Origin of the sequence: Roseixanthobacter liquoris (assembly GCF_043195135.2) — a bacterium.
Classification (GTDB): Bacteria; Pseudomonadota; Alphaproteobacteria; order Rhizobiales; family Xanthobacteraceae; genus NCEH01.
Map to the genome: position 1 here is coordinate 255001 of NZ_CM195537.1, position 57671 is coordinate 312671.

The following is a 57671-nucleotide window of genomic DNA, read 5'->3' on the forward strand; positions in this document are numbered from 1 at the left end:
TGGAGGTGGAGCGCGTGCTTGCGGAGGCGCGCAAGGCCAAGGAAGGCGGCGCCACGCGCTATTGCATGGGCGCGGCCTGGCGCAGCCCCAAGGAGCGCGACATGGACATGGTGATCGCCATGGTGGAGGGCGTGAAGGCTCTCGGCATGGAAACCTGCATGACGCTCGGCATGCTCTCCCCGCCCCAGGCGGCCCAGCTGGCCGAGGCCGGGCTCGATTATTACAACCACAATATCGATACGTCCGAGCGCTTCTATAAGGAGATCATCACCACCCGCACCTTCGCCGACCGGCTGGAGACCCTCTCCAACGTGCGCGACGCGGGCATCAAGGTGTGCGCCGGCGGTATTCTCGGCATGGGCGAGACCAATGACGACCGCATCGACATGCTGCTGACCCTCGCCAACATGGACGTGCCGCCCGAGAGCGTGCCGATCAACATGCTGATCCCCATTCCCGGCTCCAAGCTGGAGAATGCCGCGCCCGTGGACCCCATCGATTTCGTGCGCACCATCGCGCTCGCCCGCATCATGATGCCCACCTCCCATGTGCGCCTGTCGGCAGGCCGCACGGAGATGAGCGACGAATTGCAGGCCATGTGCTTCTTCGCGGGCGCCAATTCCATCTTCGTGGGCGAATGCCTCCTCACCGCCGATAATCCCGGCGAGGATCACGACACGGCCCTGTTCCGCCGATTGGGGATTTCGCCCGAGGAGGCGGACTTCGCCCAATGAGCGGACGGCTCGCGCGGTTCGAGACCACCCTCGCCGGCCTCAAGGCCAAGAGCCGGCGGCGGGCCTTGGAAGGCCGGGCGGGACATGATTTCGCCTCCAACGATTATCTCGGCCTTGCCGCCTCCCCCCGCCTCGCGGCGGCGGTCGAAGCGGCCATCGCCCGCGGCGTGCCCGTGGGCGCCGCCGGCTCGCGCCTGCTGCGGGGCAATCATCCCGAGCATGAGGCGCTGGAGGCGGAGGCGGCCGCCTTCTTCGGCGCCGGCCGCGCCCTGTTCTTCGGCGGCGGCTACAATGCCAATGTCGCCCTGCTCTCCGCTTTGCCCCAGCGCGGCGATCTCGTGGTCTATGACGCGCTCATCCACGCCAGCGTCCACGAGGGCATGAAGACCGGCAAGGCCGAGAGCGTCGCCGCGCGCCATAACGATGCCCAATCGGTGGAGGATGCTATCACCGCCTGGCGCGCGCGCGGCGGGCGCGGCACGCCCTGGATCGTGGTGGAGACCATCTATTCCATGGATGGGGACGCCGCCCCGCTGGACGATCTCATGGCCATCGCCGAGCGGCACGCCGGCTTCCTGATTGCCGACGAAGCCCATGCCACCGGCGTGTTCGGACCCGACGGGCGGGGGCGCGCGGCGCATCTGGAAGGGCGCGACGCGCTCATCACCCTGCACACCTGCGGCAAGGCGCTCGGCGCCTCGGGCGCGCTCGTGACAGGGCATGCCACGCTCATCGACTTCCTGGTGAATCGCGCCCGTCCCTTCATCTATGCCACCGCGCCTTCGCCCCTGATGGCGGCGGCGGTGCGTGAGGGCCTGCGCATCCTGAAGGACGAGCCGGAGCGGCGCGCCCGCCTGTCCGCCGTGGTGGCACACGCGGGCGAAAAGCTCGGCGCGATGGGCTGGCCGGCCAGCGGCTCGCAGATCGTTCCGGTCATCCTCGGTTCCAATGCGCGCGCGGCGGCGGTGGCAGCCCATGTGCGCGCGGCGGGCTTCGATTGCCGCGCCATCCGCCCACCCACCGTGCCGGAAGGAACCGCGCGCCTGCGCATTTCGCTGACCCTGAACGTGGACGAGGCCGTGATCGGCGGTCTCATGGGCGCCATCGCCGAGGCGCTGGAGCAGGTTGCGGCATGAGTCTCCCCCTGGTCGTGACGGGCACCGATACGGGTATCGGCAAGACCGTCTTTTCCGCCGCCCTCGCGGGCGCGCTCGGCGCGCATTATTGGAAGCCCGTGCAATCGGGGCTGGAGGAAGAGACCGACAGCGCGCTGGTGCAGCGGCTCGCCCGCCTGCCCACCGCGCGTATCCTGCCCGAGGCCTATCGCCTGAACACGCCGGCCTCGCCCCATCTGGCGGCGGATCTGGACGGCGTCGCCATCGATCCCGCCAAGCTCGTGCCGCCGGCCGTCGAAGGCCCGCTGGTGATCGAGGGCGCGGGCGGGCTCATGGTGCCGCTGACGCGCACGCTGCTCACCATCGACCAGTTCGCCCACTGGGGTTTTCCGGTGGTGCTGTGCGCGCGCACGCAGCTCGGCACCATCAACCACACGCTGCTTTCGGTGGAAGCCCTGAAGCGCCGCGGCATTCCCGTGCTGGGCATCGCCTTCGTCGGCGAGGAAATGCGTGACAGCCAGGACGTCATCGCGGCTTTTTCCGGCGTGAGGATCCTCGGCCGCCTGCCGCGCCTCGATCCCTTGACCCCCGATGCGCTGGCCGCCGCCTTCTCCGCCGGCTTCGACCTGGCCGATTTTGCGCCCGCGGGCGCGGGACCCTTCTGATGCGCACTTCTCCCGTCTGGCATCCCTTCACCCAGCATGCGACCGAGCCGGCCCCGCCGCTGATCGCGCGCACCCAAGGCGCCTATCTGGAAACGGCGGAGGGCAAGCGCATCCTCGACGCCATTTCATCCTGGTGGGTGATCACCCACGGCCATCGCCACCCGCCCATCATGGAGGCGATCCGCGCGGCGGCGCTGGAGCTGGACCAGATCATCTTTGCCGGATTCACCCACGCACCGGCCGAGGCGCTCGCGCGCGAGCTGGTGGCTCTCACCCCGGCCGGGCTCGATCACGTCTTCTATTCGGATTCCGGCTCCACCGCCGTGGAAGTGGCGCTGAAGATGGCACTCGGCACCTTCCGCAATCGCGGCGAGGCGCGCAGCCGCATCGTGGTGATGGAGGACAGCTATCACGGCGATACCATCGGCACCATGAGCGTGGGTGCGCGCGGGGTATTCAATGCCGCCTATGAGCCGCTGCTGTTCGAGGTGGATACCATCCCCTTCCCCGCCCCGGGCCGCGAACAGGAGACGCTCGACGCGTTCCAAGGCTTCGCCCGCACCGGAAAGGCCGCCGCGCTCATCGTCGAGCCGCTGATCCTCGGGTCCGGCGGCATGCGCATGTATGCGCCGCATGTGCTCGCGGAGCTGAAGCGGATCGCGCAAGAGACCGGCACCTTGTTCATCGCCGACGAGGTGATGACCGGCTGGGGGCGCACCGGCACGTTGTTCGCCTGCGAACAGGCCGGCATCGCGCCCGACATATTGTGCACCTCCAAGGGCCTGACCGGCGGCGCGATCCCGCTCGCCGCGACACTCGCCACGGCGGAGGTCTTCGAGGCCCATTATTCCACCGACCGGGCGAAGACCTTCTTTCACTCCTCTTCCTATACGGCGAACCCCATCGCCTGCGCCGCCGGCCTCGCCAATGTGCGGGTGTGGCGCGACGAGCCGGTGCGGGAACGGGTCGCGGCGCTGTGCGCGCTCCAGGCGAAACGCATCGCGCGGTTCGCGGGGGATCCGCGGTTCGAAAATCCCCGGCGCTGCGGCACCATCACGGCCCTGGACCTGAAGGTGCCGCAAGGCGGCTATCTCGCGGAAGTCGGGCCGAAGCTGCGGGCCTTCTTCCTGGAGCGCGGCTTCCTGGTGCGCCCGCTCGGCAATGTGCTTTATCTGATGCCGCCTTATTGCATCACGCCCGCGGAGCTGGACGCGCTGTACGACGCGATCGGCGCCGCGGCGGACCTGTTCGGAACCGCGTCATGAGCGCCTTTTCCACCAGCCGCATCGTCGGCTTCGGCCACGCGACGCCGGTGCGCGAGGTGCTGAACGCCGAGCTCGAAGCGCAATTGGGGCTCGAGGCCGGCTGGATCGCCCGGCGCACCGGCATCGAGGCGCGCCGCTGGGCGGAGCCTGGCGACACACTCTCCGGCCTTGCCCAAGGCGCGGCGGAAATGGCCCTTGCCGAGGCGGATCTTCCGCGCGCGGAGATCGGCCTGACCCTGCTCGCCACATCGACGCCGGACCAATTGCTGCCGCCGACGGCGCCTCTGCTGGCGCATCGGCTGGGGCTCACCCGCTCCGGCGCGGCGGATCTGGCGGGCGCGTGCGCCGGCTTTCTCTATGCGCTGGTCCTCGCGGAAGGCTTCGTGCGGCTGCATCGCAAGGCGGCCCTGGTGGTGGCGGCGAACATTCTCAGCCGCCGGATCAATCCCGCCGAGCGCGGCAGTTCGGTGCTGTTCGCCGACGCGGCGGGGGCGGTGGTGCTGGCCCCTTCGCGCGAACCGGACAGCGGCATCCTCGGCGTCTCGCTCGCCTCCGATGGCGCGGGCTACGACCTCGTCAGCATTCCCGGCGGTGGCAGCAGCCGGCCGTTCGGGCCGGACCTGCCGTTTGAAGAAACCCGCATGACCATCACCGACGGACGCGAGCTTTACGTCCAGGCGGTGCGGATGATGACCGAGTCCGCGAAGGCCGCGCTCCAGACCGCGGCCCTGCATGCGGGCGCGGTGGATTGGCTGGCGCCGCACCAGGCCAATGCGCGCATGCTGGATATGGTGGCCCACCAACTCGGCATCGCGCCGGAAAAAGTGGTGCGCAGCATTGCCCGCTACGGCAATTCCTCCGCCGCGACTATTCCTCTATCCCTGTCGCTCGCGCATCGGGATCGCCCGTTCCGGCGCGAGGAAACGCTGGTGCTCACGGCGGCGGGCGCAGGCCTGACCGGCGGCGCCTGCGTGCTGCGGCTCTAATGGAGGACCACATGCATCTGCACAAACTCGCGTGCGACGAACAATCCGCCGATCCGACCCCGGTCGCGGCGGAGGTGCTGATTTCCGGCGCGCCGCAAACCCGGGTCTGGATCACCTATGATGCGCCCGCCGAACGCCTGTGCACGGGCGAATGGGAGGCGACCCCGGGAAAATGGCGGGTCACTTATGAGGAATGGGAATATTGCCTCATTCTCTCCGGCCGCTGCATCGTGACCGGCGACGACGGCAGCCGCATCGAGGCGGGACCGGGCGATGCCTTCGTGCTGGAGCCGGGATTTTCGGGCACCTGGGAGGTGCTGGAAACCATGCGCAAGCACTGGGTCATCCGCACTCCCTGATCAGCGCAACGTGGAGCGGCGCTGGATGAGATCGTGTGCGGCGAACAGCTCGGCCACCCAGTCCACGAACACCCGCAGCCGCGCGCTCAGGTGACGGTTGGGCGGATAGACCACATGGAGCGGAAACGGCTCCGTGCCCCATGCGGTCAGCACCGGCACCAGCTCGCCGCGCCCCAGGGCCGCATGGGCGAGAAAGCTCGGCGGCTGGATGATGCCGAGGCCGGCGACGCCGGCGGCGAGATAGGAATTGCCCTCGTTCACCGACAGCGCATAGCGGCCGTCGATTTCCATCATCTGGCCGTCGCGCCCGAATTCGAGCGGGAAGAAGCGCCCCGTGCGGGCGCTGAAATAGCGCACCACCGGAAAATCGCTCTCCAGCTGGCTCGGATGGGTGGGCGTGCCGTAGCGCGCCAGATAGGCCGGCGACGCGCAGGTGATCATGCCGAGTTCGCCGATGCGCCGCGCCACCAGCGAGGGGTCGGTGATCTCCCCGCCGCGGATCACGCAATCCACATTCTCGCTCAGCAGGTCCACCGGCCGGTCAGTCACGCCGAGGTCGATCTGGATATCGGGATGGCGGGCGTGGAAGCCGGGCAAGGAGGGAATGAGAACCAGCAAGGCAAGGCTGGGGCTGATATCGACCCGTAGCCGCCCTTGCGGCGTGCCTTGCTGCTGGGTCATCGACCCGTCCAGTTCGTCGAGGTCGGCCAGCAGCGTGACGGCCCGCTCATAATAGGCCGCGCCGTCCGGCGTCACGGTCACACGGCGCGTGGTGCGGTTGAGCAGGCGCGTGCGCAGATGGGCTTCGAGCTGCTGAATCTGCTTCGTGAGCGTGGGCTTCGGCACGCGCAGAAGATCGGCGGCGCGGGTGAACGTCCCCGCCTCCACCACGCCAACGAACGCCCGCATTGCAGCAAATTGATCCAAATCAACAGAGCCTAGCTGCGAAATATCGATCATTATTCACGTATGGAAACAATGTAGTCAAAGATTGCATCTTTATTCAAGCGACATAGGGGCATATCCATGACGCATCGCAAAACGCCGATGAGCGATCGGCGGATTTCGCGGCAATCCGGACCCCTGACATGCCCCTGCCCTGGAGCGAAGATCGAATCGTGATGTCGTGCGGCGATGCCGTGCCGGTGCGCGTGCTGCGCCGGCCGGGTGCCTCGCGCGCCGCGCCGCTGATCCTTCACCTGCACGGCGGCACGTTCATCACCGGCACGCTGGATGCCGGCCGCACCGTCGCGGGCCTTCTGGCGCAGGCGGGCGCAACCGTGGTGTCGCTGGATTATCCGCTGGCCTGCGAAAAACCCTTTCCCTATCCGCTGGATATCGCGTTCGCCGCTCTGGACGGCCTCAACCGCCAGCGCGCCAAATGGAGCACCAAGCGCGCGCCGCTGCTGATCGCCGGTGAGGAAGCCGGAGGCAATCTCGCGGCCGGCGTCGCCTTGATGGCGCGCGACCAGAAGGCCCCGCCGCTCGCCGGGCAGATCCTGATCTCGCCCATGCTCGACCCCTCGCTCGCCACCTGCTCGATCCGCGAGGCCGAAGCCGGCCCGGTCGGCTGCAAATGGGCGGACGGCTGGCAGAAATATCTCGGCTCCGCCGACAAGGCCGCCCATCCCTATGCCGCGCCCGCCTCCGCCTCGCGCCTTTCCGGCCTTGCGCCGGCCCTGGTGGTGACGGCCGAGGACGACCCCATGCGGGACGAAAGCGTCCGTTACGCCGACAAGATGCGCAAGGCGCAGGTGTGCGTGCAGACCCATGTCTTCGACAGCCCCACCGGCTGGCCCGGCAGCCTTTCCGAAGCCGCCTCGCGCGAGGCCGACTGGGCCGAGCGCCTGCGTGGCCTCTTCTCCGCATTCTTCGCCGAGCTTCGGGCCGCCGTGCGGCCCGGCCTTCCGGCCCATCCCGCCCTTATCTGAACGCCAGGATCGCCCCCATGACCCGGATCATCACCAAGCGCCGCCTCGTGATCGCCGCCCTCGCCGCGACCGCCTTGTCCGCCGGCCTCGTCATTCCCTATGCCCTTCCCCACGGCGCCGCCCAGGCCAGCGATCCCGCGAAGGCGCCGGCAGGCGTGCCGGTTTCCGTCGCGGTGATCGAAAAGCGCGATGCCCCGGTGTGGGATGAATTCTCCGGCCGGCTCGAAGCCATCGAGCGCGTGGAGCTGCGCTCGCGCGTCGCCGGCGCCATTCAGTCCGTGCATTTCCGCGAAGGCGCGCTGGTGAAGGAAGGCGCGCTGCTCATCACCATCGATCCCGCCCCCTACCAGGCGGAGGTGGATCGCACCCAGGCCCAGGTGACCGCTGCGGAAGCGCGCGTCGCTCTGACCAAGGCGGACCTGGAGCGCGGCCAGCGCCTGTTCGAATCGCGCACGGTCGCCCAGCGCGATCTCGACGAGCGGCTGAACGCCCATCGCGAAGCCCAGGCCAATCTGCGCGCCGCCCAGGCGACGCTCCACTCGGCCGAGCTGAACCTCAGCTACACCGAGATTCGCGCCCCGGTCTCCGGCCGCGTCGGCAAGCTGGAAGTCACGGCCGGCAACCTGATCTCGGCCGGCCCCGGCTCCGTGGTGCTCACCACCCTGGTGTCGACCGATCCGATCTACGCCAGCTTCCATGCGGACGAGGAAGTGGTGCTGCGGGCGCTCGCCGGCCTCGCGGCGGAAAACGGCACCGACAAGCTGCCCCTGGAACGCATTCCGGTGGAGATGCTCACCGTGACCAGCAATGGCACGCCGGTGCGCGGGCATCTCCAGCTCATCGACAATCAGGTGGATGCGAAGACCGGCACGGTGCGCGTGCGCGCCGTGTTCGACAATCCCGACGGCCGCCTCATTCCCGGCCAGTTCGCCCGCCTGCGCATGGGCCGCACCACCAATGGCGATGCCCTGCTGGTCAGCGAGCGCGCCGTCGGCACCGACCAGAACAAGAAGTTCGTCCTGGTGGTGGATGGTGAGGGCAAGGCCAATTACCGCGAAATCACCCTGGGCGAGCCGGTCGGCGGCCTGCGTATCGTCACCAGCGGCCTGTCGGCCGGCGAGCGCGTGGTGGTGAACGGCCTCCAGCGCGTGCGCCCCGGCGCGCTCGTGGCGCCGCAGACCGTGCCCATGGAAACCTCCAAGACCGCCGAGGCCTCCGCCGCGGGCGAAGTCGCCCAACGCTGATTTCTCCGACCCGCCCCGAGGGATGACCCTCGGGCGGGCCGCGACACCTGTAGCCGCGTCATCTCCGCTCCCGGGCCATCCGCCCGCGGGGCACGGACCTTTTATGCCCCCGCGGGGGAGGATGTCATGAATCTCTCCAAATTCTTCATCGACCGCCCGATCTTCGCGGGCGTGCTCTCGGTCCTGATCTTCCTCGGTGGTTTGCTGGCGCTGCGGGTGATGCCGATTTCCGAATATCCCGAGGTGGTGCCGCCGCAGATCGTGGTGCGGGCAAACTACCCCGGCGCGAACCCGAAGGTGATCGCGGAGACCGTGTCCACCCCCATCGAGGAACAGATCAACGGCGTGGAAGGCATGCTCTACATGAGCAGCCAGACCACCACCGACGGCCTGATGACGCTGACCGTCACCTTCAAGCTCGGCACCGATCCGGATAAGGCCCAGCAATTGGTGCAGAACCGGGTCTCCCAGGCCGAGCCGCGCCTGCCGGAAGACGTGCGCCGCCTCGGCATCACCACCATCAAGAGTTCACCCGACCTGATGCTGGTGGTCCATCTGCTGTCGCCCAACGGGCGCTACGACATGACGTACCTGCGCAATTACGCGGTGCTGAACGTGAAGGACCGTCTCGCCCGCATCGCCGGCGTCGGCGACGTGCAATTGTTCGGCTCGGGCGATTATTCCATGCGCGTGTGGCTGGACCCCCAGAAGGTGGCCGAGCACGGGCTTTCCGCCAGCGACGTGGTGGCTGAGATCCAGGCCCAGAACGTGCAGGCCGCGGCCGGCACGGTGGGCGCCTCCCCCGGCGTGGACGGGCTCGACCTGCAGCTCTCCGTCAACGCCCAGGGCCGCCTGCAAACGGAGGAGGAGTTCGGCGACATCGTCGTGAAGAGCGGCGACAATGGCGAAGTGGTGCGCCTGCGCGACATCGCCCGCATTGAGCTCGGGGCCGCCGATTATGCGCTGCGCTCGCTGCTGAACAACAAGTCGGCCGTCGCGGTGCCGGTGTTCCAGGCCCCCGGCTCGAACGCCATCCGCATCGCCGACGAAGTTCGCCGAGTCATGGCCGAAATCAAGGAGAACATGCCCGACGGGGTGGATTATTCCATCGTTTACGACACCACCCAATTCGTGCGCGCCTCCATCGACGCCGTCATCCACACCCTGCTTGAAGCGGTGCTGCTGGTGGTGCTGGTGGTGATCCTGTTCCTCCAGACCTGGCGCGCCTCCATCATCCCGCTTCTGGCGGTGCCGGTCTCGATCGTCGGCACGTTCGGCGTGATGTATGTTTTCGGCTTCTCCATCAATGCCTTGACCCTGTTCGGCCTGGTGCTGGCCATCGGCATCGTGGTCGACGACGCCATCGTCGTGGTGGAAAATGTGGAGCGCAACATCGAGCAGGGCCTCGCCCCGCGCGAAGCCACCTACCGCGCCATGAAGGAAGTGTCGGGACCCATCATCGCGATCGCCCTCGTGCTGATCGCGGTGTTCGTGCCGCTCGCCTTCATCACCGGCTTGTCGGGTCAATTCTACAAGCAGTTCGCCCTGACGATCGCGATTTCCACCGTGATTTCGGCGGTGAATTCGCTGACTCTTTCGCCCGCCCTGGCGGCCCTGCTTCTGCGCGGCCACGATGCGCCGAAGGATCGCCTGACCCGCATCATGGACCGCTCGCTCGGCTGGCTGTTCCGCGGCTTCAACGCGGTCTTTGCCCGCGGCTCCCTGGCCTATGGCAATGGGGTGAAGGGCGCGATCTCCCGCAAGGGCATCATGGTCGGCTTCTATCTGGTGCTGGTCGCCTGCACCGTCGTGCTGTTCCGCGCGGTGCCGGGCGGCTTCGTGCCGGCGCAGGACAAGCAGTATCTGGTCGGCTTCGCCCAATTGCCGGACGGCGCCACGCTCGACCGCACGGAGGAGGTGATCCGCCGCATGAGCGACATCGCGCTCCAGCAGCCGGGCGTCGAATCGGCCATCGCCTTCCCCGGCCTGTCGATCAACGGCTTCACCAATTCCTCCAATTCCGGCATCGTGTTCGTCGGGCTGAAGGCGTTCGAGGAGCGCAAGACGCCGGAGTTGAATGGCGGGGCCATCGCCATGCAGCTGAACCAGAAGTTCGCCTCCATCAGCGAAGCCATCATCGCCATGTTCCCGCCCCCGCCGGTGCAGGGGCTTGGCACCATCGGCGGCTTCAAGCTGCAATTGGAGGATCGCGCCGGCTTCGGCTATGAGGCGCTGGACGAAGCCACCAAGGCGTTCATGGCCAAGGCCATGCAGCAGCCGGAGCTGGCGGGCCTGTTCTCCTCCTATCAGGTGAATGTGCCCCAGCTCTATGCCGACATCGACCGCACCAAGGCGCGCCAGCTCGGCGTCGCGGTGACGGACGTGTTCAACACCATGCAGATCTATCTCGGCTCGTCCTATGTGAACGATTTCAACAAGTTCGGCCGCACCTACACGGTGCGCGTCCAGGCCGATGCGCCGTTCCGCGCCCGGCCGGAGGATGTGGGCCAGCTCAAGGTGCGCTCCAAGACCGGCGAGATGGTGCCGCTCTCAGCCTTGCTGAAGGTGCGCTCGGCGGCGGGACCGGAGCGGGCCATGCGCTATAACGGCTTCCTTTCGGCGGATGTGAACGGCGGCCCGGCGCCCGGCTTCTCCTCCGGCGAGGCGCAGGCGGCCATCGAGCGGGTGGCGGCCGAAACCCTGCCCAAGGGCTTCGGCTTCGAATGGACCGAATTGACCTATCAGGACATCCTGGCGGGGAATTCGGCGATCTGGGTGTTCCCGCTCTCGATCTTCCTCGTGTTCCTGGTGCTCGCGGCGCAATATGAGAGCCTCACCTTGCCGCTGGCGATCATCATGATCGTGCCCATGGGCCTGCTCGCGGCCATGGCCGGGGTGTGGCTAAGCGCCGGCGACAACAATGTGTTCACCCAGATCGGCCTGATCGTGCTGGTGGGCCTGTCGGCGAAAAACGCGATCCTGATCGTGGAATTCGCCCGCGAGCTGGAGTTCCAGGGGCGAAAGCCGATCGAGGCCGCCATCGAGGCAAGCCGGCTGCGGCTGCGGCCGATCCTCATGACCTCGCTGGCCTTCATCATGGGCGTGGTGCCGCTGGTCACCTCCACCGGGGCGGGTGCGGAAATGCGCCACGCCATGGGCGTCGCGGTGTTCGCCGGCATGATCGGGGTGACCGTGTTCGGCATCTTCCTCACCCCGGTGTTCTATGTGCTGCTGCGTCTGCTGGCGGGCAACCGCCCGCTGGTGCAGCACGGCGAGGCCCTGCCGGATCTTCACCCCGCGGCCGGTGGCCACGGCCCCGGCGGGCACGGCACGGACGGGCACGGCGCCCCCGCGCCCTCGCACGCGTCCTGAAGCGGCGCCCGCCACGACGCAAAAAGAAGCCGCCCCGTCCGGGCGGCTTCTTCATTTGCAGGGTCAGGATCGAAGATCGCTCAGACCGGGGCCGGAACCTCAAGCGCCGCCGCGACCGGCCCGGCGACGGCCTGCGCATCGGCCGCGATCGCCAGGAACGGCTGGCAGACCGCCATCGGCTCCGGCTGGAATCGGGCCCGCGCGCAGAAGGTGTTGAACGGCGCCGCGAACGCCGCAATCCCGTCCGTCACCTCGCCCGAGACCGCGGCCAGCCGTTGCGGCGACGGGCCAAGCTCGCTCTCGATGGGCATGACGGCGCCCGGCAGATCATCGAGGCCGATGATGTCTCGATGCGGCGGCGTGAACAGCAGCTCGATCGCCGCGCGATTGGCGCCGATGGCCGCGAGCCGTTCCGCAGGCAGCGTCGCCCGGGAGAAAAGCCCCTTCAGGTTGAAGCGGCCCTGGCGCCGGCGACTCTCCGGGGTGTCGAGCAGGCACAGGGAATAGCCGAAGATCTCCACGTCGAACATATGTTCCAGGGCCTGGACGAAGGATTCGAGGAGGGAGCCGTCCCACCCAATATCCACCAGCGCGACGCGCATCTTGGGCGCGAGCCCGTAATCCAGCAGGTTCCGGAACAAGCCGCGGCGATTGCGGCGCGCCACCTTGAGGATCTCCCAGCGGTAGGCCCCGAGGAAGCGCCGGACCAGCGGTTCGGTCGTCGAATCGATGATCACATCGTCTCCGAGCCCGATGTCGGCCAGCACGAAGCTGGCGGGCGCGGGAACATCCAGGTGTTGCAGGACTTCGAAGGTCCGCAGGCCGTGCGCGCCGGCCAGAAGCATGTCGATCCGCGTATCGAAATTGCGGTCGTGGGTGCCGGCCAGCATGATGACGGTGGGGCCGATGCCGAAATAAGCGTGACGCGGCAATTGCGGCGCATCGGGATGCTGCGCGAGCCGCTCAAGGGCCGTGCCCATCCCCGGGCAGAACAGCAGCAGGTCGATGTCGTCGCGCCGGGCCTGCTGATCCAGCCAATGCTGGAATCCCGTCAAGACCGGGCCGGCGACGCGGAAGCCGAGCGTCTCGCAGGACCCTTCGGGCAAACGGCCGACCAGGCGCTTCAGCCCAAACGCCACCGAAGCGACCCCCTCGGTGTGGGGGGGCAGAGGCTCCGGATCCGGCGGGATGTCCTGTGCGAGCTCGTCGGCGAGGGGAAGAATCCGGTCTGGCGCCACATCGAGCTCATGCGCCATGCGCATCACCAGCGCCGCCGCGTCGGGCGAGCCGGTTCGGTCATGCGACAGGAAGAGCGGCACCCGGGGCAAGGCATGCTGCGCGAGCAATTCCTCGAAAAACGCGGCGGGCAGGTGGGTGGAGCCCGCAAGGGCCGCGCGCCCGCCCTCGGCGACCTCCCGGAACGTGGCTTCCATGCGCGGATTGGGAAGCCACAAGGCCAGCTCGAACCGGTATTCGGTGCGCTTGGCCAGATTGCGTTCGGTCGGGCTCGCCTCCAGGTTCGCGTAGATCAGGTCCAGGGTGAAAGGCTGGTCGCCCTCGGCCTGCTGGCGCGCCAGGGCTTCCGCCGCAATGCGCCGGGACCGGAAATCGGGCATGCCGACGCTCGCGCCGACAAGGTCGAAAAGATGTTCCGGCTCCACCAATGGGCGGATGAATAAGGTCTTGCAGACATCGAACCAGACGATATCTGCCGCCTCTGAAGCCGCGTTCAGTGTCAAAACCGGACCCCTTTCGCCCTTCCTCCCGCACGGTGGCGCAAGGCCGCTTCCGCCAGCACACGCTTCCATAGCGACGATGCAACCCGATCAAGCACGGATGGATGCCATCGCTTGCGTGCAAACGACATTACGCATCCCGCCCTCAGGAAGGAACGCGGAATGTCAGGTCGTTCGGGTGCAAATTAGGGGAGAAGAAGGGATCGCGCATGAAGAAAAGTGGATGGGCCACATCCAGCCGGCGCTTGTCGGCGCGCAGGCGCGCCATTTTTTCCGCGCTAACGTGATCGATGCCCCGGCTCATGGATTCGTAATGCAGCAGTTCCGCCGCCGGGCACACCACATTGAACAGGCCCGCCTCCACGAGGCGGAAGCACAGGTCCACGTCATTATAGGCAACCGGGAAGGATTCATCGAAGCCGCCGACGGTTTCGAACTTGCTGCGCTCCACCATGAGGCACGCTCCGGTGACCGCCAGCCAGTTCGAATCGAGCATGTTGCGCGCGTAATAGCAGGGGTCCTTGGCATTGGCGCCGAGGAAGGCGTGGCTCGGACCATCGGCGATATACACCACGCCCGCATGCTGAACCCGGTGCGACTTGGGATATAGCAGCTTGGCGCCCACGGCGCCGATATGGCTCTGCTGGGCATAGCCGATCATGCGATCGAGCCAGTCGGGCGTGATCACCTCGGTATCGTCGTTGAGGAACAGCAGGACCTCGCCCGAGGCGGCACGCACTCCGACATTGCACAGCGCGGAGAAATTGAATGGAAAATCGTGGCGCACCACGTGCACGCCCTCTTCCCCGGCCAGGCTGTCCAGATAGGCGAGGGTTTCCGTTTCGCTCGAGCCGTTATCAACGACGATGAGCTCGAAATTGCGATAGGTGCTCTTTTCCTGGATCGACCGCAGGCATTGGCGGAGCACCGCCCAATTGTTCTTGGACGGGATGATGATCGAGACGCGCGGCGCCTCGATCACGTCGTACCGCACCCGCATATAGGCCTTCAGGCCTTCCACCGGCTCGCACGTTCCGGTCACCCCGCGACGCTGCATGGCTTCCAGGCGCAGCCGCACGGCGGCGGTGAGCGCCTCCGGCTTGGCGTCGAACTCCGCCGCCGCCGAGCCGGGCATGATGCGCCAATGGTACAGGACCTTCGGGATATGGGAGATCTTGCGGGTGGCCTCGGTGAGGCGGAGCACGAAATCCCAATCCTGCGAGCCGTCATATTCCGACCGCAGCGGCCCGACCTTCTGGGCCAGGCTGCGGCGCACGCAACTCACATGGCACGTATACATCAGGCTCATGAGCGTGTCGGGCGACCAGTCCGGCTTGAAGAAGGGCTCCACGAAGGTGCCGTTGGTCGCGATCTTGTCTTCATCGCTATAGATGAAGTCGGGATCCTCCCGATCGATGCAGGCCGCGAGCTCGTAGAGGCAATCCTCGGTCAGTTCGTCGTCATGGTCGAGAAAGACCAGGAACTCCCCCCCCGCCAAGGCGATGGCTTCGTTGGTGGCGCCGGAAATGCCCTGATTGTCCGTCAGGTTCTTGACGATGACGCGCGGATCCTTGAGCTGCGCCAGAGCCTGGCGCACCTCGTCCCGGGGGCTCCGGTCGTCCACCAGGATCAATTCCCAGTGCGGATACCATTGGGCGTCGACCGAGGCCACCATGCGGCGCAGCACGTCGAGGGGGGTATTATACAGCGGCACGATGATGGAAAAGCGCGGCGTCGCGCGGAAGCGCGCGATGCGCTCGTCCAGATCGGTCGGGCAGCGCGGGGCGATATAGGTGTAGCCGGGGGATTGGCCGCGCCATTCATAGGTGCCGGTGCGCACCGCCGGGAGCGAGGCGTCCATCCGCCCCTTGCGACCCGGACGGAACGCGATATTGCGCGCCTGATGACCCAGAAGCCCGGCCCGGAACGCCGGCACCGTGGTCTTCGCCATTTTCCGGTAGCGATAGGCCCGCAGCCAGCGCAGCCATGTGCGCCAGAGGGCGGACGGGGCCGCTTTCAGGCCGCTGCCGCGCCGCCGGTCCGGCGCCTGCTTCGACAGATAGTCGGCGAGCGGCGATTGCCAGGGCTCCAGCTCGGGATGCTCGTCGCGATAGGCGATGGGGCTGAAGGTGGCGCTCGGAATGCGGCCCTCGGCCTCGCCATAAAGGATATAGTGCCACAGCGGGTTCAGCGCGGCGCCACCGACGTCCGGATAGGTCGCCAGATAGAAATCGGAATCGAAAACGGGATTCGGCCAGCAGCCTTCGAAACCGCCGCGCAGCAGATAATCCACCACCGGCTCGACGCCGACGGAATCCGGCTGGCGATACTGGTCCAGGTAGAACTGCCGATCAAAGAGGCCGGAATCCAGGAGCAGCCGGCAATTGGCCTCCAGTTCTCCCGAACCGAAACGGCGGATCAGCCGTCCCCGCACGCCCCGCACGCCGCGACGCGCCGACACCGGCAAGGCCCGGACCAGCTCGGAAATATTATGCCGCCTGCGGCGCTCCACCTCGGCGCGCGACAGCGCCGCTTCTAGGCGAAGACTCAGATTTCCAAGTTCGGTCTCCTGCTGGCGAATCCGCTCTTCGGCACGGGCGATCTCCTTGTCCAACGTCGCCCGAAGCGCCGCCAGTTCCGCCACATGGGCCCCGTCCATCTCCATCAACACGTTCGCTCCCAGCGGCCTCGAGAGATTGCGAGCCGGCTTATCCACCAACACCGCCGGCCAAGCTTAGAGTGTGGGTAGCACCCTCAAGAATGGCGCGTACATCTCATACGAAGAAGCCTATCCCCTTACCTTACAAACATAGCGTTGTAATTTGATTATATGGACACCGTCGCGTCTGACGCTGCGAACGACCATATAACGGGGAATGATACCCTGGCGGCTCGCCGGATCGCAAGCAAATGTGCCGGACGGGCCTTGCCCCGGACCAATTCGCAGACCTGGGGCGGGGTGACGTTGGCACAACCTTGCCGCTTGCGTCCCGCGTCGGGCTTCCGGTCGCGTTCGGACGATCGCCCGATGCGGGCGATCACGCGGGCGAGCGAAGCGTGCTCCCATGCCGCGCGCAGCCGTGGCTGCATGACTTATCGTGCGCGCCGGCGGCAGCTATCCCTGACAGGGCCCCTCAGCGCCGCGCGCCATTTGGCCTTCGGGCGGCCGTCTCTTTGCGGAAGCACTCGCGTGGAAACGAGGGCGCGTGCAGGGGCGCCCTCAATGCCGCTTTGACCGCAGCGGGGGCTTCGCACGCCGCCGCTTAGGCCTCGGCACCATCATCGCGCACCGACGCCCCGATCATCGTTGCATAGATGACCGTGACGAGCAGGCCCACGAGCGCACCAACGCCGGCCATGCGCAGGGGAGATCCCAGCATGGAGAATTCGACCTGAGGCGCTGTCAACAGCCGCGTCGGCTTCAATTCGGACCGCCGAAACTCGATCCGCGCGTCCTCATACGCCTGCTTTGCCTTGGTCATGTTGACCACCAAATCGCGGCGCAACATTTCCAGCATGGATGTTTTCGCGAGATCCCCGGGCTCGGCGGAATTGATGCTTTCGGACAGGCGCTCGTTCACTTGATTGTAGAGCTTCGCAGATTCCTGATAGTCGGCCTGCGCCCGATCCTCGGCGTCGCGCAAAATCTGGCGCGTTTCCTGAAGCTTGCGATCGTGATCTTCAATCAGAAGCTGTGCCGCGGTTCTGACGGCCGCAAGCGCTATCTGCGGCGTTTCCGCCTTGGCGCGGATCTGAAACAGGCTTTCGCGCGTACGCTCCCGGACGCGCAGGTCGCCATCGCCGCCAAACCGCAAGGCGGGCAAGGTGGAGGCCAGGCTAGGATCTCCCGTCCGGCTGGCGATTTGCTGCGCGAAATCGACCGATTCCATCTGCGTGATGATTTCGGTTCCGGAATCGATCGGCCGCAGCTCGCAGCTGGACACATTGGCCCCTTGCGCCGGCTTAATCTGAGCGATCTCGACGGAAACGACGGCAGAAACCTTGCGGAAAAACAGCTTCTGGATTGCCACGCCCGAGAGGGCCCCAAGACCCATGGCCACGAGAGCAAATATGCCGATTTTCCGAGCCACGTGGGCAAACCTGGTCATCATCTTGCCTCTCGCAATCCGTTTGCCGGCATCTTGAGCTTGGGTTGGGTCTGCCATGGGAGGGCCCATTTCCGCCCCCAGCATTCCATCACCAACGTTAATAGAATGAGTGCGTCCGCAATCGGACGCACATATACACCAAGGCCGACGGTGAGCGTCACCGGGACGATCCGGCCCGACAAAAAGACATCTTGCAGGCCAAAGGGAATCTTCTGGAGCGAGATCAGGTCGAGCGGAAGAAAGATCAGAATTACCAGCCCACACAGCAGCCGGCCATGGCGCATCGTTGCCAGAATTGGAAAGATCGCCGCATACAAGACGAAGGTGTATCCGCCAAAACTAAAACTTGTATTGAGAATTATGACAACCAGGACAGCAAGGGTCTGCTCCTGGCTCAGACGGCGCCCCGTGCGCACGACGCCGATAATGGCGGCGAGCACGAGCGCCAGGGTGCCGACCCTCAAGCCCATGCTCAAAAGGGTCTGCCATTCCTGACGCAGTGGCGATCCGAGATTCCCGGCCACGTCCCAGTCCAGGGCATAGGAAAAGCCCGTCAGGGACGCATTCATGCTCAGCACGGCACTGGGTGTAAAGATGAAGTCGGCGGAAGAAAAGCCAAGCAACCCCGGAATGAACAGGATGAAGCTGGCGTCGCACACCATGCCGGTCACCAAAAAGATGATGCCCGAGACCGCGACGGTCCGAATAAACCAGATGGGGCGCGCCTGGATCAAATCTGCAAAAAGCAGGAGAGCGCAATAAGGCTTGATATTAATCATGAGCGCAATGGCGAAAACTCTGCCCCACCCCCGGCTCAAGAGGGCCCAAGCCAGCAGGGGTGGAAGAAAGATAACCAAATTCCCGCGCTCCAGCGCGAACAAAAATGGCATGGACCCCAAGAAGAACAAAAAATAGCACCACTTTTCCAGCAGCGACTTGTCGCGATATAGATTTGACGCAAAAATAAACTGCGTGCAAAGCACAGAAGCAACAATAAACGCAATCGAAATACCGGTGCCCGCTGCGCGGAGAGAAAAGGCATCCGGAAAGGTCGCATTCCCGAGAAAAAATGAGCTGACCCCATTCAGTATGACAAAGACGAGGGGCGGGTAAACCGATTCCCACTCCGTATAACGTCCGGGATCACTTGCCCAAAACACGCTATGGAACAAATCCATAAACGTGTCGCCCTTATCCAGAGGAAACGGCGCGGGCAGATAATGATTTACCAGAAAAAAATGAACGATACCGATAACGCCCAGAATCTGCACCACGGCAAGCCCAACGGCGAAATATCCTTTAGGCCCTGCCTCATCTTTTCGCCGGAGCTGAAACATAAATATCTCCAAAAATGCGGAAAATAACTTTAATTAATCATCGAAATTTATTCTCTTCATCTCTACCACAATCGGCCGCCTCTGCACATAGGTGAGGATCGTGCCCGTATACTCCCCCAGGATGCTGATAAAAATAAGTTGCACCCCGAACAAGAAGAAACCGCCAATAACGAGCGGGGCGATGCCAAGAGGAAAAGAATTCCAGAAAATAAGCTTCATCACGAGATACGCGAAAGCTGCAAAAAGACTCAATCCGCCGATGACGAAGCCCACAAATGCCGCGATCCGTAGGGGAACTTTGGAGTGCCCGACCATCCCGAGCCACGCCATGTCATATAGCGTGTAGATGTTATTCTTCGAGATGCCGCGCATGCGGCGGGGTTGGACAAACGTAATCGTCTTGACGGGATAGCCAAGCTCAGCCAGCAAGCCGCGGAAGAAGGGATATGGGTCATCAATCTGCCGGATATGGTCAAGCACCACCCGGTCAAAAAGCCCAAAGCCGGTGGCATCCTTGACGATGGCGACTTCGGACATGCTGTCCAGCAATTGATAATAACTGCGCCGCAGCCAGTGAAAGGCCGAATTTCCCTCAGACGAAGGCTTTACCGCCAGAACCAGCTTGAATCCGAGCTCCCAATGCCGAATAAATTCCGGGATCATCTCGGGAGGATCTTGCAAATCGGACGCCAGGTAGACCGTTGCCACGCCGCGCGACTGGAGCACACCATAATAAGGCGAACGGATATGTCCGAAATTCCGGGCGTTCAGAATGACCTTGAAGGTCTTGTCCTGCGCCGCGATCTCTCTCAGCTTTGCTTCCGTCGAATCGGTGGAGTGATTATCAATGACGATAATCTCGAAGTCATAACGACTTTCCAGCTCAACGATCGCCGCCTTAATGCGCCGATACAGCTCTTTAATATTTTCCTCTTCATTGTAACAAGGCGTTACAATGCTGATAAGTGGCTTGCCTGACATCACAAACTCCGCCCTGACGCGGCAACCGCTGCCCTGTCCCCGGCCCCGCACACAGCGGCCAGATCCGCGGAAGCGCCACGGGCCTCCGCTCCGGATCTCACCACCCGCCGCGCCGGTTGGGACAGGAGTCCTATGGAAAAACAATACATCATCGTTACCTGTTCAGCGACTTTTCGGCCCCCGAGGCCGCGCAGCGTGGGGAGAGACCCGGGGCGTTTGACCGCGGCGCGCATGCCCGCGAGCGAGCATAGGCACAGCCGCGCGGCGCACCGCCTGCCGGAGTACCGAAAGAGGGAAGGTCGAAGAGCTGGGTCAATGGTCGAGCTTCCTCAATCGAAAACTGATTCGGCTATGCCAAAGATAACTCGTCGCGATCATCCCCAAAATCAAACCGGCCTGGGCGTAAATCGGGGGAATTTTTCCGATCTCCACAAGAATGGGAAACACCCCCAGAATAACCCAGAACGAAATCGCGTGATAACCAATGAATCGCCCAAACTCCCGCAGCACATTTCCCTTGGTGCGAAACACAAAAATCTTATTCGTCATGTAGGCGAATGAGATCGATAAGATCTGCGCCACAACCAGAGCGATCATGTAGTGAGAGGAATCGCCAAGCGCCCATATGAGAGCCGGGAATATCGCCAGCCCGAACGCAGTATTGAGCCCTCCGGCGAACAGGAAACGAATTTTCGTTTCATGCTCGATCAGAAGTCCGCGCAGACGCTGGGGGATGGCGATATTCATCATTGATCATCTATCAAGTCGATGATCATGTTTTCCCGCAGCTCTTCGCGGCTGAGGAAGGGCGAAAGATCCTCCAACGCCGGCGACGTGATGCGTCCGTCCGGATGCTGCTTGGCCCCGAGCTTCGGGGCGAACGCCACGGCTTCGTCGAGCATCACCTCGCAGATCGCCGGCCCTTCGATCGCCAGGGCCTGCTGGATGACGACGTTGAGCTCGCCATGCGAGGAAATGCGCAGAAACGGGAAGCCGAACGCTTCGGCGAGCCGCTTGAAATCCGGAAAGGTCACGCCGCTTTTGGGTCCGCCACCCACTTCGACGCCAGCAAAGAAATTGCGCTGCGACTGGAAGATCGAAACATATCCGCTGTTGTTCAGCAGGAATATCTTGATCGGCAGCCGGTTTCCGATGATCGTCTGCAATTCCTGCAGGTTCATCATGATGGAGCCGTCACCCGCCAGGCAGATGACTTCCTTGTCGCCATTTGCCTTGCAGGCACCGATCGCGGCCGGCAGGTCATAGCCCATCATTGCGCTTCCGGAATTCGACCACAAGCGCTGGCCCTGCTTCAGCTTTCCGGCCTGGAAGCTGACGATGCACGCCGTCGCATTCGCGGCGACGACGAGCGCGTCCGAGGGTAGATATTCGAACAGGCGGTCCATGAAGCAATAGGAATTGACGACCCGATTGCTCCAATATTCCGGCTGCACGACGGAAAAACGACGGCGGCGCTCCTGCGCCCAGTCCAGCCATTGCGCGTGCTCGGCCGTTGGCCCCGCATAGTCTGCATCGGCAAGCGCCGGCAGAAGCACCGCGAGGTCGGCCACCACCGGCATATCCGCCTTGATATTGGGGCGGTCCATTTCCAGCGGGTCGATATCGACCCAGATCTTGAACGCCTCGCGGGCAAAGGACTGCCAATTGTAGCTGATCTGGCGAATGTTCAGGCGCGTTCCGAGGATGAGCAGGCAATCCGAATTCTGCGCCACGAAATTTCCCGGGCGATCGCCGATGGTGCCGGGCCGCCCGCCGTTCAGCGGGTGGGTCTCCCACAACAGGTCATGGGCGCTGAACCCCGTCACCACGGGGATCTTGAGCTTGTCGATCAGGCGCAGGAACGCCGCGTGCTGGCCGCTCAAATGAACGCCGTTCCCGGCGTAGATCACCGGGCGCTTGGCCGCGGCGATCCGCGCCAAAATCTGGCGGCAGGTGTCCTCGAGCTCGAAATCCTGGCTCCAGGACGCCCCCAGCTCGGCGGGGTCGAAGCCCGCCAGGTCGTCGGGATCGATCAGCGAGGCCTGCACATTGAGCGGAATGTCGAGCCAGCAGGGGCCGGGCCGGCCGGAGACGGCGAGATAGACCGCCTTTTCCAGATGATAGCGGATCGACCGCGGGTCGGTGACCATCTGGACATATTTCGTGACCGGACGAACCAGCTCCTCAATATCCAGTTCCTGGTCGCCATACTGGCGCAGGGGCATGCCGGTGGAGCGGACCGTCGTCTCCATCTTCACCTGGCCGGAGATGACCAGCATCGCGATCGAATCGGCGAATGCGCCATGGACGCCGGTGATGGCATTCGTTCCGCCGGGGCCGGACGTGACATTGGCAACGGCCAGCTTGTTGTTCACGCGATAATAGGATTCCGCCGCGATCGCACAGGCCTGCTCGTGGTGATTGAAAACGCATTCCAGATCGGGGTGCGTGCCGAACGCGTGATTGAGATGCATGGCGCCGCCTCCGGTCACCATGAACACATGCTTCACCCCGAACTCGACAAGCCGCTGCGCGACCCAGTTCGAAAGCTTGACCTTGGTCATTGCTTCCATCCATTCCACATTGCTGTGCGACGTATCGCGTCTTCTAGGGGCACCGTCGTGAACAATTCAAGTTTGGTCGCGGCGCGCTTGGTTTCCGGAACATATCGGCCGGGATTCCAGCCTGTCTCGACCGCGCCAAGCACGGTGAATTCGCCGTTCCCGACCGTGCGCGAAACAATCTGCGCGAGGTCGCGGATCGATATGCCCTGGTCGGAGCCGACATTATAGGCCGCGCCATCCTCGCCCCGGGCGAGCAGATGCCACAGCCAGGTCGTCAGATCGCCGGCATACATATAGGAGCGGACCGGCATCCCGTTTCCGTTCACGATCACCGGCTTCCCGGCCATCGCATCGCGGATGAAATTGCCCGCGGCGAAATGAATGTCCAGCGATATATACGGGCCCAACAGGGCGAAAATCCGTGCGGTGGTGATCGAGAGCCCGAACTGGGCGCGATAGATCGCACACAACATTTCGGCCGCGCGCTTGCCCTCCGCATAGGCATTGCGGGCCTGCGTGCAATCGGGAGCGCCGCGCCAGGTTTCGGCGACGTGTTCCATCTCCCATGGCTGCTGGCCGTAGACCGCGCCGGAACTGAGATAGAGAACCCGGGGAATCTTGTTCTCAACCGCGAAATTGAGCGCGGTGCGCGTCCCGGTCAGGACGGTGTCGAACATTTTCAGCGGGTTGTGCTCATTGAGATCGGCGCTGGCGTCGGTTGCGGCATGGATCAGATGCGTGAAGCCGGCGGCCTTGTGCGTGAAATCGCGGACATCGCCCGTGACGAACTTGAACGCGCGAAACGAGGCGAGGTGCGGGGCCTTCGCTGCGAAGGCATCCACATTTCGCGTCAGAACGGTCACTTCGATGTCGAGGGGCTGGCGCGTCTCGGCATACCGAAGGCTTTCCAACAACCAGCAGCCAACGAAGCCGGTGCCCCCGGTCACGAAGATCCGCGCCCCGCGCATCTGCGCCCACACCCCCGCGGTGTGCCGGAAAACATCGGCCAAGTCGTCTTCGATAGACCAGCGCGTCACTGCGGATGCCCCCTGCTGTCACAACGATCGCCGCGGAGTCCGCGGCACGCTCCAAAAGCTGCTTCCTAACTCGCGGGCGAGCAGGCAAGAAGCGGAAGCGGGTAGCCTTTCTGCTCGATCAACACGCACTTATATCCGAACTTTCCAAGCGTTTTTTCGCAAATCGGCGCCGTCAGCCCGTTCACATCGTGGCACTCGATCATGATCTTCGGTGAATACCTGGCGAAAAACTCCGGGCAGTCGAAGATTTCGGTTTCCGCACCTTCGATATCGCATTTGATGAAATCAACGCGGTCGAGGTTTTGCCGCTCCGCGAGCTGCGCGAGGGTGAGGGAGGCGACCTCGATCATTTTGCCGCGCCCGGTTCCGACGATCGATGTCGCGGAGCTTCCCATGCTGCCTTCGCTCGAGAAGCTGATTCCCTTGTCGTGCTTCCAGATTGCCGCCTTCACCAGATCGATTTTTCGACCCGTGAACCTGCCGTACAGGGCGAAGTTGCGCTCGCATGCGGAAATGTTCTGCTGGTCGGCCTCCACCGCGATCACCCGCCCGCCGGAGGGAATGGCCTGATCGAACAGCACGCAGGTCAGGCCGGAATAAGCCCCGAGGTCGAGAACGACGTCGCCGGCCTTAAGGTCCGCGAAATCAATATACTGGCCCGTGGTCACAATCGGCTCGGCGACGGCCGGGAAAAACACCGGAAAAAGATCGAACCCGCGCACATCGTGCCACCGCGGCGTCGAATAATCGGCGATTTGGCGGTCGCCGACCGTGACCGGCACCACGCCTTCAAAATAGAAATCGAAATTATAGATCGTGTCCTTGAGATATATTTGCTGCTGCACGCCCAGCCGAATTTCACGATTTCCATTTATGATGGAATAAAATTCACTGTTTCCCTTGACAATATAACCACGCCCACGCGACTGCATGCGGACAACAAAATTGAAGATGGGCACGAGGAGGCTCATCGGAACTACGCGACGAACAGCGTTTTTCAATCGTGCGTCCATAGATGCCCCATCACTCCTGCGGCGCCACGACACGCGTGCCGTCAAATCAGCCGAACGTCAGATCCTGGTCGCGTCTTCCACTTCCAATATTTCGTGGATGGTCAAAAAACAGTCAGCCCGACGAACGCCGTCATCATATCCGCCGGCAAAGAAGACGAACCGAATCCCCGCGGCCGCGGATCCTTTTTGATCCACGGTGCTGTCACCCACAAAGATCGCGTCGTCCGGTCCGGTCCCGATGCCGGCCAAGGCCGCCAGGATCGGCTCGCTGCTTGGCTTCGACGAAGACGTGGTGTCACCGCCGATGACGGCACCGAAATAGCCCGCAATTCCGGTGTCTTCAAGCAGTTTCACGCATAGGGATTCCGGCTTGTTGCTACAGATCGCGAGCGCCATTCCCTTGCGCGCCAGGCGCTCCAGCGCTTCCGGCACGCCGCTGTAGAGACTGGATGCGGGCACCGTATAGGCAGCGAGGCGCCGGCGAAAATCGGCCAGCTCCGCATTGCAGTCGGGCCTTTGCAGATCGAGCGCGCGGCGAACCAGCGTCTGCGCCCCGAGGCTGATCCACCCGCGATAGGCGCTGTCGGACATGGGCGCGAGGCCCTGTTCGCCGCGCATCTCGTTCAGGACGGAAGCCACCGAAGGCGCGCTGTCAACCAAGGTCCCGTCCAGGTCGAACACGATGCCGCGTACCTGCATCAGCGTCGCCTGGGAATGGCATACAGAACGGACTCGAACGTATTGAACATATGCTGACGAATATAATAATCGTAATCGTCGACAATGCCGGCGATGAGAAGAAGGAGATCCCACACATCTTGGGGTTTATGATACAGCGAAGCGCAGATGATCGGCCGGTCTTCCGCGATCAGCCGACTCGCGCCCTTCAGCGCCATCGCCTCGCTCCCCTCGATATCCAGCTTCAGAAGATCGACACGGGTGTTTGAAAGCATGTCGTCGAGCTTCACCGTCGCAATGCGGGTGGTCCCGCCGCGATCGACGACGCCGCCTTCGCCTTCGCCCGAAAATGACAGGATTTCGTAGGTTCCCGCGACCGCGAGGGGAAGGCATTTTGCAGCGCCGCTGAACCCGCGCACATTCGCGACCAGGGCTGCATAATTCCTGGTGTCCGGTTCGAACAGATAGGCGTCCGCGACCGGGACGTGCCGGTTCAGCGCGACATAGGAATCACCGTCGAACGCGCCGCAATCCACATAGCAGAACGCCCGGTTTGCGAGGTGCGGGAGCGTGAGGTCGCAGAAATACTGCTCCTCCGGGTCCATGTGGGCGGCGTAGCCGAAGTCCTGCCCAGCGCGGAAGCGGATGATGCGGGAAAAAAGCGTCCGGCTTCTTTCATCCGACAGCATCTCATAGGCCTGGCGAATGCGATCGATCTCGCCCTTCGCAATCTCGGAGGAGCCCAGCCAGAACCGCCACCCCATGTGATCCTCGACCTGGGGATAATAGTCGAACGGCCAGAACAGGCGCTCTATTCCGGCCGCACGGCCAATGCTTTCGATATCGCCGTAGGATGTCTCCCGGTTGAAGATGCCGACAGCAACCTGCGCCCCCGGGCCGAGGGCCTGCGGGCCGGTGGCAATCGGCAGGATCGGCAACCCGTCGCAGCTCTCGGCGGCCGGCTTCGTCGCAACGAAGCCGGACACCTGCGCGCCCTTCGCCCGGAGCGCCGCCGCGGCGGCGCGCCCGAACGATCCGGTGCCATACACCCAGACGGGCAGGCCAAGGTCCAGCGCGCGCGCTTTGTCGTCACTGGCATGGATCGCTGCGGCAAGTTCAGAAAATGACATGGCTGTCTTCCGGCGTAACCGCCCTTAAATGCCGCGCGTTTCGATGAGCGCCCGCAGCGACGGGTTCTCGTTGTACGGTCCGTCGACGTGGGTGATCATCAAGGGCTCGTTGGCCTTGATCGGCTGGACCAGCTTCTCGCCATCCATGACCTCGCGCACCGAAAGCTGACCCTTGAGCAAGGGAATCGCCATGTAGAAGTCGCGCTCGAAGGCCTCCTTGGAGAAAACATAGCCGGGGCTGAGGTCCGTCCGCGCATAGGCGCCGCGCACCAGGGCATCGAGATATTGCACCTCGCGCCGGGTGATCGGCCGGCGCTCGCTGCTGCGGCCGCCGCACATCTCGCGCGCCTTGTGGAAGGCCTTGAACCACTCGTCGCAATTCTCGGGCAGCGAGCAGTAAGGCGACACCGCGACGCCTTCATAATTCACGTCGATATGGCGCTCCCAGGTGCGGGCGCCCTTGCCGTAGGAGATCAGCATCGACGAATGCCAGTCATGATATTCGTGCGTGGACAGCCCGATGACATGATTGGGATAGCGGGTCTTGAAATAGTCGATCTGGTCGAGGTCCAGCTCGGCGTCTTCCGACGGGTACAGGGAGACGCAATGATTGATCGCGAGCGGAATGTTGCGCTTCTCGAAGAATTCGACCAGATCGTCCATGTCCTTTTCGGACGCGCCGCCCGTGGAGACGATGACGGGCCGGCGGGTGCTGGCCACCTTTTCGATCAGCAGCCAGTCGTTCATGTCCGACGAGGCGATCTTGATGATCGGCATGTCGAAATAAACGCAAAGGTCGACGGAGGCCTCATCGAAGGGCGTCGCCATCGGGATGGCATCGACCGCCCGGATCTCCGCCACCATGCGCGCGAATTCATCCTTCGAAAGCTTGGTATCTTCCGTTTTCTTGATATAGCGCAGCTCGGTATTGCCCTTGAACTGCGGATGGATGAATTCATCGACGTCGCGGAATTGCAGCTTGATCGCCGCCTTCACGCCGTTGTGGCGGATAACTCGGCCATGATCACGAATGATCTTGAGCCCGCGGTCGAGCTTACCCCAGTGATTGTTAGCGAGTTCGAGAACAAATAAGTTTTCGAAGCGCTCGCGATCCCTTTGCTCAAGCATTGCCGTTTCCCGTCTGAACGAATCCATCGATCTGCGCAAGTGTAACCTTGCGCATTTCATCACCTCGATTAGCAGCCGAATGCCAGGCCACGGTTTCTTCCAGCGCGCGAGCAAGATTCCAGCGCGGTGTCCATTTCAATATCGCTCTTGCCTTTGAACAATCAAGTTTCAACAGGCCGGCCTCGTGAGGCCCGGCGTCATCGTCCAATTCCCAGCGGTTGGGCTCGCCCCACAGGGTCGTCATCTGATCGACGATCCATTGAACCGTTCGTTCATCGGCGGTATCTGGGCCGAAATTCCAGCCCTGGGCGACCGCCGCGCCCTGTTCCACGAGGCGCTGGGCGAGCAGAAGATACCCGCTCAGGGGCTCGAGCACATGCTGCCACGGGCGGACCGCGCCGGGCCGCCGGATCTGAAGCGTCTTCCGCGCGGAGAGTGCCCGGATGATGTCCGGAATCAGCCGATCCTCGGCCCAGTCGCCGCCGCCGATCACGTTGCCGGCGCGGGCGCTGGCAAGAAATGTCGGCGTTCCCGACTGCGACTGATGAAAGAACGAGCGCTGGTAAGCGGAGGTTACCAGCTCCGCGCAGCCCTTCGAACTCGAATAGGGATCGAATCCCCCCATGGGGTCGGTTTCGCGATAGCCCCATAGCCACTCGCGATTCTCATAGCACTTGTCGCTGGTGACATTGACCACCGCCCGAACGCCGCCCTGGGCGCGCACCGATTCGAACAGATTGACCAGCCCCAGCACATTGGTAGCGTAGGTTTCCGTCGGATCGACATAGCTGCGACGAACCAGGGGCTGCGCCGCCAGGTGAAGCACGATCTCCGGCGCGCACGCGCGCATCGCGGCGTCGAGCGCGGGCCGATCCCGGATATCACCGAAAATCGACGTCATCCCGCTGGCGACGTCGGCGACCTCGAAAAGCGACGGCGTGGTATTCGGAGGCAGCGAAAAGCCCGTGACTTCAGCGCCAAGATGTTGAAGCCAGAGGGACAGCCAGCCCCCCTTGAAGCCGGTATGTCCGGTGAGGAAGACCCGGCGGCCGCGCCAAAATTCCGACGCGCTCATGCGAGACCCTCAACGACATCAAGGTCGACCAATCCCGCAACGGCCTCAATCACACCGAACACTCCTTCGCCACCCGGCCCCATTGCCAACAGCCGCCTCAAGCTCCCTGTCGCCAAGACACCTGAAGCGCCTTGGAAAGACCTGCCTCGACGCAAGCGTGAGGGGCCGGCACATTCTTCATACCGCATCGCACGCGCCCGACATTGCCGGGTTGGCATGAACGCGGAATGACATCAGTCCCACACTTTCCACGGCGCCTTGCCGGTTTCCCACAGCGTTTCAAGGCTGGTCTTGTCGCGCATCGTATCCATCGGCTGCCAGAAGCCGGGATGGAACCACGCCTGGAGCTCGCTGGCACGCGCCAATTGCTCGAGCGGCTCGCGCTCCCAGAGCGTGTGATCGTCCGCGATATAGTCCAGGACCTTGGGAGACAGGACGAAGAAGCCGCCATTGATCCAGCCGCCGTCTCCGACCGGCTTTTCCACAAACGCGGAAATGCGGTTGCCGTCCAGCTGCAGGGATCCAAAGCGACCCGGCGGCTGAACCGCGGTCATGGTCGCGAGTCGGCCGTGCGATTTATGGAAATTGATGAGCGCCTCGATATCCACCGATCCGACGCCATCGCCGTAAGTCAGACAGAAATCGCCCTTGATGTAAGGGGCGGCGCGCTTCACACGACCTCCGGTCTGCGTCCCCTCGCCGGTATCGACCAGCGTGACGCGCCAGGGCTCGGCTTTTTTCTGATGCACTTCTATGGAATTATCTTCCATATTGATAGTGACATCGGACATGTGAAGAAAATAATTCGCGAAATACTCTTTAATCATGTAACCCTTGTAACCGCAGCAAATGATGAAATCATTCACGCCGTACCAAGAGTATATCTTCAAGATATGCCAGAGAATAGGCTTTCCGCCGATCTCTATCATCGGCTTCGGCCGGAGGTTGGATTCCTCGGAGATGCGCGTGCCGTAGCCGCCAGCGAGAATGACCGCCTGCATTAATGCTTCCCCGCTCCGCCGCACCAGATATCCCGGACCTACTAAGGCACCTTGATATTGAGTTCAAGCCCTGTATCGGCAACTATAGGTGGGATCGTCGAGCGATCCGGCCAAGAAGCTTGGCAGCACCCGCCGCTGAAAAGCGGCGAGCTGACGCTGCGGCACTCCGCCGCCGGCCGGCCGGGCGACCCGGTCGGATCCGCGGCGGGCGGGACGAAATCAGGCCCAGGGGCCGGACGCGGCCGAAGGGGCGCGCGCCTTATTCGCCGGTTTCCGCGTGCTTTGGCGGTATTTCAGGCTGCCAGATGGGGCCATCGTCATATTTGCCGGATCGCAGATAGTGGACGAGAGGGTTCAGGCCCTCCCGCCTCAGGTCCCGATGCAGCGCATAATAATCCTTGGTCGAAAAGAATGGCCCCGGGTCCCGCCCCTCCTCGGCCCCGTGCAGCAGGTAATGGCGAACCGGATCGACCTTCATCCTGGCGATATCGGGATAGTGCTCAAGATACCATTGCGGATCGAATAGACGCGAGCTTCGCAATAGCCTCAGATCCGGCGACCGATCGAAAAGCCTGCGGCCGAGGCTGAGCAACTGGGCCCCCGCCAGACGAAAAGGGTGGGATGCCATAGCCCGCCCCTGGCGCGCCCGCTCTTCCTTGAACCCCTCGCCGGTCTCAAAGGGCAGGAGCGGCCTGCGCACTTTGCGGCCGTAGGTGAGACCCGCCACGGCGGCCTGGGTGACGTCGATGAAATGGGTGAGCTGGCGCTCGAACGTGGCCTCGGCCTGCCGATATTCCTCGATGACCAGATGCACCGTGCGCTTCGCATGCGCGACCTGTTCGGGGGTATCGCCCCAGGCAATCCCGTTACGGCCGAACTCCTTGTCGGCGAGCGGCACCTGGAAGAAGGGATTCGGCATCAGGATCGTCGGGCAACCACACAGCATCGCCTCCAGGCACAGCGATGTATTCTCGAAACAATAAAAGACTTCGCTGTTACGAAACAGTGTGGCGAGCTCTTCCACCGTCTGCGAGTCGGGTTGATCGCGGGTGATCTCCGTGCTGCCGGCGGGAATCCCGAATACCTCGCCCCCATGAACATATTTATACTTCATGGCGGTGTAGCAGCTGCCGGCGCGCACACCGGTGTCAGCGGCGTTGAAAATACGCGTGTCCACATGGGGCAGAAACAGGACATTGTCCGGCGCCCCGCAGAATTCGGCGAGGATCTTCGTGTAGCCGAACACGATGGTGTCCGGGGGAAAGCTGGCATCTCCGCCGAGAAATCCTGGAAAATTAAGGACGTAGCGGACAACCGTCTCCGCATCGAAGGGATTTCCGGACACCACCTCCGGATAAATGACGATCGGCCGGACCCCGGTCTCGAAATGATAATCGACAATGTCCTCGGTCAATAGCGGGGTCAGCAGGTCCGGATGCGTGCCGATGCCGTCGGCGAGCGGCGTGGGTGAAAAAAACGCGCGCTCGCCTCTCAAATTCAACATATGGCAGAGTAAATGAAGGGACTTGATGCCGGCCGACATGCGCGTATAGCGAGGCGCGACAATATAATAAGGGTTTCGCTGCGGGTCTGGAAATTTCATTAGAGAAGAGATCGACTCGATTGGCTGGAAGACCGAATATTCTTAACAGGGCGCGCGGATGATCGGCGAGGGAGGCTTTTTATGCCGGCACCCTTACAGAGTATGCCCGGTTCGGCAAGGAGCGACAGCCGCAAACGGCATCGTCGCCGAGGAACGCCCGGACCTAGGCGGCGTCCACAGCGGCACCTTGGCCGTCCCCGCAGCGCGGGGCGCGAAATGTCATCATTCCGTATTTCTTGCTGGTTTGACTAGGAAAGGGATAACCGATATCGCAAGCGCGAACGCGTTCGGTTATCCCAGGGCAGTCACGATCAGGTGCCAGTTTCATGAACGACATCCTAATTAAGCAGGCTACCGACGTTCTGTCGGGGGAAACAGACAATCCGGAGGAACTCCGCCGGCTGATCGTCGAACTCGCGGCACGCTATTCAGATATCGCTCACAAGCCCAAGCCCTTTGTCCCCGGCTCGTCTTTCGTGCCGGTCTCCGGGAAGGTGCACGGCGCCACCGAGATGCAGCTTCTGGTGGAAGCGTCTCTCGATTTCTGGCTGACCACCGGCCGCTTCAACGACGCGTTTGAAAAGCGCCTCAAGGGGTTCCTGGGCGCCCGCTTCGCCCTGACCTGCAACTCCGGGTCGTCGGCCAATCTCCTGGCGGCCAGCGCCCTGTGCTCGCCCCTCGTGCCGCGCCACCTAAAACCCGGCGACGAAGTGATCACCTGCGCCACGGGTTTCCCCACCACCGTCAATCCCATCCTTCAGAACCAGCTGGTGCCGGTTTTTCTGGATGTTCACCTCCCCACCTATAATATCCGGTCGGACCTGATCGAAGACGCGATCACCAGCAAGACGCGGGCCATCATGGTAGCCCACACGCTGGGCAATCCGTTCGATCTGGACACGGTCATGGAAGTCGCCCGCAAACACGATCTCTTCGTGGTCGAAGATACCTGCGACGCCCTCGGCGCAACCTATGACGGCAAGACGGTGGGGACGCTCGGCGACATCGGCACGGTCAGCTTCTATCCGGCCCATCATATCACCATGGGCGAGGGCGGCGCGGTCTTCACCAATAAGAGCGTCCTCAAGCGCGCCCTGGAATCGATCCGTGACTGGGGGCGCGACTGCTGGTGCGAGCCGGGCAAGGACAATACCTGCAAGCAGCGGTTCAACTGGCAGCTCGGCGATCTGCCCGAGGGCTACGACCACAAATATACCTATTCGAACATCGGCTATAATCTCAAGATCACCGACATGCAGGCCGCGGTGGCGCTGGGCCAGATGGACCGGCTGGAAGGCTTCATTGCCGACCGCCGGCGCAATTTTGCCGTCCTGAAGGACGCCCTGAAGCCGTTCGAGGAGTTCCTGATCCTTCCCGAGGCGACGCCGAAGTCCGACCCGTCGTGGTTCGGCCTGCCCCTCACGGTCCGGGACGGCGCTCCCTTCGCGCGCAACGCACTGATTCGCCACCTGGAAGACAACAAGATCGCGACCCGCCTGTTGTTCGGCGGAAACCTGATCCGTCAGCCTTATTTCAAGTCTCAGACCTACCGGGTCCACGGCGATCTGACGAACAGCGACAAGGTGATGAACTCCACCTTCTGGATCGGCGTCTATCCGGGCCTGACGTCGGACCATCTGGCATACATGGCGCAGACCATTGCGGATTTCTGCCGCAAGCTTTGACCCGCGGCAGCTTGCAGGGCACGAAGCGGCACGGCGACGAGAGCGTCGCATCCGCCTCGTGCCGCTGCCGCCCGAGAGGGCATGGCCGGCCATCAAGGCGCGGCCGGTCATCTCCGAGAATGTGGCGCGGCGCCGCCGGCCACCGGGGGGCACCCCCGAAGTCCGTGCCAGGGACCATCCTCCCGCATCGCCACCGCATCCAGGGCCGCGGAGGCGCCCCACGCCGAGGCTTGGTGGGAGAAGGGCGCGCGCAAAGCCGGCCAAGCAGCCCGGTTTAGACCCCCTGGGTCACCCGCGCGTCCGCTGGACCCGCCGCCATACCCCCTGACCTTCAAATTCCCCGACGCATAAAAAATGCCCGCTCAAGGCGGGCATTTTTCAGATATCAGCCGACCGAAGCCGATCAGGCCTGGGGCTGGGGCTCGATGCTGCCGGCGGGACCTTCCGGGCGGGGCCGGTTCTTGCCGGCGGTCGGCACGACGGACGCGCGGGGATTGGCGGGCTCGATCACCGTGTCGCGCACCGGCGGCTTGCCATCGAGCAGGTCGATGATCTCGTCGCCCGAGAGCGTCTCATATTCCAGCAGCCCGCGCGCCAGGGCCTCCAGGCCCTCGCGGTTTTCCGTGAGGATGCGGGTGGCTTCCTGATAGCCCTCGTCCACCAGCCGGCGCACTTCCTTGTCGATGGTCTGGGCCGTCGCTTCGGAAATATTCTGGTGGCGCTGCATGGACATGCCCAGGAACACCTCGTCCTGGTTCTCGCCATAGGCCACCTGGCCGAGCAGGTCGGAGAAGCCCCAGCGCGTCACCATCATCTTCGCGAGGCGGGTCGCCTGCTCGATGTCGGAGGCCGCGCCCGAGGTCACCTTGTCATGGCCGAAGATCAGCTCTTCCGCCACGCGGCCGCCCATCATGATCGCAAGGCGCGAGGTCATCTGCTCGTAGGACATGGAGAGCTTGTCGCGCTCCGGCAGCTGCATGACCATGCCGAGCGCGCGCCCGCGGGGAATGATGGTCGCCTTGTGCACCGGGTCCGTCGCCGGAACCTTGAGCGCCACGATGGCGTGGCCGCCCTCGTGATAGGCGGTCAGCATCTTCTCTTCCTCGGTCATGACCAGCGAGCGGCGTTCCGCCCCCATCATCACCTTGTCCTTGGCGTCCTCGAACTCGCTCATGGTGACCATGCGCTTGTTGCGGCGCGCGGCCATCAGGGCGGCTTCGTTGCACAGGTTCGCGAGGTCGGCGCCCGAGAAGCCGGGGGTGCCGCGCGCGATCACCTTCAGGTTCACGTCCGGGGCGATGGGGATCTTGCGGGCATGCACCTTCAGGATCTGCTCGCGGCCCACCACGTCCGGGTTCGGCACCACGACCTGACGGTCGAAGCGGCCGGGACGCAGCAAGGCGGGATCGAGCACGTCCGGGCGGTTGGTGGCGGCGATGAGGATGATGCCCTCGTTCGCCTCGAACCCGTCCATCTCCACCAGCAGCTGGTTGAGGGTCTGCTCGCGCTCGTCATTGCCGCCGCCGAGACCGGCGCCGCGATGACGACCCACCGCATCGATTTCGTCGATGAAGATGATGCAGGGGGCGTTCTTCTTGGCCTGCTCGAACATGTCGCGCACGCGGCTCGCGCCGACGCCCACGAACATTTCCACGAAGTCCGAGCCGGAGATGGTGAAGAAGGGCACGTTGGCTTCACCCGCGATGGAGCGGGCGAGCAGCGTCTTGCCGGTGCCCGGCGGGCCGACCAGCAGCACGCCGCGCGGGATGCGGCCGCCGAGGCGCTGGAACTTCTGCGGGTCGCGCAGGAATTCCACGATCTCGGTCAGCTCGCTCTTGGCTTCGTCGATGCCCGCCACGTCCTCGAAGGTGACGCGGCCGTGCGCCTCGGTCAGCAGCTTGGCGCGGCTCTTGCCGAAGCCCATGGCCTTGCCGCCGGCGCCCTGCATCTGGCGCGAGAGGAAGATCCACACGCCGATCAAGGCGATGAACGGCAGCCAGGACACCAGCAGGCTGACGAACCAGGGCACGTTGTCCTGGATCGGACGCGCCGTGATGGAGACGCCCTTTCCGTACAGGCGCTGCACCAGCGTGGGATCATTGGGGGCATAGGTCTGGAAGGCGCGACCGTCGGTGAACGAGCCGGTAATGGTCGGCCCCTCGATCACCACGTCGCGCACCCGGCCCTGATCCACGTCGGAGAGCAGCTGCGAGAAGGAAATGTCGTTCGCGCTGGTGCGCTGTCCCGGGCTCTGGAAGAGCGAGAACAGGGCCAGAAGCAGCAGAACGATAATGACCCACAGGGCGAAATTGCGAAGGTTGGCGTTCATAAATTCCTCACGGGGAGCGCAGCGACGGCGCTCCCGCATCGGGCTTCCAGTTGCCCGGAATGGCCATTCTGCGTCATCGCTCACCTTGCGTCCGAGGCTAAAATAGGTCGCGCCCTCTGTCTTGCCAAGGAGAACAGCAGCCAGAAGACTCAATTATGCGCTATTGCCCATGCGGCGGGCACGCCGCGGCAAGGCTCGCGCAACCTCCAGCCGGCTCGGCGCGAGATGAATGCGGGCGCCCGCCAGGGTGGCGTAAACGCAGCGGCCGTCGGCCTGCGCGGCGCCGAGGCGGGCCATCAGCCGTTCCAGCTTGGCCAGCTCCACGGGCCCTTCGTCGCCCACCGTGTCGAGCAGGCGCAGCATGACCCGCAGGGCGATTTCCTCCGGCAGGGCGAAGAAAGCGGCGCGGGGAAGGCGGATCGGCCCCGCTGCCGGCCAGGGTTCCGCCGCGAGCGCGGCAAGGGCGTGGTCCGCCGCCTGCTCCAGGGCCGCTTCGGCGCGCGCCATGCGCCGCCCGAGCCGGGAAAGACCGGCGGCGTCAAGCCCCTCGCCCGCCAGCAGCGGCATCAGGGCGCGCAGCCGAACGCGCGTGAAGGCGGGGTTCGCATTGGACGGATCACGGACGAAGCCGATCTGCGACGCCTCCAGCGTGGCGATCAGGCGCGCCTTGGGAATGGCGAGCAGGGGGCGCAGCAGCATCACGCCCTCGCGACGCGTCGCGGCCGCCATGCCGGCGAGGCCGGAGAGGCCGGACCCGCGCGCGAGGCGCATGAGGATCGTCTCGGCCTGGTCGTCGAGCGTATGCGCCGTCACGATGGCCTGCGCGCCCACCTGCCGGGCATGGGCCACCAACAAGGCGTAGCGGGCGGCGCGCGCGCGCTCCTGGATGCGGCCGGTGATCCGCGGGCCGGCCCAGTCCAGGATCGCATGGGGAACGGCAAGGCGCCGCGCCTGATCCGCGACCATCCGCGCCTCGTCCGCCGCCGCAGCGCGCAGCCCATGATCGACGGTGGCCGCGAACAGCGCGGGCGCGGCGGGATAAAGGCGCGCCCATCGGGCAGCGAGCTCCATCAGCGCGGTGGAGTCCGGCCCGCCGGAACAGGCCAGCAGCACCGCCGGAAGGGCGCAAAGCGGGGAAAACAGCGCAGGAAGTTCTTCATCCCCCAGGGGATGCGGCGCGGGTGACGCTGCCTCAGCAGCCGGCACGCTTCTGCTCGCGTTCCACCGCCTGGCGCACCGTGGAGGAGGCGCGGGGATATTTGCGATCCACTTCGCCGAAGGTGGCGCAAGCCGCCTCGCGCTCGTTCAGCGAGGCCAGCGATTGGCCCAAGCGCAGCAGCGATTCCGGCGCGCGGGTGGAATTGGGATATTTGGTCGAAACCTGGAGGAACAGCTCGGCCGCGTCCTTGAACGACTGGCGCTGGAACTGGCTCTCGCCGAGCATATAGACCGCGTCCGGGGTCAGCCGGTCGGAGGGGTAGGCCTGGAGGAACTGGCGGAAAGTCTGTTCCGCCGCCGCATAATCCTGGCGCTGGATCTGGCCGTAGCCGGCATCGAACAGCTCGCGCGCGCTGCCGGCGGGGGCGAGGGCGGCCGTCTGCGCACCCGGAACGCCCGCGCCCGCGACGTTCGCGCCCGCGCGCGGAGGCGCCGCGCCGCCGCCGGGGCCGATCTCCAGCGGCACGCTCGGCCGGGCAAGGCCGGCGGAGGCGCTCGCCGGCGAGCCCAGGGGCTGGGGCGCGCCCGGCGCGACCGGATCCTCGTTCGGATCGAAGGCGTCGGATCGCTTGCCGGTGCCCGGAACGACCGGAGCGGCAACCGGCGGCCCCGCGGGGGGCACGGCCACCGGCGCGGCGCCGGGCACGCCGGCCGGACCGGGGGCACCGGCCGTCGGCGCGGCGGGGCGCGGCCCCTTTCCGCCCGAGAGGCGGTATTCCACATCCTCCTGGAAGCGCCGCACCTGCTGTTCAAGCTGCTGGTTGCGGTACTGCAATTCCTCGATCTGGCCGGTCATCGTACGCAGCTGGTTTTCCAGCCGGTCGATGCGCAGCACGGTCTCGGATTGCGCGGCAGCGGCGGCCTGCTCGTTCTGGACCGCGCCGGGCGGCTTGAAGAGGTCGCCGAAGGGATTGTTCTGCGCCTGCGCGCCGCCGGCCGCCAGGCTCAGGCAGGCGGCGAACAGGAGCGCTCGGGCACCGGAAAGCGGGCGCATCATGGTCCGAATCGCGAAAGGGGTTGACGTGAGGGACATCGCTCAAAGCCCCGCATCTATTGCAGCTTTGCCCAGGGATCGCGTCCAAAGTGTGACCCGGCGCGCAGGGATGGAGACCGCGCCGAGAGGCCCGCGCCCGCCCGTGAAAACGACGGAGCCGGCACCCGAAGGCACCGGCTCGGCCGAAGGGAGAGCTTAGGACGCCGCCGGCGGATCAGGAGCCGCCGGTGTTCAGCACCGTCACGGCGCGGCGGTTCTGCGACCAGCAGGAGATGTCGTTGCACACCGCCACCGGGCGTTCCTTGCCGTAGGAGATGGTGCGCATGCGCGCCGGGTCGATGCCGCGCGAGGCGAGATAGTCGCGCACGTTCTGGGCGCGGCGGGCGCCGAGGGCGATATTGTATTCGCGGGTGCCGCGCTCGTCGGCGTGACCTTCGATGATGAAGGTATAGCGATTGTACTGTTGCAGCCACTGGGCCTGGCGATCCAGCGTGGCGCGCGCCTGGGCCGAGAGATCGGTCTGGTCGGTATCGAAGAACACGCGATCCCCCACCGCCACCACGAATTCCTGCGGCGAACCGGGAGGCCCGCCGGCGCCGCCGGCTCCCGCCGCGTTCTGATCAGGATTATTGGCGCAGGCGGCGAGCGCCAGCGCGAACCCGAATAGAGCGGCGAACCGGAAGCCGCGAGCAAAACCAAAGAAACGCATTCCGGTGACTCCCTTCTCAACGCAAGCCGGAGACCTCGTGTAACAGCCGCTTTCTTAAGCGAAGGTTCCGCAGGCCCCGTCCGGCGTCCGCAGAGCGCGGTGGACCCCGCTTCGCGGGTCGCTACCGTCTCTCGTGGTTAATGCTTGGTGAGCGACGTCGACCGCAGCGGGACGCCGGTTTTTGAGATCCGGCGTCCGGCGGCGGCCGGCAGCCGGTCGCCCGTGCCGCGTGAGGGCGCATCCCGCATGCGGCGAATGCAGCAGTGGTGCGGGGCCGTGGCATCATGATGGCGAAGATGCGGGGCGCAAAAGGCGGGCTTGCCGCGCTTTTGGACATTTTCCGGAAATCGACCTCAAGCCCCTGAAATCGCGGCATTATCCTTAATATGGCGCGAAACCATGGGATACGTTTGCGCGCATCTGTGGCGCAAGGGCAACAGGGGGCGGGAGGATCGGCCGCGGGGAAGCGGCGCGGCGAAGGGCCTGGATCAGGACCGCAGCGGCGACCAGGCCGGATCCGAGGCGTAGCTCGGCGTCGGCACGCGCTGTTCGTTATAGCCCGTCACGTCGATGGTGAAGAGCTGCGGCCCGGCGGATCCGGCCGGGTCGCGGAAGAACATGATCACCCGCCCGTTGGGCGCGAAGGTCGGCCCCTCGTTGTGATAGCCTTCCGTCAGCACCCGCTCGCCCGAGCCGTCGGTCTTCATGACGCCGATGCCGAACCGCCCTTCCGCCTGCCGGGTGAAGGCGATGACGTCGCCGCGCGGCGACCAGACCGGCGTCGAATAGCGCGCATTGCCGAACGAGATGCGGCGCGCGCCCGAACCGTCGGCGCCCATGATGTAGATCTGAGAAGTGCCGCCGCGATCGCTTTCGAAGCAGATCTGGCGGCCGTCCGGGGAATAGCAGGGCGCCGTGTCGATCGCCGCCACGTCGGTGAGGCGGGTCGTGGTCTTCGAGCGCAGGTCCATGACGAAGATGTTGGAATTGCCGCCCTGCTGAAGGCTCATGATGACGCGCTGGCCGTCCGGCGAGAAGCGCGGCGAGAAGCTCATACCGGGGAAATTGCCGACGATCTCGCGCTGCCCGGTCTCGATGTTCAGGAGATAGACCCGCGGGTCCGACCGGCCATAGGACATATAGGTGATTTCCTGGCTGGTCGGCGAGAAGCGCGGGGTCAGCACCAGATCGTCGCCGCGCGTGAGATAGGTCACGTTGGCGCCGTCCTGGTCCATGATGGCGAGGCGCTTGATGCGCCGCTCCTTCGAGCCGCTTTCGTCGATGAACACGATGCGGGTGTCGAAATAGCCCTTCTCGCCGGTCAGCCGTTCATAGATGGCGTCGGCGATGATGTGGGCGACCCGGCGCCAGTTCTCCGGCTGGGTGAAATATTGCTGGCCGAGCAATTGCTGGCCGGCGAACACGTCCCACAGGCGGAACTCGGCCTTCAGGCGGCCATCGCCCTGGCGCGTGACGCGGCCGGTGACGAGGCCCTGGGCGTTGATCACCCGCCAGTCCTGGAAGCGCGGCGCCTGGTCGGGATTGGTGATGTTCTCAACGAACGCCTTCGGCTCGATGGGCGCGAACAGGCCGGAGCGCTTGAGATCGGCGCTCACCACCTGGCTGACGCCGCGCCCCACCTCGCCCTCGCCGATGAAGTCGGTGATGGCGATGGGGATCGGCTGCGGCGTGCCGGAGGTGATGTCCAGCTTCAGCGCGGCCCGGGCCGGTCCGGGGAGCCCGCCGAGGGCGAGGGCGGCCGCGGCGCCGCCCCCCGCCGTCACCAGGGCGCGGCGGGACAGCAGGGTGCCGGAGGCCTCGAACGGTGCGGGTCGCTTCAGAAGGGTCATTCTTTTCTCGTTTCGGCAGATCGGGTGCGGAACGCCTCAGCCACGGAACATGTCGCGCGGCGTGAAGGTCATGTCGATGGTGCGCCAGACCTCGTATTTCGAGGGCGGCAGGAAGGAATAGGGCGAGCAGCGGCGGATGGCGCGGATCGCGCTCTCCGCGAACGCGGGTCCATAGGGCGAGGCGGAGCCTTCGATCTGCACCGGGCTGCCGATGACCGACCCGTCCTGATTGAAGTTCACGCGGATCAGCACCTGCATGTCCTGCGCCTCGGCGGCGCCCACGGGCGGGTTCCAGCATTCGCGCAGGCGCGCCCGCAGCGCGTCCAGCTCGTTCTGAGTCAAGGTCGCGGCAACGCCGGCGGTCGCGCCGAGCGAGGCGGTGTGGGAAATGGCGTCGGCCGCCGCCGCGTTGCGCTGGGGCGTGCGCTTGTCCAGCAAGGCGGCGATCTTGTCGACGTCGAACTTCTGGTCGGTGGGCGTCTTGGCGTCGGCCACCTGCTTGGGCACTTCCTTCGGCGGATCTGGCTTCTTCGGCGGCATCGGCGGGGCCTTGGCCTCCTGCTTCTGCTCTTCCTTCTTCGGCTCGGCCTTCAGCGCCTCGTCCGCCTTCGGCTGCTCGGGCTTGGGCTCCGGCGGCTTCTCGGCCTTGGGCGGGGTCGGCGTGGGCTTCTGCTCCTCCACCTTGGGCGGCGGAGGCGGCGGCACGGCGGCGCTCGGCTGCACCTCGGCCTTGTCGGTGACCTTGAGGTCGGGATTGTCGGCGGGCTTGGGGGTATCGACCTTCTCGGCCACCACTTTCGGCGGCTCGGCCTTCTTGCCCTTCTGATTGCCCTTGGTGAGCTGGGACAGGTCGGAGGCGGAGATCACGTCCACCGCCACCGTCTCGGTGGGAGGCGCGTCAAAGGGTCTCGGGCCCGAGAAGGACACCAAGGCGAACACGAGGACGGCCCCGTGCGCAATGGATGATGCGGTTAAGCCGACGCGCATCCTGATCCTTCTCAACCCCCTTGTTCGACCTCGGTCACCAGCGCGACCCGCTTGAATCCGGCGCCCGAAAGGCGGCCCATGACGCGCATCACGGTGCCGTAGTCCACCTTCTTGTCGCCGCGCACGAAGATGCGCTCGTCAAATCCGTTCTTGGCGATGGCCTGGAGCTTCGCCACTAGGTCGTCGAGCTTGATCTCGGTGTCCTGGATGAAGATCTGGCCCTTGTCGTTCACCGAGATGGTCAGCGGGTCCTTGTCCTGGTCCACGGACTTGGCCTGGGTCTGCGGCAGGTCCACGGGCACGCCCACGGTCATCAGCGGCGCCGCCACCATGAACACGATCAGCAGCACCAGCATGACGTCCACCATGGGCGTCACGTTGATTTCCGCCATGACGGAGACCCGGCGCCGGCGCGAGCGCCGTCCTTGCCATCCCCCCGCGCCGCCTGCCGACATGCCCATGGCGCGTCCTCAGCCCCGTTCGTCGATCTGGCGCGACAGGATCGCCGAGAACTCGTCGGCGAAGCCTTCGAGACGCTGCGCCTGCCGGCCCGCCTGGGAGATGAACTTGTTGTAGAAAATGGTCGCGGGAATGGCCGCAACGAGGCCCATCGCTGTCGCGAACAAGGCTTCCGCGATGCCCGGCGCCACAACCGCGAGGCTCGTGTTCTTGGACGCCGCGATCGACTGGAACGAGGTCATGATGCCCCAGACCGTGCCGAACAGGCCGATGAAGGGGCCGGCGGAGCCCACCGTCGCCAGCACCAGCAGCCGGTTTTCCAGCCGCTCCATCTCGCGGGCGATGGTCACGTCCATGACCTTCTCGATGCGCTGGTTCAGACCGGCGAAGGAGCGCGCGCCGCCCTCATAGGTGCGCTTCCACTCCCGCATGGCCGCGACGAAGATCGCCGCCATGGCATGGTTGGGCCGCCCGGCCAGCGAGCGATAGAGATCCTCCAGGCTCTGGCCGGACCAGAAGGCCTGCTCGAACGTATCCATGGCGCGCCGGTTGCGGCCGAAGGCCAACGTCTTGTCGATGATGATCGCCCACACCCAAACCGACGCGGCGACCAGGCCGAGCATCACCAGCTTGACGACGATATGGGCCTGCATGAACAGGCTGATGAGCGATATGTTCACGCTCGGCGCATCGAGGGCGCCGCTCGCCACGGGAGCGGCCAGGGGCGGAGCATTGCCCGTTCCCTGGGCCAAAGCGGTGGCGCAGGACAGGGCCAGCAGCGCCGCCGTCGCAAGGAGGAGCCGCTTCATCGGCCGCACCGCGCGTTCTCGCCAGACATCATCTCATATCCTCGGCTTCGCTCGGCGATGCAGCATGACCTGCACCGTCGGCGCCTGCGGCTTGCGTTTTCCAGAGTGACGGGTCCTTTGACCGGCGGACTCTGTCCAAACTTTGACCGCGCTGGATTTTCGCCGCGCCGCGGCAGATCGCGCGACGCTGCGACAGAGAACACACGATCATGCTTAAGGAAGCGTTAGCGCTGCGCTGCAACGTCCTGCGCCGCACGCTCCGCGTCGGCCAGGGTCGCCAGGCGCAGGGCATCGGGAATGCGGCGCGCGCGCCCTTGGGATACAAAGGCCACGCGGACATTGGCCGAGACCAGAAGCTCGCCGTTCCGCCGCACGCTCTGGCCCAGCATGATGGAGGCGCCGGCCACTTCCTTGGACAGCGTCACCACCTCCAGCACGTCGTCGATGCGGGCGGGTTTCAGGAAATCGAGCTGCATGGAGCGCACGACGAAGTGAAAGCCGGGCGCTTCCGCGGCGGCTTCCGCGAACAAGGCGCCCTGCGCGACCCCCAGCAGGCGGATATAATCGGAGCGGCCGCGCTCCATGAATTTCAGATAATTGGCGTGGTAGACGATGCCGGAGAAATCGGTGTCCTCGTAATAGACCCGCAGGACCAGCGCATGGCCGCCGGGAATGAGGCGTCCCGAGAGATGGGGATATGCCTCCAATTCACCCGGTGCCGTCGCGCGTTCGCCGCTGATGTCGTTCTTCATGCCGTCTCTCTCGCCGTTGCGCCGATCAGCCCCTGCGCCCCGCCGCATGCGCGGGACGGCGACAAGACCTACTCTTCCTCGTCGAACAGAGGCAAGGCGGAGGATGGTCGCTGCGGCTCCGGCAGGCCGAGATGGCGATAGGCCCCGGAGGTGAGCATGCGGCCGCGCGGCGTGCGCTGGATGAAGCCCTTCTGCACCAGGAACGGCTCGACGATCTCCTCGATGGCGTCGCGCGGCTCGGAGAGCGCCGCCGCCAGCGTATCCACCCCCACCGGCCCGCCGGCGTAGAATTCCGCAATCACGTTGAGATAGCGCCGGTCCATGGCGTCGAGCCCGGCGCTGTCCACCTCAAGCGCTGAGAGGGCGCGATCGGCGATGGCGCGGTCGATGGTCTCGACCTCGGCCACCAGAGCGAAATCGCGCACCCGCCGCAGCAGGCGGCCGGCGATGCGGGGCGTGCCCCGCGCGCGCATGGCGATCTCCCGCGCCCCGTCCGCCGCAATCCCGATGCCGAACACCCGCGCGCCGCGCGAGACGATGAATTCCAGCTCCTCGACCGTATAAAAGCCGAGCCGCACCGGAATGCCGAACCGGTCGCGCAATGGCGTGGTCAGGAGCCCGGAGCGGGTGGTCGCGCCGACCAGCGTGAATTTCGGCAGCGAGATCTTCACCGAGCGCGCCGCCGGCCCCTCGCCGATCACGAGGTCCAGTTCATAATCCTCCATGGCGGGATAGAGGATTTCCTCCACCGCCGGGGACAAACGGTGGATCTCGTCGATGAACAGGACGTCGCGCTCCTCAAGATTGGTGAGGATGGCGGCAAGATCCCCCGCCTTGGCGATCACCGGACCGGACGTGGAGCGGAAGCCCACCCCCATTTCCCGCGCCATGATCTGGGCGAGCGTGGTCTTGCCGAGGCCCGGCGGGCCGACGAACAGCACGTGGTCCAGCGCTTCCTGGCGGGCGCGCGCGGCCTTGATGAAGATTTCCAGGTTCGCCCGCGCCTGCGCCTGGCCGACGAAATCGGCGAGCCGCTGCGGCCGCAGCGTCGTGTCTGCGGTATCGTCGTCGCGCTTTTCCGGCGTCAGGAGGCGTGGGTTCATGGAATCGGTCGAGACTCTTTCAGGCGTGTGCGAAAGACTCTAGGAGGCCGCGGCCATCCTGCCTAGGTTTCTGTCTCCTGCCCCAGGGTCAATCGAAGCCGGCCCCTGCTGGCCGGTCCTCGCAGAGGAGCCGCCATGAGCGCCACCATCCGCCCGTTCCTGATGTTCGAGGGCAAGGCCGAGGAGGCCATGACCTTCTATCTGTCACTGTTCCCCGGCAGCTCGGTCGGCGAGGTGCGCCGCTACGGGCCCGAGGGCCCGGGCCCGGAGGGCTCGATCCTGACCGCGCTCTTCACGCTCGCCGGGCAGGAGGTGATGTGCACCGACAGCTTCGTGGCGCATGCCTTCACCTTCACGCCGTCGTTTTCCTTCTTCGTCACGTGCGAGAGCGCGGAGCAGATCGAAAGCCTCGCTGCCGCTCTCCTGGCCGACGGTGCGGCGCTGATGCCGCTGGATGATTACGGATTCAGCCGGAAATTCGCCTGGCTCAAGGATCGCTACGGCGTGTCCTGGCAGCTCAACCTGCCCTGATCATTTCGCCAGCTCGCGCAATCCCAGGCGGATCAGCGTCTCGGTCGTCGCCCCGTCCCCGCCGCCGCGCACCGCCGCGGCGATGGCCGCCGCCGCCTGGGGCTGGCCATAGCCGAGATTGGTGAGGGCGGAGATGGCATCCGCCACCGGCGCCGCCACCCGCTCGCCCGCGATCTCGCCGGCCAGCTGGGCGAGCGCCGGATCGAGCCCGGAGAGCGCCGGCGTCTTGTCCTTCAGCTCGGTGACGATACGTGTCGCGACGCGCGGGCCGACGCCGGGCGCGCGCGCCACCGTCGCCTTGTCGCCCAGCGCGATGGCCTGCGCCAGCTCGGCGGGGCGCAAGGTGGAGAGCACGGCGAGCGCGGTCTTGGTGCCGATGCCCTGCACCGCCTGCAACAGGCGAAACCATTCACGCTCTTCCTCGCTGACGAAGCCGAACAGGCGGATCTGGTCCTCGCGCACGAAGGTTTCGATGAACAGCACCGCCGCCTCTCCCGCTCGCGGCAGGCCCTGGAGCGTGCGGGCGGAGGCATGGACGAGATAGCCGACGCCGTGCACGTCGAGGATCACATGGTCCTCGCCCTGGCTGTCGATGACGCCCTTCAGCTTGCCGATCATGATGGAGCCTTCACGCGCCCGTGCCGCTCAGCGACGCCCAGAGAAAAACCAGGGTGGCCACGACCCCGAGGCCGGTGCGCACCATATGCAATTGCCCCCAGCAGGCGATCAGATGGGCGCTGTCCGCGCCGGCCTGCGCCTCCGCCGTCGCCATCAGGCGGCGATTGGTGGGCAGGATGGCGATGAGCGTGAAGGGCCAATTGGCCAGCATCAGCACGCCGCCGGCCATCCAGCGCCACTGGCCCGAAACGGCAAAGGCGATTGCGCCCAGCACGAAGCCGAGCAGCGCCAGGCTCGCCTGCATGGCGAAGCCGCGCTGATAGGCGGGCTTCCACTGGCGCAGTTGCGCGGCCGGATCGAGCTGCGCCCGCGCCGGCTGTTCCGCCACGTTGATATAAAAGGCGGCACCGGCAAACAGCGCCGCGTCCACCAGAGCAAGCTGCCCCCACACCATGCCATTCCCCTGCGTCGTGGCCGCATCGGCCTTCGCCTCGCAGCATTCTACAGCGCCGCGCGCCGCAGCGCAGCGGCGCCGCGATGGTGCGCATGGGTGATGGCCACCGCCAGGGCGTCGGCGGCGTCCTCTGTCTGCGGCGTCGCCTTGGGCAGCAGCACGCCGATCATCATGCGAATCTGCGCCTTTTCCGCCCGGCCGGCGCCGACAACGGTCTTCTTCACCAGGAGTGCGGCATATTCGGCCACCGCGAGGCCGGCCTGGGCGGGGGCGAGCATCACGACGCCGCGCGCCTGCCCGAGCTTGAGGGTGGAGGCGGGGTTCATGTTCACGAACGTCTCTTCCACCGCCGCCTCGTCGGGCGCATGGGCGGCGACCACGGCGCATAATTCCCGGTAGAGCGTCGCCAGCCGCACCGCCATCGCCGCGCCCTCCGGCGGCAGGATGGTGCCGCAGGCGATGAAGGAGAGGCGCGAGCCTTCGGCCTCGATCATCCCCCAGCCGGTCCGGCGCAGGCCGGGATCGAGCCCGAGGATGCGAATCGCATGCTGTTTCATTCGCTCACCATGCGCGAGGCGCGTCCGCGCCGCGAGGGGGGACGCGCGGACCGGCGAAGGGCGCCCCGTCTTCGGGCGCCTGCCGGCATGTCGCCGCAGGGCCGGCACGCCGCCGCTGCGGTGCGGGGATAAGCCCGGCCGCCGGCTTTGGCGGGCCGCCGGATCTGGCCTAGCCGCTGGATTTGGCGGAGACGGTGCGCGGCGTCGCCTCGTCCGGAGCCGCCTGGTTCCATTCCGGCTTGCTGGCAATGGTATTCGCAGCCTCGTCCACGACGCCGGGGGTAAAGGCGATCATGGCCGCCTGCGCCCGCCGCAGGGTTTCCGCGTCCGCCCGGCCGACGATATCGTCGCGCTTGCGGGCGCTTTCCGAATCGCCCTGGTTCGCGGCAAGCGCAAACCATTTCCAGGCCTCGCCGAGGTCCGGCGCGCCGCCGAGGCCGCGCGAATAGATCACGCCCAGATTGTGCTGGCTGTCGCGCAGGCCGAGATCCGCCGCCATGCGGAACCAGCGGATGGCTGCCGGCCAATCGGATTTTCCGTCCACGCCCTCGGAGGCCAGCACGCCGAGATTGTGCATGGCCCTGAGGTTTCCGCGATCCGCCGCCCAGGTGTAGAGTGCGCGCGCCTGCTCGACGTCACGATTGGTATATTCATAGAGGCTGCCCAGCTGATAGGCGGCGGGCACCGACCCTTTCGAGACCGCATAGGACAGCCACTTCACCCCGTTCACCGGGTTCATGTCCGTGCCTTTGCCATCCACGTAGCGCATGCCCACCTCATAGGCGGCGGCGGCATTGCCGCCGAGGGCAGCGGCGCGCAAGGCGGGCGCGCCCACGGGTGGCGGCAGATCGCCGAGCGCCGGGGCATTGACCGGCGGCGGGGCCTTGGCGACGGCACGGGATACCGGGGCAGTCGCGGCCGGGGCGCTCACGCTCGCCCGTGCTTCCAGGTCCTGCGCGATCCGGGTGAAGGAGCCGGAGACGGACTGCCCCATGGAATGGGCGAAAGTGGAGATCGGACCGGCCAGTTGCGCGGCCCCGAGAATCACAATGCCGAGGGCGGCGGCGCCGATCGCCACGCGGCCGGCGGCGGGAATGCTCGGGCGCTTTCGGTCGGCCGCGGCGCGCTTGCGCGAGGTGCGACGGGCCATCCGGATGGCGCGATCCTCGCGACGACCGAACAGCGATCCCTTCCCGACCAGCGGGCGGCGCGCCGAGCCAGTCTGCGGCTCGGCCTTGGCCGCAGGCGGCTCGGGGAACGGCGCCCAATCTTCGTCCCGCATCTCGTCGGCGGCATAAGGGTGCGGCCGCAGGTCGGAGAAATCCGCCGCGTCCAGGGCGCCGTCGAACACCGGGCGGGCGCCGTCGAAGCGCGTCGGCTCACCGTCCGGGGCGCGGTCCATGTGTGGCGCGTAATCCGGGTCCGGGTCCGCCGGGCGATGAGGCGGGCGCACCATTTCCTGTTCGGCAAGGTCGCGCAGGCCCAGTTCCGCCTCGGCGGCGAAGAAGTCCTGGGTGCGGCGCTCGAAATCCTGTTGCCGCGCCTCCAGGGCGGCAAGGCCGCGCTTCAAGCCGATCACGGCCGGCGCGTCGTCGCGGGCGGAAAGGCGCATCGCCACCGCCTGCACCGCCTCGGCGGACACGTCGGCGGAGGCGTAGCGGAAGCGTTCCAGCTCTTGCGTCAGGCCTTGCAGGTTGGCTTCGATGCCATCGAGCCGCGCCTGATGCTCGGCGCTGACCTGAACCCGTTCGGCGAGCACGGCCACATGGCGTTCCAGGGCATCGGCGAGCGGCTGAAGGGTCGCGGCCTGCGGCCCGCCGTTCTGGTCCAGGCGCTCCAAAAGCACGGCGACCTTTTCCGCCAGCGCGGCGCCGCCGCCGACGGCGCCCACCTGTTCCGACAGGTCGGTGAGCCGCGCGGTGAGGTCCGCGAGCTGCTGCTGGATGGCTTCGCCGGTCGAATCGGCGGCGGGCGCTTCGTCCAGGCGGGCGATCAGGTCGCGCGTGGAACGTTCCATGGCCGCGCCGGTCACGGCGATGCGCTGGACCACATCCTCGCCGACCCGCAGGAGATCGGCGCGGGACGCGGCCCCGAGGCCGGCGAGCGCGCCGCCCTCTTCCAGCGCGCGCGCCACCAGATCCTTCAGTTCCGTGATCTGCGCCTGCAAGCGGGACAAGGCCTCCGGATCGACCGCCCGGCTGTTGAGCAGGTCCACCTTGCGGCTCAATCCCTCCATGGCGGCGGCAAGCCCGTCGCCGCTCTCGCCATCCGAGAGGAGGCCGAGGCACAGCTTGATGTCGTTGAGATCGGCGGCGAGGCGCGCCGGCTCGATGGCCTGCACCTCGCTCATCTGGCCGTGCAGATGGGTCAGGGCGCGGCCGATTTCCCGCACCGCGGCGCGGGGCGCCGTTTCGCGTAGGTCCTCGCGCAGCCGCTCCACCTCGGCGCGCAGCGTCTCGATGGCGGAGGGCGCAAACAGATCGTGCGCGCCCTCGATCCGGCGACGCAGATCCCCCACGGGATCGGGCTCATCGGCCCGCTCGACGCGGAACTTTCGGGCGGCTGTTTCCAAACGGTCCATGCCCGCCTCCTGCGGCTGGGATGGGGCGAAGCGAAGCGCAACGCCGGGACAAGAAGTTCCGAATCTTTGACGCGGTTTGGTAAACGGTGGGTTAAAGCCCGATTTTGCAGGGATTTGGCGAGAGAAGTAACGGTTACTTTCCCTAAGGGAGCCTGCAACCTTCTCCCTGGGTGAGCCCGTGTTCCCTATGTTCGCACAAGGGTCGAGGGCGCCGGTCACATCGCGGTACGCCGGATGTCGGTTTGTCCTTCGGTCTCAAATCACCTTGCAGGCCTTGGTCGTAGACTGGCGCGATTGCCGTCCTCGATCGCGACCACCTTCAGGAGAGTGTGCATGGACGCAAACGGTTTCGAAATTCGCGAGAACATCGCGCAGACCGACCGGACCTTCGGGGCCGCCAATGTCTTCACCATCGGCGACCTGTCCCGCGAATTCGGTGTCACGTTGCGCGCGCTGCGCTTCTACGAGGACAAGGGCCTGCTGAGCCCGCGTCGCGAGGGGCTTGCGCGGCTTTATTCCGCGACCGACCGTGATCGTCTCTCGGTGATCCTCAAGGGGAAGCGTCTCGGCTTCACGCTCGCCGAAATCCGCTCGCTTGTGGCGGCGCATGAAGGGCAGAGCGTGCAGGATCTCGCGCTCACCCGCGACCGCTGCCTCTCCCAGCTCACGCAGCTGGAGCGCCAGCGCGCCGAGATCGAAGCCGCCATCACCGAATTGCGCGAAACCGCGGACCGGCTCGCCGCCTGATCGGCGGACGCCCGCGTTTCTGTGGATCAAGGCGGGACAAGGGTCCCGCCTCGAACCTTGCCCTCTGAACCCGCGCGATCTCGAACCCGCACGACCTCGACCCGCGCGATCTCGCGCATTTGGGTTTCAGCCCTGCAATCCCCGGCGGAGCGAGGCCATGCGGTCGCGCATGGGCCGGTGATCGCTCCTCCTCTATATATCCCCCGCTTGCCCCATCGGATTTGGTGCCCGCCAGGCGTCCCCTGCGCGGCCGGCACCGGCGCGGCTGGGCTCAGATATAGGCCGAGCGATAAAAATCCTCGGTCGTCTCCGCTCCGCTCGCCAGATGCGGGGCGAGGGGCGTGACTTCCGCCGCACCGGCCGGGTCCAGAAAGCGCAAGCGCAGCGCAATGAGGCGCTCCACCACCTGCTGCGGCGTATCCGACAGGGAATATTCGAACCCGCCGGCACTTCCCGCGACCCGTTCGGGAAACGCCCCGAGGGGCGGCACCAGAACGGCGCGCCGCGCGGCGAACGCCTCGCTCAGCGTAAAGCTGTACGTCTCGGGCCAATGCTGCGGAAAGAAGATCACATGCGGGTCGCCCTTGGCGATCAGGCCGGGAAGATCCTCCAGCTTGTAGCGCCCGGTCTTCGACACAGGCGCGCGCAGGCCGGCGGCCCGTGCATCGAGCTTGGCGGAAAACGCGCCGATCACCTGCCACTCCAGCGGCGCCTTGATGGCCCGGCTGTATTCGATGCAATCCAGCAGGAAAGCCCCGCCCTTGTGCTCGGCGAGAATGCCGAGGACGGCCACGCGCAGGGGAATGTCCGCTGCCAGCGGCGGCAGAAGGGCGGGCTGCTGCCGCCGATACAGGTCCGTCTCGTGCGGCACCACCATGAGACGGGCGTCCGGGGCATAACGGCGGATGCGCTCGGCCACGTCGTGGGACGGGCAGATCACCCGATCGGCCTGCTCGATCAGGGCGACGCCCCGCTCCCGCCACAAGAATATGTCCCGTGAGAAGGGTTTCGGCTCCGCCGCGAGGCAGGCCAGGCATCCCTGCGCGTCGGGCTCGCCGCAATAGAGGCCCCCCGGCGCCAGATTGATGCGCGGGCAGATCAACGCGTAATCGTGGATCGACACGTCATAGGGCAGATTCATCAGCGCCAGGAAGGGCGCCAGTTCGTCCATGGCGGTCAGGGCGTGGTGCACGTGGATGCGCCGCAAGCCGAACGCCCGCAGGAGCGGCGCCACCTCGCCGAGCCGTTCCACACGCATGTCGACCCGCCGCCCGCCGTCGGCATTGGGAATGAACAGGGCCAGACCGATATCGCTCCGCCCCGCCGCCGGCGCGGCGATGATCAAGGTCAGCGAGATGGCGCGCTGCGCCGTATGCGCGATCAGATCCACCACCTGCTTTTCCGTGCCCCCGCCCCAGGGGTGCAGGATGTGCAGGATCACAGGCACGCCCGAGGCCCGCATCAGGCTCGCCTCGATCGCGAGGCGCATCGCGAACGCGGGATCCTCGCGCACCCAGAGGGCGACGGCGGATTCATAATGGGGATGGCGCGCGTCCAGCAGCCCGGCGGAATCCTGCTTGAGCGCGTGCGCACGGCTGCCGAAGCTGACGCTGCCCGCATGATAGACGAACACGTCGCCCGCGAGCACATGGCGCCAGGCCTTCGCGCTGGCGCGGCAGCAGAAGTCCGATTCCTCGCCATAGCCCTTGCCGAACGCGTCCGCGTCGAACGGGCCGATCTCCTCGAGGCAGGCCCGGCGGATGAACATGCAGAAGCCGACCGCGGTCGGCACGTCCACGGAACGGCCGGCATTGACCGTGGCGCAGGCCCGATCCAGCTCGGCGAGCGTGTGGCCCGCCGGCAGGCCCCGCCCTTCCCCGATATCGGGATAGCTACAGATGGTGGCATTGTTCGAGAACGGGGTGACGGTGGCGATGCCCGGATCCGCCGCGGCCTGCGCCGCCATGCGATCCACCCAGTCGCCGCAGACTTCGGTGTCGCTGTTCAGCAGGATCACATCGCGCTGGCCCGCCGCGACCATGCCGCGATTGACGCTGGCGATGAAGCCCTCGTTCTCCGCGTTCACCAGCAGCAGCACATCCGGGACGGTCTGCGCCACCTCCTGGAGATAGGCGCGCAACTGCGGCTCGGGGCCGCAATCGTCGATCAGGATGAGCGTCCGAAAGCTGGTGTTGCTAGCCCGCGAGGCGAGCACGCTCTCGATGCAGACCCGGGTTTCCTCATAGCCGGAATGGACCGGCAGCACGACCGCCACCTCGTCCAAGGGCAGCAGGTCGAGGCCGATGCTGCGGATCGGCGAGGGCGTGAAGCTTGCGAGGTCGAGCGTATGGCGCCGCCCCGCCTTCAGGAACGCGAGGTCCTCGGCATCCACGAACGGAACACCGGTCCGCCCTTCCGCCTGCCCCAAGGAAAGGAAGTGCGCCAACGGATCCATGCCGAGGGCGGCGACATCGGGATTGGCCGAGAGATACCAGCGGGGATCGAAATCCGGGCCGGGCATCCGCCCTTCCTTGCTGCCGTGCAGCAGGTAATGCAGCAGCGGATTTTCGCCGAGTTTCGTCACATCCGGATATTGCGTGACGTACCAGCGGGTCTGGAACAGCGGATTGGGGTCCCGCCCATCCTTCGCGCCATGGTCCAGATAATGGGTCAGGGGGTCCATGCCGGAGGCACCCACATCGGGATAGCGCCGCAGGTAATAGACCGCATCGAACAGGTTCGATTGCTCGAGACGCTTGCGGTTCTTGGCCAGCACATAGGCGGCTGTGCGCACGCCGAACAATTTGGCCGCCCGGCTCAGAAGCTGGCGCAGCCCCGCCCACATCACCTTCGCGCTCTGGCCCAGCAGCCAGGGAAACGAGCGCAGCCGCTGGATCACCTGCAACAATTGGCGTTCGCTCTGGAGCAGCTCAAGCTCGAGAGCCGAGGTTTGCGCGGTCTGCTCCCGCAGGAGATGGCGCAGCCGGGCCGCCTCCCGCGCGAGCATATCGAGGCGCGCACGCCCGGAATCCCTCACCGCTTCCAGCCGCGCGACGTCGGCCGGCTCGCCCGCGCGCGCCGTCTGCGGCGCGTTCGGCGTCCACGCAAGCTTCAGGTCCCGGCCCAGGCGGGAAAAGGCGAGCTGGACGGCCTGCCGGGTCTCGTCCGACACCGGCGGCTCGAACAGCGGACGCAGGGGCGCGGCGATCGGCGCACCCGCGGCCACGACGCCGAGGCCCTCGCCGTGGGGGAAGACGAAATTGAGGTAGCGCGCGCTCAGCACGCGCCATGCCTCCGCTGCGCCCGGCGCGTCGAGCCCGTGGAGCAGGATCACGCCGCCGGGGGACAGGCGCTCCAGCCAGGCGTCCAGCACCGCGCCTGCAAGCCCGCCGGGAGGAACGGCATCGAGGCACAGCAGATCGATGCTGCCGGGGGCAAATTCCCGCCAGGCCGTCGCGGCCGGCGCAAGCAAGGGTTCGGAGGCGCGGACATCATCGCGATTGAACGCGGGACCGAAGGCCGCCGGCTGCGGCCCCGCCCCATCGCCGGCCCATCCCGATACGGCGACGCACCGCGTCGGCAGATCGAGATGCGCGGCCATCTGAAGAAAGCACAGGTGGGGATTGGGCGTGCGCCCCCCGACGGAAACCACGAGGCGCGGCCGCAGGGCGTCGACCAGCCAGAAACCGAACGGAAAATGCTCGACGAAGACAGCAGGCAGGGCGACCCGCGCGGGCTCGAAAAACGCCGGCGTCGTCAGGGATATCCCCAAAGACAACGAAGAGCCCATCATACCCGTCTCCGATCCCGCCCGCGCCCCGCGCGCGGACGGCCAAGCCCATACGTGGCTTTATGCATTTTGCCGGCAGAGTGGGAACCGCGGCCGGCCTTGGCACCCGCCGACGACCCTGGACCTGCAACTGGGCCCCCGGCATGCCTCGCTCCCCTGCGGCACGCCGTCCACCGAAGATTATCAAGATCGCAAGTGATCGTGATCGTTTTGTTATGGCCCCTCCACCGGCGCAATAAACGCAAATCGAGGGGCTGTTTCGCGACAGAATTCAATGGATATCCAGCGTTTGCTTAAACCAAGGCGTAAGATTTTTTGAAGCTTAACGCGCATACCTTTTGAATCTGAGCGGGGTTTAACCAGAACACACGCTTAAGTTGTTCGCAAGCATTTCAACAGCAGGCCTGAACTCTTATTTCCGCAATCTGTCCCGAAGACCGTGACATTCTGATTACGAAAATGGAGGTATCATGCGAGCGTCCAAGGATTATCCCTCGCCGCAACGAAGGTCGGACCAGGATGAGCGGCACCTGCCGCCGCCCCCCGGTGCCGTTACGAAACAATCGTAATGCCAGGAAGCGGGCCCGGACAAGGGTTCTCCCATGCGCCGCACCCTCGGTCGGCGGTGGCCGGGAAAATGGTGCGATGACACCGTGACGCAGGCCAAGCTCAAGGTCGGCGGGAAGGCCGCATCATCGCCCCGCCAGAGCGAGCGCGAAGACGCGCCGCGCAAGGCGGGACTGTCCTGCGCGACAATCCCGTGCGTTCACCTAATTCAGCCGTCAGCCCGATTCCCCGGACTGGGCAACGCCTTCAGGCGGTCATCTTCGCGACCATTGCGTCCGACAGCTCGAAATTGGCCGTGACGCTCTGGACGTCGTCATTGTCCTCAAGCGAATCCACCAGCCGCAGGAGCTTTTCGGCGGTCTCGTCGTCCACCGCGATATTGTTCTGCGGGCGCCACACGAGACCCGCCTTGCGCGGCTCGCCGAACTTCAGTTCGAGCTGGCGTTGAACCTCATTGAGATTTTCCACCGCGCAGATCACCTCGTGCCCGTGCTCGGAGGAGGCGACATCGTCCGCGCCGGCGTCGATGGCGGCTTCCAGCATGGCGTCGGCGCTGGCCTTGGCCGGGTCGAACTCGATCACGCCCACCCGGTCGAACATGAAGGAGACCGCGCCGGTTTCCGCAAGGTTTCCGCCCGACTTGGTGAAATAGGAGCGCACTTCGCCCGCCGTGCGGTTGCGGTTGTCGGTCAGCGTCTCGACGATCACGGCGACGCCGCCGGGGCCGTAGCCCTCGTAGCGGATCTCTTCGTAATTCTCGCTGTCGGCGCCGCCCGCCTTCTTGATGGCGCGCTCGATATTGTCCTTGGGCATGTTTTCCGCGCGGGCGGCGAGAATCGCGGCGCGCAGGCGGGCATTCATGTTGGGGTCGGGCAGGCCCATCTTGGCGGAGACGGTGATTTCGCGCGCCAGCTTGGAAAACAGCTTGGAGCGCACCGCATCCTGCTTGCCCTTGCGGTGCATGATGTTCTTGAACTGTGAATGTCCGGCCATGACCGCCTCCGATTTGCGTTGGGCCTCGGCTCCGCGCGCCCATCCGGCGGCGCCGCTCGAGCCGGGCCTTCTTGTATGAAGCCGGCCTTATAGGTCGGCCGGTGGGCGAAGGGCAAGGAAGCCGCGCAAGGATTCCGCGCCGTCAGCTTTCCCAGAAGCCCGGACGGGCTTCTTCCAGCACCCCGCCGAGTCGCACCGCTGCCACCTTCACGGCGAGCCCCGTGCGGTCGTCGCTCTCCACGGCGAGGCCGGAAAGGCTGGCCGGGCCGGTGGCCGGCTCGAACCGGCCGGAGCCGATCTTGCGCGTGAAGCGCCGCAACGGCTCTTCCTTTTCCATGCCGATCACGCCGTCATAGGCGCCGCACATGCCGACGTCGGTGCAGAAGGCGGTGCCGCCGGACAGGATGCGGTGATCGGCGGTCGGCACATGGGTGTGGGTACCGACCACCAGGGTGGCGCGGCCGTCGCAATAATGGCCGAACGCCTGCTTCTCGCTGGTGGTCTCGGCGTGGAAATCGATCACCGCCGCATCCACCATATGGCCGAGGTCCGCGCCTTCCAGCACCCGGTCGAGCGCGGCGAAGGGATCGTCCAGCGGGTCCATGAAGGTGCGGCCCATGATGTTGGCCACCAGCACGCGGGCGCCGTTCTTGGCTTCCACCAGGATGGCGCCGCGACCCGGCGTGCCGGCGGGATAATTCGCCGGGCGCACCAGGCGGTCCACCCGCTCGATGAACACCAGGGCCTCGCGCTGGTCGAAGGCGTGGTTGCCGAGGGTCACGGCATCGGCGCCGGCGGCGCGAAAATCCTCATAGATGGATTCGGTGATGCCGAAGCCGCCGGCAGCATTCTCGCCGTTCACCACCACCAGATCCAATTGCCATTGGGCGATGAGGCCCGGCAGGCGCGAAGTCAGGGCCTCGCGGCCGGGCCGGCCCACCACATCGCCGAGGAACAGAATACGCATATCACCCGCCGCAGAGAAAAAGTCCCGCCTCCGTTATCATCCCGTCCACCCTCTCGTCATGGGGCTCTTCGGGCACGCGGGGCACTTCCTGGCAGGAAAACGCATAGCCGAAGGCCCGCACCGGGCCGCGCGCGCGCAATCCGGCAAGCGTGCGGTCGTAATGGCCCGCCCCATAGCCGATGCGGTAGCCGCGCGCATCGAAGGCCGCGAGCGGCACGATAAGATCCTGGGGCACCAGCTCGGGCGCATCGGACGAAGGGGTGGGAATGCGATAGGCGCCCACGAGATCGAGCGTGTCGCCCGCCTCCCAGCGACGGAACAGCAGGGGCTCGTCCCGGCTGACGATCACGGGAAGCGCGACGATCGCCCCCGCGTCCCACAGCAATGCAGCGAGCGGAGCGGTGTCGATTTCATCGCGGAAGGGCGCAAACAGGGAAAAGATGCGGCCGGACACGGCCTCAAGCAGGGACATGGCATTGAGCGCCGCGCGCTGGGAAGCGTGGGAGCGGGCTTCCTCGCCCATGGCGGCGCGCCGGGCGAGCGCCGCGCGGCGCAGGGCCGCCTTTTCGTCCCGCCGTTCGGCCGCGTCGCGCTTCGACGCGGGACCATCCGCGCCGATGGCAGTGGATCCGGAAGGGGAAGGGCCGGAAGCGGAAAGCGAAAAAGTCATGTGCGGAGCCGCAAAAGCCGTCGGAGGTCGATCCCGGGAAACCTACAGCGTAGGTGGGCGCCGTATGGCCAAGCCCACGGGCAAGGTCAGGTACAGCTCCCTTAAGGATCGATAAGGCCCCGGGGAATGTTCTCCTAACGAACCCCACAGCCCCGCCGATTGAATGTAGGCCCGCCGGGCGCCGGGCGCCAGGGGCGGTTTGAAATTTACCCAGATAACAAACACGCGCGCCGAGCCGGAACCGGCACCCGCCGGTGCGGATCAGGGCGGATCGACATTCAGCAGCGGGGTGGGTCGTCGAGAGGCCCGACGGCAGGGGCGATTGTGTTTCTTTCGCCAGCCGTCATGGCCGGGCCGTCCGGCCATGACGATGCTCTGCCGCCATCGCGCCAAGCCGTGACGGTCGAGCGGTCTCAGCCCATGCCGACATTGGCGGTGGGCGCCGGGCCGACCTCGCGGGCGAGCTTTTCCAGGCGCTCGGCGACCTCGTCGATGGAGCGGGCGACCGCTTCCTCGCTGGCTTCCATGCGGGCAAGCGCCGAGGCGCGGGCATCGCGCTGGCCCTCGATGTCGCTTTCCAGCGCGCGGATGCGGTTGCGCGCCTCGGCCAGTTCGTCGGCGATGGTGACGGCGGCCATGACGGTGAGGCGCTGGTCGCCGATCTCGCCGAAGGCGGTGCGCAATTGGGCGATGCGGCTGTCGATGTCGCGGGCGAGGCGGATGAGATGCTCTTCCTGCCCCTCGTCGCAGGCCATGCGATAATAGCGGCCGGCAATGGTGACGCTGACTTGCGCCATGCTATCCGCCGTGAGTCGCGAGCACGTCGCGGATCGTGCTCATGGCCACATCCAGGCGCCGGGTGACTTCCTGGGCCACTTCCCCGAGCTCCGCCACCTTCTCGCGCGCGCCGTCCAGTTCCTCGGCGAGGCGGGCGCGGTCGTTGCCCATGGCATGGAGCTGCGCCAGCAAAGCCTGCTGGTGGCGATCGGCATCGCGCCGCCGCTCCAGCGCGTCGGTCAAGGCATCGAGCGCGGCGTGCAGACGCTGCGTTGCCGTTTCGATGGGTCCAGTCTCGGCCGGGCGTTGCTTCAAGGCGTACATGAAATTCGAGTGTAGCTGAGTCGGAGCGAAAACAGAGCCGTCTTGCCACTTGTCAACGGGAATTAGGGCGAGCAAGAGACCGTTTGGCCGGCCGGCGGGGCGAAACCCGCCCTGCACCGGCCGGAACGAAGCAGGAC

48 protein-coding genes and 1 other RNA gene (1 of these 49 running past the window's edge) are annotated in these 57671 nt (G+C 65.6%); 12 read left to right on the forward strand and 37 right to left on the reverse strand.

Features of this window, described 5'->3' with window-relative positions; translation table 11 throughout:
• The 6 genes in view from bioB to V5F84_RS01195 are tightly spaced (at most 11 nt apart) and all read left to right on the forward strand, a layout consistent with a single transcriptional unit that may run on beyond the window.
• Positions 1 to 734 carry the 3' portion of a biotin synthase BioB gene (gene bioB / locus V5F84_RS01170; RefSeq protein ID WP_394045435.1) on the forward strand. 280 nt of this gene lie to the left of the window's left edge, so the window shows 734 of its 1014 coding nt (coding positions 281-1014); the start codon falls outside the window, past its left edge; the stop codon is at positions 732 to 734.
• On the forward strand, positions 731 to 1870 hold the full coding sequence (locus V5F84_RS01175) for an 8-amino-7-oxononanoate synthase (protein WP_394045433.1): 1140 nt from the start codon (positions 731 to 733) through the stop codon (positions 1868 to 1870). Before bioB ends, V5F84_RS01175 begins: the two co-directional genes overlap by 4 nt.
• Entirely contained in the window at positions 1867 to 2514 is a 648-nt protein-coding gene (gene bioD, locus V5F84_RS01180; RefSeq protein WP_394045431.1) for a dethiobiotin synthase, read from the forward strand. The genes V5F84_RS01175 and bioD overlap by 4 nt, the downstream gene beginning before the upstream one ends.
• Entirely contained in the window at positions 2514 to 3779 is a 1266-nt protein-coding gene (locus V5F84_RS01185; RefSeq protein WP_394045429.1) for an adenosylmethionine--8-amino-7-oxononanoate transaminase, read from the forward strand. Before bioD ends, V5F84_RS01185 begins: the two co-directional genes overlap by 1 nt.
• On the forward strand, positions 3776 to 4765 hold the full coding sequence (locus V5F84_RS01190) for a beta-ketoacyl-ACP synthase III (protein WP_394045427.1): 990 nt from the start codon (positions 3776 to 3778) through the stop codon (positions 4763 to 4765). Before V5F84_RS01185 ends, V5F84_RS01190 begins: the two co-directional genes overlap by 4 nt.
• An 11-nt stretch (positions 4766 to 4776) precedes the next feature.
• Complete coding sequence (locus V5F84_RS01195; protein ID WP_394045425.1) at positions 4777 to 5124, forward strand: cupin domain-containing protein; 348 nt, start codon at positions 4777 to 4779, stop codon at positions 5122 to 5124.
• On the opposite strand, the gene V5F84_RS01200 is transcribed toward V5F84_RS01195, so the two are convergent.
• Positions 5125 to 6051 (reverse strand): LysR family transcriptional regulator, encoded by a 927-nt coding sequence (locus V5F84_RS01200; RefSeq protein ID WP_394045423.1) that lies wholly within the window; start codon positions 6049 to 6051, stop codon positions 5125 to 5127.
• Positions 6052 to 6212: 161 nt separating this feature from the next.
• On the opposite strand from V5F84_RS01200, the gene V5F84_RS01205 reads away from it, so the two are divergent.
• The 3 genes from V5F84_RS01205 to V5F84_RS01215 all read left to right on the forward strand — a co-directional run bounded on the left by V5F84_RS01205 (position 6213) and on the right by V5F84_RS01215 (position 11671).
• The gene (locus V5F84_RS01205; RefSeq protein WP_394045421.1) at positions 6213 to 7055 is read left to right on the forward strand and encodes an alpha/beta hydrolase; all 843 of its coding nucleotides are present in this window, start codon (positions 6213 to 6215) and stop codon (positions 7053 to 7055) included.
• Positions 7056 to 7072: 17 nt separating this feature from the next.
• Positions 7073 to 8299 carry an efflux RND transporter periplasmic adaptor subunit gene (locus V5F84_RS01210; RefSeq protein WP_394045419.1) on the forward strand — a complete coding sequence of 409 codons (1227 nt, stop codon included), beginning with the start codon at positions 7073 to 7075 and terminating at the stop codon, positions 8297 to 8299.
• Between the two features lie 126 nt (positions 8300 to 8425).
• Complete coding sequence (locus tag V5F84_RS01215; RefSeq protein ID WP_394045417.1) at positions 8426 to 11671, forward strand: efflux RND transporter permease subunit; 3246 nt, start codon at positions 8426 to 8428, stop codon at positions 11669 to 11671.
• A gap of 80 nt (positions 11672 to 11751) precedes the next feature.
• Here V5F84_RS01215 and V5F84_RS01220 read toward each other — a convergent pair whose 3' ends face one another.
• The 15 genes from V5F84_RS01220 to V5F84_RS01290 all read right to left on the reverse strand — a co-directional run bounded on the left by V5F84_RS01220 (position 11752) and on the right by V5F84_RS01290 (position 31003).
• Positions 11752 to 13410 (reverse strand): hypothetical protein, encoded by a 1659-nt coding sequence (locus V5F84_RS01220; RefSeq protein WP_394045415.1) that lies wholly within the window; start codon positions 13408 to 13410, stop codon positions 11752 to 11754.
• Positions 13411 to 13552: 142 nt separating this feature from the next.
• Entirely contained in the window at positions 13553 to 16072 is a 2520-nt protein-coding gene (locus V5F84_RS01225; protein ID WP_394045439.1) for a glycosyltransferase family 2 protein, read from the reverse strand.
• Positions 16073 to 16670: 598 nt separating this feature from the next.
• Complete coding sequence (locus tag V5F84_RS01230; RefSeq protein ID WP_509277143.1) at positions 16671 to 17519, reverse strand: hypothetical protein; 849 nt, start codon at positions 17517 to 17519, stop codon at positions 16671 to 16673.
• A complete protein-coding gene (locus V5F84_RS01235; RefSeq protein WP_394045411.1) occupies positions 17516 to 18853 on the reverse strand; it encodes a hypothetical protein in 1338 nt (445 codons plus the stop codon). The genes V5F84_RS01230 and V5F84_RS01235 overlap by 4 nt, the downstream gene beginning before the upstream one ends.
• A gap of 33 nt (positions 18854 to 18886) precedes the next feature.
• Positions 18887 to 19834, reverse strand: a complete 948-nt coding sequence (locus V5F84_RS01240) for a glycosyltransferase family 2 protein (protein ID WP_394045409.1) — start codon at positions 19832 to 19834, stop codon at positions 18887 to 18889.
• A 312-nt stretch (positions 19835 to 20146) separates the two neighbouring features.
• Positions 20147 to 20584 (reverse strand): GtrA family protein, encoded by a 438-nt coding sequence (locus tag V5F84_RS01245; protein ID WP_509277144.1) that lies wholly within the window; start codon positions 20582 to 20584, stop codon positions 20147 to 20149.
• Positions 20581 to 22398: a thiamine pyrophosphate-binding protein gene (locus V5F84_RS01250; protein WP_394045405.1), complete on the reverse strand. Its 1818-nt coding sequence runs from the start codon at positions 22396 to 22398 to the stop codon at positions 20581 to 20583. The genes V5F84_RS01245 and V5F84_RS01250 overlap by 4 nt, the downstream gene beginning before the upstream one ends.
• A complete protein-coding gene (locus tag V5F84_RS01255) occupies positions 22395 to 23408 on the reverse strand; it encodes an NAD-dependent epimerase/dehydratase family protein (protein WP_394045403.1) in 1014 nt (337 codons plus the stop codon). Before V5F84_RS01255 ends, V5F84_RS01250 begins: the two co-directional genes overlap by 4 nt.
• Before the next feature lie 92 nt (positions 23409 to 23500).
• Complete coding sequence (locus V5F84_RS01260; RefSeq protein WP_394045401.1) at positions 23501 to 24394, reverse strand: FkbM family methyltransferase; 894 nt, start codon at positions 24392 to 24394, stop codon at positions 23501 to 23503.
• 111 nt (positions 24395 to 24505) lie between these two features.
• The gene (locus V5F84_RS01265; protein WP_394045399.1) at positions 24506 to 25147 is read right to left on the reverse strand and encodes an HAD-IA family hydrolase; all 642 of its coding nucleotides are present in this window, start codon (positions 25145 to 25147) and stop codon (positions 24506 to 24508) included.
• Positions 25147 to 26256, reverse strand: coding sequence for an FkbM family methyltransferase (locus V5F84_RS01270; protein WP_394045397.1), 1110 nt, complete (start codon positions 26254 to 26256; stop codon positions 25147 to 25149). The genes V5F84_RS01265 and V5F84_RS01270 overlap by 1 nt, the downstream gene beginning before the upstream one ends.
• A 24-nt stretch (positions 26257 to 26280) precedes the next feature.
• The gene (locus V5F84_RS01275; protein WP_394045395.1) at positions 26281 to 27384 is read right to left on the reverse strand and encodes an N-acetylneuraminate synthase family protein; all 1104 of its coding nucleotides are present in this window, start codon (positions 27382 to 27384) and stop codon (positions 26281 to 26283) included.
• The gene (gene rfbG, locus V5F84_RS01280; protein ID WP_394045393.1) at positions 27377 to 28459 is read right to left on the reverse strand and encodes a CDP-glucose 4,6-dehydratase; all 1083 of its coding nucleotides are present in this window, start codon (positions 28457 to 28459) and stop codon (positions 27377 to 27379) included. The genes V5F84_RS01275 and rfbG overlap by 8 nt, the downstream gene beginning before the upstream one ends.
• 233 nt (positions 28460 to 28692) lie before the next feature.
• Positions 28693 to 29460, reverse strand: a complete 768-nt coding sequence (rfbF, locus tag V5F84_RS01285) for a glucose-1-phosphate cytidylyltransferase (RefSeq protein ID WP_394045391.1) — start codon at positions 29458 to 29460, stop codon at positions 28693 to 28695.
• Positions 29461 to 29719: 259 nt separating this feature from the next.
• Positions 29720 to 31003, reverse strand: coding sequence for a hypothetical protein (locus V5F84_RS01290; protein WP_509277145.1), 1284 nt, complete (start codon positions 31001 to 31003; stop codon positions 29720 to 29722).
• Between the two features lie 386 nt (positions 31004 to 31389).
• Between V5F84_RS01290 and rfbH the strand changes: the two genes are divergently transcribed.
• Entirely contained in the window at positions 31390 to 32748 is a 1359-nt protein-coding gene (gene rfbH, locus V5F84_RS01295) for a lipopolysaccharide biosynthesis protein RfbH (RefSeq protein ID WP_394045387.1), read from the forward strand.
• 403 nt (positions 32749 to 33151) lie between these two features.
• Here the strand turns inward: rfbH and ftsH are convergent, their stop codons facing one another.
• From ftsH to ruvB, 10 genes are all read right to left on the reverse strand, one after another.
• Entirely contained in the window at positions 33152 to 35077 is a 1926-nt protein-coding gene (gene ftsH / locus V5F84_RS01300; protein WP_394045385.1) for an ATP-dependent zinc metalloprotease FtsH, read from the reverse strand.
• 153 nt (positions 35078 to 35230) lie between these two features.
• Positions 35231 to 36148: a tRNA lysidine(34) synthetase TilS gene (gene tilS / locus V5F84_RS01305; RefSeq protein WP_509277146.1), complete on the reverse strand. Its 918-nt coding sequence runs from the start codon at positions 36146 to 36148 to the stop codon at positions 35231 to 35233.
• Between the two features lie 121 nt (positions 36149 to 36269).
• A complete protein-coding gene (gene ybgF / locus V5F84_RS01310; RefSeq protein WP_394045381.1) occupies positions 36270 to 37292 on the reverse strand; it encodes a tol-pal system protein YbgF in 1023 nt (340 codons plus the stop codon).
• A 211-nt stretch (positions 37293 to 37503) separates the two neighbouring features.
• A complete protein-coding gene (gene pal / locus V5F84_RS01315) occupies positions 37504 to 37998 on the reverse strand; it encodes a peptidoglycan-associated lipoprotein Pal (protein WP_394045379.1) in 495 nt (164 codons plus the stop codon).
• Positions 37999 to 38486: 488 nt separating this feature from the next.
• A complete protein-coding gene (tolB, locus tag V5F84_RS01320; protein ID WP_394045377.1) occupies positions 38487 to 39848 on the reverse strand; it encodes a Tol-Pal system beta propeller repeat protein TolB in 1362 nt (453 codons plus the stop codon).
• A gap of 36 nt (positions 39849 to 39884) precedes the next feature.
• The gene (tolA, locus tag V5F84_RS01325; protein ID WP_394045375.1) at positions 39885 to 40835 is read right to left on the reverse strand and encodes a cell envelope integrity protein TolA; all 951 of its coding nucleotides are present in this window, start codon (positions 40833 to 40835) and stop codon (positions 39885 to 39887) included.
• Positions 40836 to 40846: 11 nt separating this feature from the next.
• Positions 40847 to 41296, reverse strand: coding sequence for a protein TolR (tolR, locus tag V5F84_RS01330; RefSeq protein ID WP_394045372.1), 450 nt, complete (start codon positions 41294 to 41296; stop codon positions 40847 to 40849).
• A 9-nt stretch (positions 41297 to 41305) separates the two neighbouring features.
• Positions 41306 to 42103 (reverse strand): protein TolQ, encoded by a 798-nt coding sequence (gene tolQ / locus V5F84_RS01335; protein WP_348845896.1) that lies wholly within the window; start codon positions 42101 to 42103, stop codon positions 41306 to 41308.
• A gap of 224 nt (positions 42104 to 42327) precedes the next feature.
• Entirely contained in the window at positions 42328 to 42855 is a 528-nt protein-coding gene (ybgC, locus tag V5F84_RS01340) for a tol-pal system-associated acyl-CoA thioesterase (RefSeq protein ID WP_394045370.1), read from the reverse strand.
• 68 nt (positions 42856 to 42923) lie between these two features.
• Positions 42924 to 43958 (reverse strand): Holliday junction branch migration DNA helicase RuvB, encoded by a 1035-nt coding sequence (ruvB, locus tag V5F84_RS01345; RefSeq protein ID WP_394045368.1) that lies wholly within the window; start codon positions 43956 to 43958, stop codon positions 42924 to 42926.
• A 135-nt stretch (positions 43959 to 44093) separates the two neighbouring features.
• Here ruvB and V5F84_RS01350 point away from each other — a divergent pair, with 135 nt between their 5' ends.
• Positions 44094 to 44489 carry a VOC family protein gene (locus V5F84_RS01350; RefSeq protein ID WP_394045366.1) on the forward strand — a complete coding sequence of 132 codons (396 nt, stop codon included), beginning with the start codon at positions 44094 to 44096 and terminating at the stop codon, positions 44487 to 44489.
• Here V5F84_RS01350 and ruvA read toward each other — a convergent pair whose 3' ends face one another.
• The 4 genes from ruvA to V5F84_RS01370 form a co-directional block, all read right to left on the reverse strand.
• Positions 44490 to 45107 (reverse strand): Holliday junction branch migration protein RuvA, encoded by a 618-nt coding sequence (gene ruvA, locus V5F84_RS01355; protein ID WP_394045364.1) that lies wholly within the window; start codon positions 45105 to 45107, stop codon positions 44490 to 44492.
• A 10-nt stretch (positions 45108 to 45117) separates the two neighbouring features.
• A complete protein-coding gene (locus V5F84_RS01360; RefSeq protein ID WP_394045362.1) occupies positions 45118 to 45561 on the reverse strand; it encodes an anthrone oxygenase family protein in 444 nt (147 codons plus the stop codon).
• Between the two features lie 47 nt (positions 45562 to 45608).
• On the reverse strand, positions 45609 to 46118 hold the full coding sequence (ruvC, locus tag V5F84_RS01365) for a crossover junction endodeoxyribonuclease RuvC (protein ID WP_394045360.1): 510 nt from the start codon (positions 46116 to 46118) through the stop codon (positions 45609 to 45611).
• A gap of 169 nt (positions 46119 to 46287) precedes the next feature.
• A complete protein-coding gene (locus V5F84_RS01370) occupies positions 46288 to 48699 on the reverse strand; it encodes a hypothetical protein (RefSeq protein WP_394045358.1) in 2412 nt (803 codons plus the stop codon).
• A 333-nt stretch (positions 48700 to 49032) separates the two neighbouring features.
• Between V5F84_RS01370 and V5F84_RS01375 the strand changes: the two genes are divergently transcribed.
• Complete coding sequence (locus tag V5F84_RS01375) at positions 49033 to 49446, forward strand: MerR family transcriptional regulator (protein WP_394045356.1); 414 nt, start codon at positions 49033 to 49035, stop codon at positions 49444 to 49446.
• A 271-nt stretch (positions 49447 to 49717) separates the two neighbouring features.
• Here the strand turns inward: V5F84_RS01375 and V5F84_RS01380 are convergent, their stop codons facing one another.
• The 7 genes from V5F84_RS01380 to V5F84_RS01410 all read right to left on the reverse strand — a co-directional run bounded on the left by V5F84_RS01380 (position 49718) and on the right by V5F84_RS01410 (position 57534).
• A complete protein-coding gene (locus tag V5F84_RS01380) occupies positions 49718 to 53239 on the reverse strand; it encodes a glycosyltransferase (RefSeq protein WP_394045354.1) in 3522 nt (1173 codons plus the stop codon).
• 810 nt (positions 53240 to 54049) lie between these two features.
• Positions 54050 to 54796, reverse strand: coding sequence for a YebC/PmpR family DNA-binding transcriptional regulator (locus tag V5F84_RS01385; RefSeq protein WP_394045352.1), 747 nt, complete (start codon positions 54794 to 54796; stop codon positions 54050 to 54052).
• Positions 54797 to 54938: 142 nt separating this feature from the next.
• A complete protein-coding gene (locus V5F84_RS01390; RefSeq protein ID WP_394045350.1) occupies positions 54939 to 55763 on the reverse strand; it encodes a TIGR00282 family metallophosphoesterase in 825 nt (274 codons plus the stop codon).
• Between the two features lies 1 nt (position 55764).
• The gene (locus V5F84_RS01395; RefSeq protein ID WP_394045348.1) at positions 55765 to 56433 is read right to left on the reverse strand and encodes a 5-formyltetrahydrofolate cyclo-ligase; all 669 of its coding nucleotides are present in this window, start codon (positions 56431 to 56433) and stop codon (positions 55765 to 55767) included.
• Between the two features lies 1 nt (position 56434).
• Positions 56435 to 56589, reverse strand: a non-coding RNA gene (ssrS, locus tag V5F84_RS01400) — 6S RNA.
• Positions 56590 to 56846: 257 nt separating this feature from the next.
• Positions 56847 to 57230, reverse strand: coding sequence for a cell division protein ZapA (locus V5F84_RS01405; RefSeq protein ID WP_348845882.1), 384 nt, complete (start codon positions 57228 to 57230; stop codon positions 56847 to 56849).
• A 1-nt stretch (position 57231) separates the two neighbouring features.
• On the reverse strand, positions 57232 to 57534 hold the full coding sequence (locus tag V5F84_RS01410; protein ID WP_348845881.1) for a DUF4164 domain-containing protein: 303 nt from the start codon (positions 57532 to 57534) through the stop codon (positions 57232 to 57234).
• Between the last annotated feature and the right edge of the window lie 137 nt (positions 57535 to 57671).

Excerpts from the sequence above, each read along its gene's own strand:
- V5F84_RS01270 (WP_394045397.1), bottom strand. The coding sequence starts at position 26,256 with ATGTCATTTTCTGAACTTGCCGCAGCGATCCATGCCAGTGACGACAAA.
- V5F84_RS01190 (WP_394045427.1), top strand. The coding sequence starts at position 3,776 with ATGAGCGCCTTTTCCACCAGCCGCATCGTCGGCTTCGGCCACGCGACG.
- ruvA (WP_394045364.1), bottom strand. The coding sequence starts at position 45,107 with ATGATCGGCAAGCTGAAGGGCGTCATCGACAGCCAGGGCGAGGACCAT.
- V5F84_RS01215 (WP_394045417.1), top strand. The coding sequence starts at position 8,426 with ATGAATCTCTCCAAATTCTTCATCGACCGCCCGATCTTCGCGGGCGTG.
- V5F84_RS01250 (WP_394045405.1), bottom strand. The coding sequence starts at position 22,398 with ATGACCAAGGTCAAGCTTTCGAACTGGGTCGCGCAGCGGCTTGTCGAG.
- ybgC (WP_394045370.1), bottom strand. The coding sequence starts at position 42,855 with ATGAAGAACGACATCAGCGGCGAACGCGCGACGGCACCGGGTGAATTG.
- ruvB (WP_394045368.1), bottom strand. The coding sequence starts at position 43,958 with ATGAACCCACGCCTCCTGACGCCGGAAAAGCGCGACGACGATACCGCA.
- rfbG (WP_394045393.1), bottom strand. The coding sequence starts at position 28,459 with ATGAGCGCGTCGGAATTTTGGCGCGGCCGCCGGGTCTTCCTCACCGGA.
- V5F84_RS01290 (WP_509277145.1), bottom strand. The coding sequence starts at position 31,003 with ATGTCGGCCGGCATCAAGTCCCTTCATTTACTCTGCCATATGTTGAAT.
- V5F84_RS01405 (WP_348845882.1), bottom strand. The coding sequence starts at position 57,230 with ATGGCGCAAGTCAGCGTCACCATTGCCGGCCGCTATTATCGCATGGCC.
- tolQ (WP_348845896.1), bottom strand. The coding sequence starts at position 42,103 with ATGAAGCGGCTCCTCCTTGCGACGGCGGCGCTGCTGGCCCTGTCCTGC.
- V5F84_RS01410 (WP_348845881.1), bottom strand. The coding sequence starts at position 57,534 with ATGTACGCCTTGAAGCAACGCCCGGCCGAGACTGGACCCATCGAAACG.
- V5F84_RS01265 (WP_394045399.1), bottom strand. The coding sequence starts at position 25,147 with ATGCAGGTACGCGGCATCGTGTTCGACCTGGACGGGACCTTGGTTGAC.
- V5F84_RS01390 (WP_394045350.1), bottom strand. The coding sequence starts at position 55,763 with ATGCGTATTCTGTTCCTCGGCGATGTGGTGGGCCGGCCCGGCCGCGAG.
- tolR (WP_394045372.1), bottom strand. The coding sequence starts at position 41,296 with ATGGGCATGTCGGCAGGCGGCGCGGGGGGATGGCAAGGACGGCGCTCG.
- V5F84_RS01370 (WP_394045358.1), bottom strand. The coding sequence starts at position 48,699 with ATGGACCGTTTGGAAACAGCCGCCCGAAAGTTCCGCGTCGAGCGGGCC.
- pal (WP_394045379.1), bottom strand. The coding sequence starts at position 37,998 with ATGCGTTTCTTTGGTTTTGCTCGCGGCTTCCGGTTCGCCGCTCTATTC.
- V5F84_RS01225 (WP_394045439.1), bottom strand. The coding sequence starts at position 16,072 with ATGGAGATGGACGGGGCCCATGTGGCGGAACTGGCGGCGCTTCGGGCG.
- V5F84_RS01275 (WP_394045395.1), bottom strand. The coding sequence starts at position 27,384 with ATGCTTGAGCAAAGGGATCGCGAGCGCTTCGAAAACTTATTTGTTCTC.
- tolB (WP_394045377.1), bottom strand. The coding sequence starts at position 39,848 with ATGACCCTTCTGAAGCGACCCGCACCGTTCGAGGCCTCCGGCACCCTG.
- tolA (WP_394045375.1), bottom strand. The coding sequence starts at position 40,835 with ATGCGCGTCGGCTTAACCGCATCATCCATTGCGCACGGGGCCGTCCTC.
- V5F84_RS01245 (WP_509277144.1), bottom strand. The coding sequence starts at position 20,584 with ATGATGAATATCGCCATCCCCCAGCGTCTGCGCGGACTTCTGATCGAG.
- V5F84_RS01175 (WP_394045433.1), top strand. The coding sequence starts at position 731 with ATGAGCGGACGGCTCGCGCGGTTCGAGACCACCCTCGCCGGCCTCAAG.
- V5F84_RS01195 (WP_394045425.1), top strand. The coding sequence starts at position 4,777 with ATGCATCTGCACAAACTCGCGTGCGACGAACAATCCGCCGATCCGACC.
- ftsH (WP_394045385.1), bottom strand. The coding sequence starts at position 35,077 with ATGAACGCCAACCTTCGCAATTTCGCCCTGTGGGTCATTATCGTTCTG.
- V5F84_RS01205 (WP_394045421.1), top strand. The coding sequence starts at position 6,213 with ATGCCCCTGCCCTGGAGCGAAGATCGAATCGTGATGTCGTGCGGCGAT.
- rfbF (WP_394045391.1), bottom strand. The coding sequence starts at position 29,460 with ATGCAGGCGGTCATTCTCGCTGGCGGCTACGGCACGCGCATCTCCGAG.
- V5F84_RS01235 (WP_394045411.1), bottom strand. The coding sequence starts at position 18,853 with ATGTTTCAGCTCCGGCGAAAAGATGAGGCAGGGCCTAAAGGATATTTC.
- ybgF (WP_394045381.1), bottom strand. The coding sequence starts at position 37,292 with ATGATGCGCCCGCTTTCCGGTGCCCGAGCGCTCCTGTTCGCCGCCTGC.
- ruvC (WP_394045360.1), bottom strand. The coding sequence starts at position 46,118 with ATGAAACAGCATGCGATTCGCATCCTCGGGCTCGATCCCGGCCTGCGC.
- V5F84_RS01360 (WP_394045362.1), bottom strand. The coding sequence starts at position 45,561 with ATGGTGTGGGGGCAGCTTGCTCTGGTGGACGCGGCGCTGTTTGCCGGT.
- V5F84_RS01240 (WP_394045409.1), bottom strand. The coding sequence starts at position 19,834 with ATGTCAGGCAAGCCACTTATCAGCATTGTAACGCCTTGTTACAATGAA.
- tilS (WP_509277146.1), bottom strand. The coding sequence starts at position 36,148 with ATGGAGCTCGCTGCCCGATGGGCGCGCCTTTATCCCGCCGCGCCCGCG.
- V5F84_RS01185 (WP_394045429.1), top strand. The coding sequence starts at position 2,514 with ATGCGCACTTCTCCCGTCTGGCATCCCTTCACCCAGCATGCGACCGAG.
- V5F84_RS01385 (WP_394045352.1), bottom strand. The coding sequence starts at position 54,796 with ATGGCCGGACATTCACAGTTCAAGAACATCATGCACCGCAAGGGCAAG.
- V5F84_RS01210 (WP_394045419.1), top strand. The coding sequence starts at position 7,073 with ATGACCCGGATCATCACCAAGCGCCGCCTCGTGATCGCCGCCCTCGCC.
- rfbH (WP_394045387.1), top strand. The coding sequence starts at position 31,390 with ATGAACGACATCCTAATTAAGCAGGCTACCGACGTTCTGTCGGGGGAA.
- V5F84_RS01395 (WP_394045348.1), bottom strand. The coding sequence starts at position 56,433 with ATGACTTTTTCGCTTTCCGCTTCCGGCCCTTCCCCTTCCGGATCCACT.
- V5F84_RS01375 (WP_394045356.1), top strand. The coding sequence starts at position 49,033 with ATGGACGCAAACGGTTTCGAAATTCGCGAGAACATCGCGCAGACCGAC.
- bioD (WP_394045431.1), top strand. The coding sequence starts at position 1,867 with ATGAGTCTCCCCCTGGTCGTGACGGGCACCGATACGGGTATCGGCAAG.
- V5F84_RS01380 (WP_394045354.1), bottom strand. The coding sequence starts at position 53,239 with ATGATGGGCTCTTCGTTGTCTTTGGGGATATCCCTGACGACGCCGGCG.
- V5F84_RS01350 (WP_394045366.1), top strand. The coding sequence starts at position 44,094 with ATGAGCGCCACCATCCGCCCGTTCCTGATGTTCGAGGGCAAGGCCGAG.
- V5F84_RS01230 (WP_509277143.1), bottom strand. The coding sequence starts at position 17,519 with ATGATGACCAGGTTTGCCCACGTGGCTCGGAAAATCGGCATATTTGCT.